Here is a 52,530-nt window from a genome sequence, read left to right as displayed (position 1 = left end):
AATATCTATATTAAATTTAGACTAAAGCTTCTAAATTAACAACAATTCCTTCAAAAACTAGTAAATTAGAAACGTAACGACAGCTGAATTATTGCCTGAATGAAAGCACTATAATATAATCTTACGCTCATCCTACTAACCATTTACGTACTTCACGTAAGAATTTAACTAACAAATATCAAAAACAATGCATCTCGAACCACCCAGGGAATCAAGTAAAACGTGCGCGATCATTATTCCAATATATAATGAGGAGGGATGCTTAGAAAAAACCATTTCCCAAATCAAACAGATTGTAGCAAGAATTGGTGACTACAAATTCGAAATAATTTGCGTCAACGACGGATCTTCCGATAGTACACCTGATATTCTTGATCTACAAGATGACATTACCATACTAACTCACGAAGTTAATCGTGGCTACGGAGCCGCATTACGTACCGGTCTTGATTATTGCCATCAAGAGTGGATATTTATTTGCGATGCAGACGACTCATATGAGTTAGGTGATCTTGAAAAACTGCTAGAAGCTACAAAACCGGATATTCAAATGATTGTTGGCGCGCGCGAAGGCATTGGAATTTCCAGCAACCCATTCAAACGCTTAGCCAGATGGATATTACGCAAAATGGTTCACGGCTTAACCGGGGTAATGGTGCCGGATCTAAATTCTGGCTTAAGACTATTCCGTCGCTCCCTATATCTGGAGTTTCGTCACCTCTTACCAATGGGATTTTCCTTTACAACAACTATTACCGTATCCTCTCTTTATAGCGGATACCATATAAGATTCATCCCAACCAAATACCACAAAAGACACGGCAAATCTAGCATTAGGCCGGTCAGAGACTTCATGCTATTTTGCATTCTGATTATAAGACTTGCCTCTTATTTTGAACCTCTAAACTTCTTTCTACCGGCATCATTTTTCGTACTATGTCTTGCAATATTTAGGTCAGTAAGAGATATTATAGTTTCAGATCACATTGGCAGTTTATCTGTAATTATGTTTATATTGGCTTTTCAAACATTTGTGATAGGTGTACTTGCCGATGTAATAGTGCGTCGCTCAAAAACAGGTCGAGATACATCACAACATTAAGCTAATTAATGCTTTAGCAAAATATAGCGCCCCTTAATTTGTTACGAGGATCGTTACGTTAAAAACAGATGTCTTAACGTAACTACCACGACAATTGCCTTTTATACTTTTTTATAAACAGTAACTAAAGCGCCAGATTCAACGACTTTATAATTTTGTAACAAAGAATCTGTGACTAGCCGTAAGTTTTCAAATAGCAAAGCCTTATCCCTAGATAAACCACCGACTCCGAGATAACCAACTAATAAATTGCTCGGATTATATACATCTCCAAAGCTAGTTCGATTTATATCTGTGTCAACAAAAATGTATTCCGGTTGCTTTTTAGAAATAAACTCAATGGTATTCAAAACCTCTCTTCCAGAAACCAATTCCAGCGCCAATTCGTTATAAGGTACCGAGTTATACTTCCCAGACAACCAAGGCAATATATTAGAATACTTTGAAATCAGGTAAATCTCTGAACCAGAACTATATTTTTTAATAATATCAACTGCCTGACTAAATAGTGTCGGCTCCATCGTTGTTTCGAATTTAGCAGTATCAAACTGCCAGTTATACATAACATGGCTTTTAAAGTAATTGATATAACCATTTTGCTGAATTAAAAAGAACATAATTAAAGGTAGTAGCGCAATAAACAGAATCATAGAAGAAAACTTCGAAACTTTAAGCTCAATTTCCTGACTACCAAACGAACTAATGCAAGTTTTTAACAGTAAAACAAATAACACAGCAAATATAGAACCTAAGCTAAAAATATGATTAGGGGCTGGATTCCAAATGAAATATATAAGTGAAGCACCACCATAAAATAACCAGAAAACGGTAAGATACCAGTAAGTAGTTCTATTAGATATTGACAATAACGCCGTAATTATACTTATCAATAACCCAACGACGAAAACAACAGAAAATGGCGTATCCGGAACACTTAATCCGCTTAAAACATACGAAAAAGTTCCAAATGGGTTTACCGGGTTAGAAAACCAAAGAAACGGGCATAGTATTAATGCTAGCAATAGAAATATCCAGGCCACGGACTGGGGTTTAAATAGGTTACTGATTAATACTCCAATCATCATTGAAAGATATAAAACCAGCCCAAACTCCTTATTCGCAAAAATAGCGAGCGCGCAAACAAAAAGTGCTAATACAAGAGGTAAGATCGTATTATTTGCCCAATACCGGTATAGTAAATAAAGTACTATTACATCAAGAAAATGCCTGATCGGGTTGAGCCCAGGGGCAAAACGTACAGACTCGAAACCTTGCGCATAAAAAAAGATAAGTGCGACCAAAGAAGCTAATATCACATAGTTTTTATCTTTAAATATTAACCAAACAACGCCAACTAACATGAAAAAATAAACGGGATAGAATAGATAAAGTACCTGTACATATTTCTCAAAAGAAAAACCACCGGTAAGCTTTAGCAAAGCTGCTACAAATATCGTATTTCCCCATCCATAAGTGTAATGGGTCGTCTCTGGTGGCTTGCCTAAAATATAATCGTTTATTGAAGCGATTAAGGCGAAATGATGATGAAAATAATGACCAGCTAGGGCTTGATTTATCAATTCGCTCTTGTTTCGTCTAACAAAGTCCCATTCTTCATCCGAATATCTTTGCGAAGAGAATACGTTAGCTCCGGATCGAAATATCGATTTCGAATTAACATCAAAAATAGTTGTTAACTGAGAGCGTTCATCCCCCTGAAAACTAGAAACATATAATCGTTTACTTGCCGGAGAATAAAAATAACGTAGAGGCCTATCACCTTCACTTAACCACCTCTGAAACTCTGGAGTCATTTTAACTGGAACACCGGAATTTAGAAGTTGTTTAGGGTCCATACCTTGATCTTGGACTGGATCATAGCGCACTAAGCCACCTATGCCGTGCTCGTTAATAAATTTATTGTTAACAACGACTTGACCACTCTCTAGAATAGTTTGTTCCTGAATATCTTGAAACTCGTTTTCTAGTGGACCACCACCATCAACGTAGTAAACGAAGGGAATCAGAGCTATAACAAAAATACAAACAGTTATAAGTGAGCTATTGATTAGCTTTAATTTGTATCCATTTGGGTTGCTAAGACAAAACTGTATCGGCAAAACAAAAATCAGCAACCAAAATATTAATGTCATAAAAACCAAATAATATCTACTGAGATCAAAAAAAGTAATCAGAAAGACATTAATAAGGAACACACTAAGCAAGTAACCGGCTATCCTTTGCCACGTCAAACCGAGCCATTCGACGAATATATTATTTTGTAAAGAAGTAGACTCTCTTTTTACATAAAGATACGAAAAAAAATAATAAATAACGATAACAGCCAAAACTAAAACGTAGGATAGTAGTTGCTCTCTTTTTCCCAAGCTCAAAACACCCTGCCACGGCTGTAGTAAGCGGTTCGACAGCTGAAGCTGAGCGTCTAAAAAAAAACCATCTAATGATAATGCCCTAATTAATTTTAATATCAGACCAATTAGTCCAATACTACATAAAAAAACATGACCATAAATAGCTGTTAGTTTGAGTTTATACATTAAATAGAAATTATTATAAAATTAAGTTAAAAAAAGACGACAATTTATTTAAAAAATATGCTCATAATATTTTTATCTAATTCGATACGCTGATAATCTAGTTCAACCTGTTGAGTAGACTCCGAATTAATCGAGAACTCTGCTACCTTTGCAAATGCTCTACCATGCCACTTACATTTAACTTTCTTACCTTCACAGTTGCTTTCGTCTAGATTGGCGCCTTCATGTGGACATAGACGAGGATATAAGGTCAAGGTATCTTCCGTGCGCACTAATCTCAAACCAAGATGATCCGAGCGCCCTATCATATATTCACCTTCGCTCGGCAGCACCTGATCGATATCTATTGTTAGATTCTCTGCCTGTATTTTAGGAATAACAACATTTGGTTTCATAACATCCATTGTTTCCTCGAAACTATAGGTTGCACCTAATTTCTTAAAACCATAACCCCAACTACGCAACTCACCTCTACGTGTACGCATAGGAATATCGGTAGACATCAAATTGTCATAGTTGCGTTTAAGAATCCAGCGAATTATCGGAAACGTCCATTTTAATAACTTTGGTGACCCCACTGCGTAAGTAGTTTCCACTCGTGTTCTACAAGCGCCTAATGGTACATACCTAGTTTCAATCATCAATACATAAAACATCCATGTAGTGTAATAGGTTTGAGAGTTTTCCCCTGACTCAAAATTTGTTAGTGAAAATGGAAATCTAAAACACAAAACCTTTTGCATATTGACCGAGGTAATTAAATCATCGCCTACAATAGTCGGTACCGCTTCAGCTAGTTCATGGACATAATGAAGATGCGGTACATCTTTATAATTCCAATCCGCGTCGTCAACCGCGTAATCACCTTCATGAACTAAAGTGAATTCAGAAAAAGTCAAGCCCTCTGAGGTTAGCCGAGAGATGATATGATTTTTTGTATATTTTTTCATTGTTATTCTCTATTTATTCCGGTGAGGCGATTGTTAAAATATTGCCAAGCTTTAATGGAATTTGCAGAGCGTCCCAACTGGGAACATTAATCCTGATTCCAAAAGCCCAAAGCAGGTGTTTGAACAAATAAGTTACTGGAAAATAATTGACTGTGCGTTGAACTTGCACAACATTAAAACCCGCTTCTTTCATTAATGCTCTAATAGTTTTAGGGCTATATAGTTGCGGATGTTGTAAACAATAAGCAGGCCATCCATTGCCGGTTATTTTCGCCAAAAGTGACGACTCATCATGAGTGACCACTGCTAGCACCGCGCCTGGTGCCATTTTCATACGAAGCTTCTTAAGAATTTCAACAGGATTTATCAGATGATCCAAGACATGAATCATTACCGCAACTGATATTGATTGATCAGGAACCTCGGAAAACCCAAACATCTCAGCAGATAAATGTAAACGGTCGCTGTCGGCAAGCTTGCTAAGTGTGGGCCAAACAGTTCGGTTTGGCTCAAATAGCCAAAATTTTTTCAAAGCAGGATTGCTAATAATATTCTTTGTAAATAAGCCAATATCCGGTCCTGTCTCAAGATATCCACCTTTTTCAAACTTATATTCTTTTAATATATTGAAATAGCCTTTTTGCGTTTTTTCCAGAGCCTCTAACGGCACACCAGCAGTGTTATCCGGCATTTGTGCGTATAAAGCCTCAAGTTGTCCGTCAGAAAAAAATGTGGGGGAATAAAGTAAATGGCATTTAGCACATCTTGAATACGAAAAAATTACTTTTTCTTTAAAGAATCCGTTCCAATGCGATTGTAAATCATCTAAATCAAAGTATTCAGCTGGATGTTTTGAAGATACCGAAACATTCCCTGTATCTGAGCAGCCGCATGAGGGGCAGACTCTTGATTCGTATTTAATATTAGTATTAGCCATATGTGCATTAATTGGTTATTTTTTTCTTTTTTTTTGCAAAGGTTACCCGGCTATGCCAGAAATAACTTGTAATTATGATACCTATACTAATAAACACCTGGCTGACCGCAGGATGCACTTTAACCATCTCGACCAAGACCGGCATAGCGGCTACATTTATTACAAAATAAGCCATATAAAAACTTGAAAACTTTAAGAACTCAACGATATAGTTTCCCTTGGTTCGAAAGACAAGAAACTTATTTGTAAAAAAAGCACTAATGACACAAAAAACTTGGCTAATTACTAAAATAACCATATAGTGCAAAGCAAACTGTTCAAGAGCAAAGTACAATACTGGATATGCCGATAAACCTACTAATGTATTAAGCCCTCCAACGAATAAATAACGAAGCTTAGGTTTATGTTTTTCTAACCTCTTTTTCAAAGGCCAACCTTATCTTTCACTATAAAGTTAGGTCTCTGCTTAACCTCTTCATAAATCAGACCAATATATTCGGCAACAATCCCCAGCATGGTAAACAATATACCGAACATCAAAAACATCACGGTCATAATGGTTCCATAGCCATTAAAAGGCACTCCCCACAATATTGCTTTTACTATTGTCCACACAAGTAAAACAAATGAAAGGGCAGATATTGTGATACCCATTATTGTAATAATCTTTAAAGGCACATAAGAGTGAGCCAATATACCCTTCAAAGCAAGCTCAATAACCTTGAAAGTATGCGCTCCGGACACGCCGGCAAAGCGTTCCGCGCGTTCATGCTCCACGCCAATGGATTTGTATCCAACCCACGCAAATAGTCCGCGGATGAACCGGTTACGTTCGTGTATGGAATTAATGGTTTCGTAAACTTTTCTATCGATCAGTCTAAAATCGCTTACATTTCTGGGGACCATGCCATTGGTCAAGCCATTGGCAACCCAATAAAATAATTGCGAGTTAAAACGGCGAATTAAGCCCGTGCCATTGCGTTTAGTAACAATACCGTACACATTTTCATAACCCTCTTCCCATTTTTTGATGAACTGGGATATTAAATGCGGTGGGTCTTGTAAATCGGCAGTCATAATCACAGCTGCATCGCCTGCTGCGTAATTAAGCCCGGCGGTAATGCCGCCATCCATTCTAAAATTGCGCGCCAGCTGCACGATTTTAAAGCGCGGATCTTTTTGGTTTACCGCGCAGAGTTTATCGTAGGTATTATCTTGGGAGCCGTTCTCTACAATAATAGCTTCGAAATCGTAAGCACTATTTTCCGCAAATACCGCTGTTAACTGTTTAGCTAACTCATCAACATTATCCTGCTCGTTATAGGCAGGGATTACCACGGAGATTAATTTTTTATTCATGCTGGATATATTTATTGCAAATATTGCGCTACTACAGAATACAAATGTTCGTCCAAATCCGGGGTCATTTGATGTAATGGATTTGATTGCATCGAACCTGTTTCCGTTACCCTGCTGGTTATTTTGGGAAGATAGGTTTGTTCCGGATCTATCGGCACAATAAAGCCAGCCGGTTGATCGCTTTCGAACAGGCGTCGGAACTCAGGGTTTTGCTCAAAATTAGTATCTAGTTTGATACAAGGCAGATTAAAGGCTTTGAATAAGGTTAGCCAATCCGGCAAGCCTAAGCCCGAGGACTGGTCGCAACCAATATAGGCGCCATTAAAATAGTTTCTTTGTGTCATGCGAATAGATGCATAACCATTATCATTAAATATAAATATTTTCATATTTAACTTATTAACAGCAACCGTGCCCAATTCCTGTAAATTTTGGGCAAACCCGCCATCGCCTTCTACTAGAATGGTCCTACGCTGCGGATATGCAAAAGCCGCTCCCATAGCACCGCTCAAACCGTAACCCATGGATGCCAAGCCCTTGTTTGTAACAATATGTTGGCCACGCTGCTGAGCAAAGGTTTGCATCATCACGGTAAAGGCGCCGCCACTACTGCATGGAATGACGTTATCGGTTTCTCGGCAATGCACAGATAAGCGGCTGACAAACTCGAAGGGCGATACATAATTCTCGGCCGTGTTGTTGATAGGCTCGATCAACGGCAATTGGGCTTTCACTTTTTGGCAATAGCCCACCCATTCGGAATGATCGCCAAGACTGGCTGCAGCCAAGGCTTTTAGTACTTGGTTGGCATCGCCTTGCAAACCACAATCGACGCGGGGATGGCCTTTATTAAGCTCGGTAGGGTCGCATTCCACTTGCACTACTCTGCCGTTAGGTACGAATTCTTGCCAGTTAAACCCGGTTTGTTGCAAGCCTAAACGGGTTCCAAGTGCGATAAGCAAATCGGCCTGTTGCATCAACAAATTGCTGTAACGTTGCCCCCAGGTATTCGGCCGACCAAAATACAAGGGATGATCTGCTGCGACTCGGTCCGCGCCATTCCATGTGGTTGCCAAGGGAATGCCCATCGGTTCTAAAGCATCGTAAATCTGCTCCACGGTCTGCCTAGCAACACCCGCACCGATTAACAAGAATGGCCGTTTTGCCGAGCGAACATCATCGATTAGATGCTGAATTTCGTCTGCACCAATAGCTGGAAGAGCCTGCATTTCCGTGGCGTGGAATTGGCATAAGGGATCATTCGCGTCGACTGGCGCACCTTGAATATCCAGAGGAAGTTCAAGAAACACCGGGCCTTTGCGGCCTGTAACCCCAGCGTCGATAATCCGGTTAAATTCATCGCAGGAAATCAGGCGATCCATCAGCACCGACTTTGAGGTAATCGGCTTGACGATATCGACACCATCGATCTCTTGAATGCCGCGCTGACGCACTTGTTGCCGACAAAGATCCGCAGTCTTTACTTGCCCGCCAATCACCAATAGTTCCCGGCTCTCCAAATAAGCACCCGCCACAGCGGTGACGATATTGGTTAATCCAGGACCGGCTGTTACCAACGCAAAGGCTTTGCCATCAGCGCTAATTTCATTGAAATATTCTGCTGCAATGCCGGCGGCCACTTCATGGACAACGCTAACGCATTTGAAATGACGATTCACGCTAGCCAGAATATGCATGATATTGCCACCTGCCACGTAAAAGCAGTGGGTATATCCTTTTTCTTTTAACCAATCGGCCAATAAGTCGCTGTATTTTATAGTCTTGTTTTGCATTGCTTGTTTGCCAACTTATTGACGGATACCAAAAAATATTTCTATTTTCTCGGCAACGAATTCCAGCATTTCGGTAGTTAAGGCCGGATAAATACCGATCCAAAACGTTTGCCGCATAATTCTGTCTGTCACATCCAGCGAGCCGGAAATTCTGTATTGCCTGCCTTTCATATAAGGTTGGCGGGTTAAATTTCCGGCGAACAGCAAGCGAGAGCCGATTTTGTATTTATCCAGGTACTTCAACAATTCCACGCGTTCGTGACCGGAATCCTCCTTCAGCGTGATGGGAAATCCAAACCATGATGGATCCGATCCGGCTGTCGCTTCCGGCAAAATCAAATATTGCTCGCAAGTTGCTAAGCGTTGTTTCAAGAATTTAAAATTACGTTTTCTGATTTCAATCAATTCCGGCGCGCGCTCTAACTGCGCTAAGCCGCAGGCCGCCTGCATATCGGTAATTTTTAAGTTATAACCCAAGTGCGAATAGGTGTACTTGTGGTCATAGCCAGCCGGTAAATCGCCTAACTGCCAGCCGAATCTCTTTTTACAGGTGTTATCCACACCTGGGGCGCAGTAACAATCTCTGCCCCAATCCCGAAACGACTCGATGATAGTTTTCAGGCGACGACTGCTGGTAAATACTGCTCCGCCCTCACCCATCGTGATGTGGTGAGCCGGGTAGAAGCTAAGCGTACCAATATCGCCGAAGGTGCCGACGTTCCGGCCTTTGTAGGTTGTGCCTAAGGCATCGCAGCAATCTTCTATCAGCCAAAGATTGTATCTTTTTGCAATATCGACAACTTGATCCAGATCAAATGGGTTACCCAGCGTGTGAGCAATCATGATGGCCTTGGTTTTAGGCGTGATGGCCGCTTCGATTTTACTGGGATCGATGTTGTAAGTCGGAATTTCCACATCGACAAATACCGGGACCAGGTCGTAAAGCAAGATGGGATTAACTGTTGTTGGAAAACCGGCGGCTACGGAAATGACTTCGTCGCCTTTTTGTAAGGCGCGGTCGCCCAACTTTTCGGATGTCAAACAAGCAAAAGCCAACAGATTAGCGGAGGAACCGGAATTGACGGTCAACGCGCTGCTAACGCCAATAAACTCCGCCAATTGTTTTTCGAATTGATCGTTGAATCGTCCGGTAGTTAGCCAACCGTCCAGTGATGCTTCGACCATATAACTGAGTTCTTTAGCACCGAGAATCTTACCTGACGGCGGTACCACGGACTGCTCCGGAACGAAAGCTTTCTCGGCATAACGTTCGGCGGCATATTGTTCAACCAAATCCAAAATCTGCGCTTTTAATGTATTTTCTGTCACTGTCTTATCTTTGTGTTCAATAAAATTAATGTTGATCGGCTGCCAAAAACTGCTCTAACTGCTCTGCGCAGACTTGCCGCATATCCCGGCCTTGTTGATAGGCCAAATTCCACTCGACGATCATCGCCAGTGCTTCGGATAAGCTCCAACGCGGCACCCAACCCAACAATGCTTTTGCTTTAGAGCAATCGAGCTTCAAATAGTGGGCTTCATGCGGCTGCTCGCTACCATCGATTTGCCAGCTTGCTCCATTGCCCCATAAACCCGCCAATTTTTCCAATATCCATGATACGGGTTGCGCATCGGCTTCGCTCGGCCCGAAATTCCAGCCTTCTGCGTATCGACTGCCCTTTTTATAGAGTTGTTCGGCCAACAGGACATAGCCGGTCACCGGCTCCAGTACATGCTGCCAAGGCCTTATGGCCGTAGGGTTACGAATCGTAACAGCCTCCCCTGCCATGAATGCTCTCATGATGTCGGGAATTAAGCGATCTTGAGCCCAATCTCCGCCGCCAATCACATTACCAGCACGAACCGACGCCACAGCTACACCGTGCTCAGCGTAGCGCTCGCTGGGAAAAAAGGAATTGCGATAGCTGGCAGTCACAAGCTCTGAACAGCCTTTGCTGTTGCTGTAAGGATCGAAGCCACCCATCGGCTCGTTTTCACGGTAGCCCCACAACCATTCCTTGTTCTCGTAGCATTTGTCGCTGGTGACTATCACTACTGACTTTACCGAGGCGGTGTGTCTGACCGCCTCCAATAAATTAACGGTACCCATCACATTGGTAGCGTAGGTTTCCACCGGCTGTTGATAGGAATAGCGTACAAGCGGTTGCGCGGCTAAATGAAACACAAATTCCGGCTGAAAACTTTGCATTTCCGCCATCACACTCACCAAATCGCGAACGTCGCCCTCGACGTTCTGCAATACCGAAGCGACATCGGCCACATGGAATAAACTCGGTGTGGTTGGCGCCGGTAACGCATACCCTTTAATCTCCGCACCGAGCCGATGCAAATATAACGCCAGCCAACCGCCTTTAAATCCGGTATGTCCGGTTATAAAGACCCGTTTGCCTCGCCAAAAATCTCTATGTTCTACCATATCTTCCACGGTGCTTTTTGCTGCTGCCAAAGCTGTTCCAAATGCTGTTTATCTCTTAAAGTGTCCATCGGCTGCCAGAAGCCCTTATGGAAATAAGCGTGCAGCTGATTGCTGTTAGCCAGGCGCTCCATCGGTTCCTTCTCCCATAGCGTTTCGTCGCTATCGATTAAATCGAACACGGCCGGCGACAATACAAAAAAACCACCGTTGATCCAGGCGCCGTCTCCCTGCGGTTTCTCTTGAAAACTTTTGATGCGGCTACCCTCCAGTTCCAAGGCCCCAAAGCGGCCAGGCGGTTGCACGGCGGTAACTGTTGCGGCGTTATTGTGGGAACGATGAAAATCGATCAGCGCATGAATATCGACATCGCCAACCCCATCTCCATAAGTAAAGCAGAAGGTTTCATCGCCGACGTAATCGCGAACTCTTTTTAACCGGCCTCCGGTCATAGTTAATTCGCCTGTGTCCACCAAAGTAACTTTCCATGGCTCTGCATATTTTTGATGCACCTGCATCTCGTTATGCTCCATATCGAAAGTCACATCCGACATATGCAGAAAATAGTTGGCAAAATATTCTTTTATAATATAGCCTTTATAACCCAAGCATATTATAAATTCATTAATCCCATAATGAGAATACAACTTCATTATGTGCCATAAAATAGGCCTGCCGCCTATTTCTATCATCGGCTTAGGCTTTACCGAGGTTTCTTCATTGATACGAGTACCCAATCCACCCGCAAGAATAACCAACTTCATCAAAATTTCCCCATTATTACTGATGCGAACATCTATGCATTGTCTTTGTTCAACTTACGAATATACTCGGCAGTTTCTAAAATCTGTCGATCTAGGCCGGTTACTGAAAACCCGAATCCACTTATGATATCTTTAATGGGATGCTCGTTTCCCAAATAGCTATCCGTTTCGTCATCTATTATATTCGGGCGTTCAATCTTTAGGTCGGTAGCATTTAATAATTTGCAAATCCGTCGAGCTAACTCGCCAACCTCGACCGTCTCATCACCCAAAGTATCAAAACGGACGACTTTTTCAAAACTCTCCGAGAACATCAGTCGAATACAGAGCAGCAGCAAATCCAGAATATAAATATAAGAACGAAACACGGGCCTATTTGCCCGAATTAACACATTTTCCTCAGCAACGACATTCGCAATAATCGAGGACAAGGCATAAGCACTTAGCTTGTTAATATACGGCCCGCTTAAATTAAATATCCTTGGAATAAGCAATTTTATATCATATTTATTGCATATCTCTTCAAAGCATAATTCATCTTCATATTTCAATCTGCCGTATAGATTTGCTGACTTATCTCTATTGCTATCATTTAAAAAGTCATATACCGCTCCTGACGACGACAGCAGCACTGCTTTTACCCGCGATTGCTTCAAGAGCTGTAACACCAGGTTCTGAATATCTCTGTTCAGCCGAATATACTCATCGTCCGTATATCCGCCAACCTTATCCTTAGTTAAAAACGCAAAGTGAAATAAATAGATATCGTATTGTGTATGTCGATGGGTGACTTCCACCAAAGGTCTAACGAATACTGTACGACCATCAGCTAGTGTTATCTGCTGCTCACGGGATCCGTATGCCGATACTCGCTCGTTAAATTCATCGCCGTACAAAGCCGAAAACAGTTCCAGGGTCGCACGACCTAACCAGCCACTGGCACCGGTCACAGCAATATGGCTCTGTTCACTAAACAGGCAATCTAATATAAATTGATAATCAGCGCCAAACGCTTTTTCGAAATTAAAAGCCATTACTTGTAGCTCTGGCTAATGACTGAACTAATTGCAGATTTCAAATTGACAATATTTATCTCGGTTTTTTCGATAAATAATCGCTCTAATGCTCCGGAATTATTCACACTGATAATAATGAAATGACTGGCGGAATGCTTTTTATCGGATATAAAGCACTCAAAGACTTTCTCCACATCAATGCGCTGGATAATTTCTTTCAGCGTTGGAATTTGATCCAACAAACCAACGACATAATCTTTCAACTGCTGAGTATCCACCGGCGCTTTCTTCAGGCCACCGCTCACTTGGGCATAATTAATGGCAATCAACATGCCTAATCCAACCGCTATGCCATGACTAATTTCAAAATTAGAAGCACCTTCCAAGGCGTGCCCAAAAGTGTGACCGTAATTCAACAGCAAACGCTCGGCTTTATCAAACTCATCAACTTCGATAAACCATTTCTTGGCTTTTAAGCTTAATTCAATTATATCCGCATAGCGTTCTACGTCCATATCCACTTGCGGATTTAACTGCATATATTCAGAGAAACTCAAACTCCCTCTGGCATAGCAAATTTTCACGGCCTCGCATAATCCAGCGATTTTCTGTTCGGCATTAAGCGATAATACTAAGCTAGGATCGATTATAACGGTTTCCGGTGGATGAAAGTTTCCAACCAAATTTTTATAACGCCCGACGTTTATAGACGACTTACCGCCGATACAGGAGTCCACCATACCCAACAGAGTAGTTGGAATATAATCCCATTTAATACCGCGCATATAAATCGATGCACAAAAGGTAGCGACATCCTGCAGACTACCACCACCAACAGCGATTAACTTAGCTTGTCTCGTTAAGGCTAAGTCGCGCATTTTTATGATTATATCCGGAACGCTTTTAAGACTCTTGGTTTCTTCATTAGCCGGTATGGCAATAACCCTAGCATTCCCGGAAAAAGCCTCTTCAAAAAAGTTATCGCACAACACGGCTCTATTCTCATCTTGCCGCTGTGCTTCGGCAAAAGCACCATTTTTTATTACCACACGATAATTTGCAATACTCGATTGAATATCAAACGATACGGACATGACTAAACCCTAAGTCTGCACTGATAAATTGGCCTGTAATACCGGTATTTTCCGGAGAACACAGAAAGTAAACCATATTAGCTACATCATCCAATGTAGCCAGCCGGTTAAACTTCGTGGCGTCAATTATTTTATTTAGCTGCTCCGGTTCAAGATTTTGATGGGTCATTGGCGTATCCAATGCACCCGGCAGAACAGCATTAATTAAATAGCCGTCCCGGGCAAGATCGGTTGCAGCGGAAAGAACTAATCCATGCAACGCGGATTTAGTCATGCAATACGACAACTTGTCTTGCCTGGCAATATTTTGCCATATTGAACTAATTACAGCTAAACGCGTATTTTTAGCCAACAAACTTTCATTTACTAAAATATTTAATGCCTTGACGATAAACAAGCAATTGGCTCTATACAACTCAATATTTTTATCGATATCAACATTATAAACACTGTCGTTGCAATTCATCCCTTGAGCCCAGCATACTGCATTAAATTGCCCCGCAGCTTTAAGCGTGGATAGATTAAAATTGTCATCGAATGGGTCGAATAAAATATGACCTGGAAGAGAGCTTTGCTTTCTGGAGGCTATAAAAACCTGCCATCCCTTAGTATCGAATAGTTGGCAAATACGCGTACCTATTGTACCGGAACCGCCGAAGACCAGAATTTTCTGCATTGTGTCGACCGGATTAATTGCTATCTCTTAATACGTTCCAACGCCCCTCAAGCATGGCTATTCGAGACAAATCTTCCTTGGCAATAATATCGTAATAGTCACGTTTATTCTGTAACCACAGTAATTCAAAATGCACAGCGTTTAATAAACCTTTTTCGATATCCGGCTTGTCTAGCGAATGCCCGGAAAATATGACTTTTCTAGTTTCAAACCGGGTAAGGTGAATCTGATTAATTTCTTTCAATGCCGGCAACGCATCAATTGAAACACCGCCACCCACCACAAAGTCCAACCCTTTTTCTTTGCACTCTTTGGCTGTGGCAATACAACACTCCGTCACTTGCGGCTGGTTGATGGCATCTCTCGAATAACCTCGCGACAAGGAAAAATCCACGCGGCCAAATACCATGCCATCGACACCGTTCGTTTGCCTGGCTTGATCGGCCAAGCTTTGCACAACTTGAAACGCTTGCTCGGTTTCGATATTGAATAAAAAATCAGTATCTTGCTGCTCGTCTTCAGTAAACACCTTGTTCTTGGCATCGATATACTTGGACAAGGCATAGGTGCTCTCAATCATCGGTGCAATAATATGATCCACACCAATCAATTTACTCTCTAATAAATCGCGCATTGCTTCGCAGCCGCCGATCTTCAAACCCACTTTCAGATCGGCTCTGCGCACGATCTCTATCAACCTCAGCAGCTCGTCTGTCCTGGTACCTTCTGCTTCAAACTCGGCTTTAATGCCTTCGTACCCATACTCCTGCTTTCCTTTCTTTAAAAGGTCGAGCATTGAGCGTTCTCTTTTATTCATATAACGTCCTCTTTTATTGAAATCAAACCAGGCGGCAAAGATACGCTAGGTGCTGCGGTTCTAGCCGAGTGGAATTAAACATTTTAAATATTTGGCTAAGTAACCTCTGCTAAATGCAGTTTTTCAAGAAAAACAGGCGCACAAACCGTTGACTTAACTGATCTTTAAATTCGAAATAACGAATTAATCATAGGTTCTCTAACAGGCATCCCTGAAAGTTGCGCCCAGCAAATCCTTATTTGAAAGCTGCGGCACATCGTCGAATGGCCATTCTATTTTCAAGTCTGCATCACTCCAGATAATGCAACGCTCATATTCCGGTGCGTAATAATCAGTGGTTTTATATAAAAACTCAGCTGTGTCAGACAGTGTCAGAAACCCATGCGCAAATCCTTCGGGTATCCACATTTGCCGCTTATTTTCGGCAGAAAGTATCTCGCCGACCCACTTTCCAAACGTAGGGGAACTCTTACGAATGTCCACCGCCACATCGAATACCTCGCCTTGGACCACTCGCACCAACTTGCCTTGCGCCTTAGGCGGCAATTGGTAATGTAAGCCGCGCAACACGCCTTTTTGAGATTTGGAATGGTTGTCCTGGACAAAATTAACCTTTAAGCCGGTTAGTTCCTGAAAGATCCTTTCATTGAAACTTTCAAAAAAGAAACCGCGATCATCGCCGAATACTTTTGGGGTAAAAAGAATCACATCGGGTATGGAAAGACGAGTAGTTTGCATGAATTAATTAAGAAATTTTATGTTCAAAGATTTGGAGGCATCTCGCCATTGCTGCCGGTTTCTTGCTCGTGCGTTGGCAGATCAATTCTATTCAGTAAATCTGCAAATGCATCATTGAATCGCTCAAGTTGATCAAGCAGTCCCGACACTTCATGTTCGTCATAAACATGAGATGATAGATTGCGCATTTCTATCATATCCAGCCAGGTTTTCTCATCCGGGAGCACTCCCAACGCGAATGCCTCTTTGAATACTGCCCTGGGACTGCGGGCATCTATGCCTTGAAAATCCAGCCAGCGTTTCAGCGCCTTCCAGGCCATTTCGTAGGTAAACTCAAAGCGCTTGGCGGCGATATCCAATACGATGTCGCCATTGCCCTCGGCAATCCAGCGCTCACGCTCGTTGATCACAACCTGGAATCTCTCCAGTGCGCGCCGAAAATACATTAGCCCATCTTCCACCCTGAGGGCCTTGGTGGCGCTAAAAACTACTTTTCCTGACGCTCTCACCCGATTTACAAAACGACGATCAGCCTTATTGAGACACGTCACATCGACTTTGATCAAGGTGGGCAATTGATCTATTTCATTACGAATCGCTGTCAAGACATCCGCTTCGGGCGTGTCGTCCGCATCAAATCCAAAATCGTAATCGCTCTCGGGTTTTGCATCTCCGGTGACACGGGAACCAAAACAATAAATTCGCGTTGCCGCCACATGTTTCAAAATGATTTTACAAACGGCATCGACCAGTTGTTTATCAAACATGGCAATTTCTTCAGTGGACGGACTTATTGCCGCTGGCAAGATCTAAAAATTCAAGCATATCTTTCTCCCAGAGAAAGGAGATTTTTATAGATTTTTTATGCTTACCATTATTTACATCACTCCCAACTCTAGCCTTGACGATGTATAAAGGCCTCAACGCACTGTTAACCCGACCCTTAAATATGGCCAACCCCGTGAAGTCGGGAGCCCAGTTGCTACAATGGATTCCCGCCTGCGCGGGAATGACGGTCACTGGGAATTCAAGGGCCAGGTTAAAAAACCGCATAAATTAAAAAACCTGCTTATTCAGTAATGCGAGCAAATATTGTCCATAACCATTTTTCGCCAACGGCTTGGCCAGTTTTGCGATTTGCTCGTCGCCGATCCAATTACTACGCCAGGCGATTTCTTCAGGGCAGGCGATTTTCAGGCCCTGGCGAGTTTCAATGGTTTCGATAAAATTGCTGGCCTCGATTAAACTGGCGTGCGTACCGGTATCCAGCCATGCATATCCACGCCCCATAATTTCAACGCTCAGTTGCTGCTTATCCAGATAAACTCTATTTACATCGGTAATTTCCAGCTCGCCGCGCGGCGATGGTTTTAAATCCGCGGCTATATCAACCACTTGTTTATCGTAAAAATACAAACCGGTTACTGCGTAATTACTTTTCGGTTGCTGGGGCTTTTCTTCCAACGATGTCGCCCTACCCTGCGCGTCAAAACTGACTACACCATAACGTTCCGGATCTTGAACATGATAAGCAAATACCGTGGCACCGAATTCCTGATCGCCCGCTTTGCGCAACTGCACGTGTAAGTCGTGTCCGTAAAAAATATTGTCGCCCAGCACTAACGCACTTGGATGCGAGCCGATAAATCCTTTTCCGATAATAAATGCCTGAGCTAGGCCGTCCGGACTCGGCTGCACGGCATATTCCAAATTAATGCCCCAATCGCTGCCGTCACCCAGTAATTGCTGAAATAAAGGCGTGTCTTGCGGGGTAGAAATGACCAGTATGTCGCGAATTCCAGCCAGCATTAAGGTGCTGAGCGGGTAATAAATCATCGGCTTGTCGTAAATCGGCAGCAATTGTTTGGACACCGCTTTCGTCACCGGATAAAGCCGGGTACCGGAGCCTCCGGCCAGGATTATGCCTTTACGCTGGTTCATATTTATTTTCCGTAGAGTTCAGACAACATACGCTCGACTCCCAACTGCCAAGCCGGCAGCTGTAAACCAAACACGTTTTGCAATTTCTCGGTATTCAATCGGGAGTTTAACGGCCGTCGCGCCGGAGTTTGGTAAGCGCTAGTGGGAATGGCCGCTACCGACTGCTTATCGGTTTTCAGTTCTATACCGGCCCCACGCGCATAGTCGAACACCAGATGCGCGTAGTCGTACCAACTGGTTTCGCCACAGGCGGTCAGATGATAAACACCGGCCACTTCCGAGGTTTTTAGCGCCTGACGAATGGCATGCGCACTCACATCCGCCAGCAATTCGGCTCCGGTTGGCGTACCGATTTGATCGTTAATCACCGACAGTTGTTGCCGCTCTTGCGCCAAGCGCAGCATCGTCTTAGCAAAATTATTGCCTCTGGCCGCATAAACCCAGCTGGTCCGGAAAATTAAATGGAGGCAAGCGCTGGCTTGAATAGCTAGTTCGCCAGCCAGTTTGGTTTGGCCATAGACATTCAACGGCCCGACTTGATCGCCTTCCCGCCAAGGCTTATCGCCACTGCCGTCGAACACGTAATCAGTGGAATAATGCACAAGCCAGGCACCGCAGCGCTTAGCTTCTTCGGCTAAAGTGCCCGGCGCCACTGCATTGACGATATTCGCCAATTCGCTTTCCGACTCGGCCTTGTCCACCGCGGTGTAGGCTGCGGCATTGACTATGACGTCAGGACGCACCGCACGGACCGTTTCGGCAATCCCGTTGGGGTTGCTTAAATCGCCGCAATAATGCTGATCGAATCTATCAAGCGCGACCAAGTTACCCAGGGGTGCCAAGCTCCGTTGCAATTCCCAGCCAAGCTGACCATTTTTACCGAACAGCAAAATTTTCATTCAGCACCAGCTAATGAATAGCCTCGGGACATATTTATCATGCACTACGCTCAGCATAGTTTTTGTCCAGCCAGGACTGATAGTCGCCGGACAACACATTGACGACCCAGGCTTGGTTATCCAGATACCACTGTACGGTTTTGCGGATGCCGGTTTCGAAGGTTTCCGCCGGCTTCCAACCCAACTCACGCCCCAGCTTGGAAGCATCGATGGCATAACGTCTGTCGTGCCCTGGACGGTCGGTAACGTAGGTGATTTGCGCGGCGTAGGATTTGCCGTCAGCGCGCGGCTGTAGTTCGTCGAGAATGCTGCACAGCGTATTGACCACATCCAGATTGGCTTTTTCGTTCCAGCCGCCGACGTTATAAACCTCGCCAAGCGTGCCTGACTCCAGCACCCGGCGTATTGCACTGCAATGATCCTTCACATACAACCAGTCGCGAATCTGTTGACCGTCACCGTATATTGGCAAAGGTTTACCGGACAAGGCATTTTGAATGCACAGCGGTATGAGTTTTTCCGGGAAATGATAAGGCCCGTAGTTGTTGGAGCAGTTGGTGGTCAACACCGGCAAACCGTAAGTATGGTGATAGGCGCGCACCAAATGATCGCTGGCGGCTTTACTAGCGGAATACGGGCTGTTCGGTTGATACTGGTGGGTTTCGGCGAACGGCGCATCGGTCTTTTCCAAGGAGCCGTAAACCTCGTCGGTAGACACATGCAGTAAACGGAATGTCTGCTTGGCGGGTTGCTTCAGGTTATTCCAGTATTGACGCACCGCTTCCAGCAAACGGAAACTGCCGACGATATTGGTTTGAATAAAATCTTCCGGCCCGTGAATGGAGCGGTCGACATGCGATTCCGCGGCAAAATTAACCACGGCCCTAATTTGATGTTTTTCCAACAAACTTAGCACCAAGTCGTAATCGGCGATATCGCCCTTTACAAACTCATGCCGGCTATCGCCCTGTAGCGAAGCCAAATTCTGTAAATTGCCCGCATAGGTCAATTTATCCAAATTGACGACCAATTCGTCGGTTTGCGACAGCCAATCCAACACAAAATTGCTGCCGATAAACCCGGCCCCACCGGTTACTAAAATGCTCATATATAAAGATTTTTTTAATTTTTCTAACCGTCTGCCCGACGAAAAACGCTAATTTTATCGGGGCCATTGTACCTTAGTACCATCCTTCAGTGTCTAGTGATTCTGCAAACCTTAAGGCAAAAACAATTTAAACCTCGCGCCGCCCAAACGACTTTCGTTGTCGATCTGCACAAATCCGCTTTTCCCGGCATTTTTGTGCAAGCCGGCCATCACCGAAACAAAATACAAACCCAGCCCGGTATTTCCCGATACCCAATCCAATTCGGCCGTATCGTTTAAGTCTGCGCCTAAAAAATGGGGCGGATAACCCTCACCATCGTCTTCGATGGCGATAGTTAGGTAACCATCTTCTTCAGCCACGACAATCAAAATGGTTTTGTGGGTATAACGCAAAGCATTATTCAAGACGGCTGCCAGCGAGTTGCTGATGATGGCATTATCGCAATAGCACATCTCGTCGGCAGCGCAATCCACTTGTAGATCGATATTGTGCAATCCGGCCAAGCGCGCCTGTTGATGAATCGCTTCGTCGACAATCTCGATCACCGGGCATTCTTCGATATCCAAACTAAATTTTTGCGAATCGACCTTGTACATCACCAGCAATTGCATCAGGCTATGATTAATACGGGCAGCCTCGAACTCCAACTGATTCAATTCGGCGGACTGGCCGTCTTGCTTGGCAGCAGTTTGCCGAACCAGCTCCAGCAAGGTACCCAAGGAATTTTTTATATCGTGAACAGTGGACGCGAGAATAGTGGGAAACAAGCCGTTGCTTTTAGGATTGGTTTGCATGGTTTTAAGCCTTGGCCGTCTGAGACTGTCTCAATTTTGCATATTCCATTTGTAATATCCCCAGCTTATGTTGATCAACGCCAATTTGCTTGGCTTTATTGATTAAAGCTTTGATACGTTGATTTTTTTCTTCGCAAAATTCATTAACCTTCAAATCGTGAATCATGATCTTCAACATATTCACGATGATGGTTTTGTTATCCGGCATGGTCAGGATGGCCTGTTCGAATAACGCCAAAGCCTCCGCAAATTTACCCTGTTTGTACAAAGCCACGCCTTTGTTGTTGGTCGCGATCAAAGCCTGCTTGGTTTTTTGAATCAGGATTTCCGAGTGATTATCCATGCCTATGCCGCTTTGCATACGGCGTAAATCGTTCAAGAACTGTTCGTCGTCGATATGCGCATGAATCAGATCGTAAAGTATTTCTTCGGCTTTATCGTGTTCGTCGCTCAGGAAACAGGTTTTCACCACTTCTAACTGCAAATCCCTGGGCGCTTTATTACCCATTCGACCGCAAATATCCACGGCCTTTAGTAAAGCCTTCTGCGACAATTCCTCGTTACCCAAGGTTTTATACACATCTGCTTCCACCGTCGAGGCACGCAACTCCGCCTCGGGATGATTGGCGTATTCCTTACGCATTTCCTCCAGCGTTTTCAAGGCCTCATCGGCCGCATTGGTTTTGGCGTAAAGCTTAGCCAATCCGGAAAAGTCGCTGCAAGCGCGATGCACGGAATGTTTACCCAGCTTGACCACAGATTTGTAGGCTTTTTCGGCGGTTTCCAGGTTACCGTTCTTATCCGCCGCTTCAGCCAGCTTTTTTTGCCTGAGTATCGATTGCGGCGACAATTGCAGTGCCTGCTGCAACACACTTTCGACGTCGTTGTACTGATCCAAAGCTTCGTAGGCCTTGCCCAACCAGTCGTAACACTCCATCAACATCGGATTATCTGCTACCAGACTCTGAAAACCGGCAATCGCTTGTTCGATGTTGTTGTTTTGGAAATCGATCACCCCCAAACCCAAGCGTGCCCAAGGCAGCTCTCTATGCTCCAAGACTTCGTGATATATCTGCCTGGCCTTGTCGAAATCGCCCGCGGAAATCGCCAGCTCGGCGCGCATTTTCAGCAAATGCAGATGCATTTTCTTGTCTGCCGACAGCAGCAATGCATCGCATAACTGAATTGCCTTAGACAAATCGCCGCCTGCCAGCGCCTTGTCGATACTGGCCATAAATTCCTTGCGGGCAAAATTTCGCGTCAGCCGACTCATCAATTGCTGAGCATTGAAGGGCTTGGTCAGATATTCATCGGGCTTGCTGTCCATTACCCCCAGAACCGCACTGGTAGTCTGCTCGGCGCTGATCAACACAAACACGCAGCGATAATCGATTAAATTCCGGTGCCTGGCTTCCTCCAAGACTTGTTGCCCGTTCTTACCGACACCCAGGTTGTAATCGCACAGCACAATATCGAAACTGCTTTTGCTCATCGCATTAATCGCCGCAATGCCGTTATCCGCTTCGACCACGGTAACGGCTTGCAAGCTATACAGCATGTCCCGCATGGCTTTGCGGAACACAGGATTGTCCTCGACAATCAGAATACTTTTGCCGGCTAAACTAAAACTCATGACAGGAAGGCTAATAAAACGCTCAAGAAATCGGCTCCATAAAATCCACAACGCGTGGCGGACTTGAAAAATAAAATTATCATCCCCAACTCGCCCCAGTCCACTTTACAACCAAATGAGTATAGACATGACTGTTGAGGCAAACAAACAAACCCTAGGTTTTCAAACCGAAGTAAAGCATTTGCTGCACTTGATGATTCACTCCTTGTACAGCAACAAGGAAATCTTTTTACGCGAGTTGATCTCCAACGGCTCCGACGCCGCCGACAAGCTGCGTTTCGAAGCCTTGGCCAACGACAGCTTGTACGAAGGCGACAGCGAATTAAAAATCCGCATTGATTTCGACGAAACCAAAAAGACCATCACCATCAGCGATAACGGTATCGGCATGACCCGCGCCGAAGTGCAAGACCATATCGGTACCATCGCCAAATCCGGCACCAAGCAATTCTTCGAACGCCTGACCGGCGATCAAGCGAAAGACAGCGAACTGATCGGCCAATTCGGCGTCGGCTTTTATTCGGCCTTCATTGTCGCCGACAAAGTCACGCTGACTACTCGCAAAGCCGGCGCGCCGGTTTCCGAAGCCGTGCGTTGGGAGTCGGCCGGCGAAGGCGATTACACCATTGAGTCGGTCGACAAAGCCAGCCGCGGTACCGAAATTGTTTTACATCTGAAAGAAGGCGAAGAGGAACTTTTAAACAGCTGGAAACTGCGCTCCATCATCAAAAAATTCTCCGACCACATCTCCCTGCCCATCGTGATGAGCGAGGAAATTCCGGCCGAAAAAGACGAGGAAGGAAACGAAACCGCACCGGCCCGCGTCGAAGACGAAACCGTCAACAGCGCTTCGGCCCTATGGACGCAATCGAAAGATTCGATTTCCGAAGAAGAATACGCCGAGTTTTACAAACACGTCTCGCACGACTTTCAGGAGCCGCTAACTCACGTCCACAGCCGTGTCGAAGGCACCAACGAATACAGCTTGCTGTTGTATGTACCCAGCCGCGCCCCGTTCGATATGTGGGACCGCGATGCCAAACACGGCGTGAAGTTGTATATCAAAAAAGTTTTCATCACCGACGATGCCGAGCAATTGATGCCGCGCTTCCTGCGTTTCGTCCGCGGCGTGATTGACGCAGACAGTTTGCCGCTGAACGTCTCCCGCGAGATTTTGCAGCAAAGCAAACAAATCAGCGCGATCAAAACCGGCGCGGTGAAAAAAGTGCTGGGCATGCTGGAAGATTTGGCCGAAAACGACGCCGAGAAATACCAAAAATTCTGGGAACAGTTCGGTAACGTTATCAAGGAAGGCCCGATCGAAGATCACAAAAACAAAGACCGTGTCGCCAAGTTACTGCGCTTCTCGTCTACCCATACCGACGACAAAACCCAAAACGTGTCGCTGGCGGACTATGTCAGCCGAATGAAGGAAGGCCAGGAAAAAATCTACTACGTCACCGCAGACAGCTTCGCCGCCGCGAAAAACAGCCCGCACTTGGAAATCTTCCGTAAAAAAGGTATCGAGGTATTGTTGTTGTCCGACCGCATCGACGAATGGCTGGTATCCAGCCTGACCGACTTCGACGACAAGCATCTGCAATCCATCGCCAAAGGCGAACTGGATTTGGATAAATTCGACACTGAAGAAGAAAAACAGCACCAGGAAGAAATCAACAAGGATTTCGAATCGGTTCTGAAACAAATCCAGGACGTGTTGAAAGACAAAGTCAGCGAGGTGAAAGTCAGTCACCGTCTGACCGACTCCCCTGCCTGCTTGGTGACCGGCGCTTACGACATGAGCCTGAACATGGAGCGCATCATGAAAGAAGCCGGCCAATCTATGAACATGATGGGCATGGGCGGCAGCAAGCCGATCTTCGAGATCAACCCGGACCACGCCATCGTCAAGGCTTTGAAAAATGAGCAGGACGATGCCCGCTTCGCGGACATCAGCCATATTTTGTTCGACCAAGCCATTCTTAGCGAAGGTGGGCAGTTAGATGATCCGTCTGCGTTTGTGCATAAGTTGAATGGCTTGTTGCAAGGATTGCTGGGTTAAACAAGCAACACGCTAAACAAAAGGCCGGGTAACCGGCCTTTTTTATTGCTATTTTCCCTCGTTCCCACGCGCCGCGTCACTGCCATTAAGTTAAGAAAAAACACGTCGTTCCGGCAGGGATTGCCGGAACCCAGAAGCCAAGGACGGCGAAGGCCTTCACATCCTTTCCTCGTTCCCACGCGCCGCGTGGTAATGCAGGACTTGGCCGCGCTGCGGCGCAAATACACCACCGCGCAGACATCTGAGTTCCCACGTGACACGTGGAAACTCGAGTAATATACCCACAGGCTTCCATTTACTTGCTTTTCCTGACGGCCCTCAAAAACTGGAACCCGGTTGTTTAAGAAACTCAAGTTCTTCGGCTGTTGAGGCACGCCCCAGAATTTGATTGCGATGCGGGTAACGGCCGAAGCGATCAATAATGGCTTTGTGCTTCAACTCAAACTGGTAGTTATCCGGCAAGCCATTTTCGCGATAGAGCTTTTCCGCCCAAGCATGGATGGTTTTGGACTCGCTGTGCATAAAGGGCAAATACAGAAAACTGCGCTCCACGGGCGACAAGCCAAGTTCAGCCTTCGCCGCAATTGCTTCCTGCGCCAAAACCAGCACCATCGGATCGTGAGCAAATGCCGAAGGCGTGTCGCGGAAGATGTTTCTGGAGAACTGATCAATGACGATGACTTCGGCGAGTCGGCCTTTTGGTTCTTGCCGCCAACTGAACAATTCGCCTTTTATGGCTTGTTGCAGAGTGGAGAAGAATCGGTCGCAGATAGTTTTATCGAAGTCCGGATTGACTGACCACCAGAGTTTGGGAGCCGTTTCTTCGAACCAGAATGTTAGGATTTCTTGGTAGTTGGTCATTGGCTTTTTGTTTTGTCGCTAGCAAGATGGCTGGTTTTAATGTCGGTTCGCGGACCGACTTACTCCACCATAAAAAAGTACCCAAGGAAAGCCACCAGGACGCCACTTCGCGCATCGTTCGCCATTACTGCGTTTCACTTTGCTCGGCACATGCAAAGTCCTAAAAGAGAATCGCTCCGCAACTGAAATAAAACACCCGGAGCGTGGCGAATGGCACTATGCCTCTCGCCCTACGGCCCTGCAAAAATTAGCTAGCGCCCAGCCATATCGGCTTTCCGCGCAACCATCTTCCCGGCTAGCGCGTGACCGCCGCCGCAGTCAATAATGACTTGGCGAATTATGTCGTCGGGTATCCTTAGCACCACCAGGATAGCCTGTTTGACGTCTTCTGGCCTCATGTCTGCAAAGAGTTTGCCGGCGTGCGGGTTGTCATCGTCGTTGCGCAGCACGTCTAGTTCGTCCACGCGGGTGCCGAATGCTTTGCCTTTGGGATCGCCCTGAGCCCGGAATGCCAGCGCTCCGCCCACATCCAGTGTCAACACTTTGCCATTGACAACACCTTGGTTGTCGCCATTGAAGCCGGCGGCGTCCCAATTGGCAGTCCAAGCATGCACACCAAACCATTGCTGAGCCTGTTTGCGTTCGCTATCGTTGAGATGAGCGATGCACTTCTTGTCGAGTTCGAGCCACTCTGTCGCGATCTGCTCAGGCGCTGTTGTGTTCACATAGGTCAAAGTGGGCGCTCCAGCCAGTTGATAGAGTTTGGCTGCGATCATTTCATTGCGCGCATGCGCCGGAGATTCCAGCGTCTTCACGTAGTAACGCCGGCCGTTACTGTCCTGAAAAATGCCAGCGGGGTTGGTGCCCAATTGCCCACCGATCCGCTGCATGGTGGAGGTATCGATGGGTGGCATATCCGCGTGCATCGCAATATGCCGGCTTACGGGATGGATTTAGTGCGACGCACCAGCGCCAATTGCGCAGGCGTTTCGATGGCGCCCTTACGCACAGCTCGGACCGCCTGGATCGCTTCTTCAGCATCCATGCCCAATTCCACCAATAGCCGCGCCGCGACCATACCCGCCCGCCCCAAGCCGCCCTTGCAATGCACGAGCACGTCTTCGCCATTGCGCAACATCTGCCGGATTTCCTGGCCTTGCGTAAGCCACTGCTGCTCGAACGCCTGGGTAGGCACGGAATAGTCGGCAATCGGCAGATGCAGCCAGGCTATGCCGCGCCTGCGAATTTCATGTCCGAGCTGCGGCACCTTAAGCGCCTTGAGTTCAGCGGGTTCGACCAGCGTCAGCACCAGCTTTGTCCCCCAGGCAGCGATGACCTCAAGATCGATACCAAGATCGCGCTCCCAGGCACCCGTGTAAGCAAAGTGGTCATGCTTGCCGGGACAGAAAGTGATTCCTATCCGTCCATGCAAAGGACTCGCACGTACTTCGGCGATTTGAAGCGGGTGCGTATGGCTGGTCCGCGCAGCTGTCATATTGCCATCCTGCCAAAATATTAAAGGGGGAGCTTTTTAATTTTTAGAATTAAGTTGTCCGCATGCTGCCAATACGTCATCGCCTTTCGTGCCTCTTATTAAAGTCGGGATTCTAAATTCATCTAATACTGCTTTAAAATTTTCGACTTCATCCAAATCAGGACTCTCGTAACGTGAGCCAGGGAATGGGTTAAAAGGAATTAAGTTTATATAGGCACGTTTTCCTGCCAGTAACGCCCCCAATTTTTTAGCATCATCCGGAGAGTCATTGAAACCTTTTATCAGAATATATTCATAAGTAATAAATTGCTTTTTTTGTAAAGGTATTGCGTCTATGTAGGTTAATACCTCAGCTAGCGGATATTTTTTATTAATGGGAATAAGCTCATTCCTCTTTTCCGTAAAGGGTGAATGCAGTGATAAGGCCAGATTCACGCCTGGAGTTTCCTGGCTCCATCTTTTGAGGCCGGGGATATATCCCGCCGTTGAAATCGTAATTTTTTGCACACCAATTGACGTTCCACGTTGCGATAAAAAAATTTCACAGGCTTTTTTAACAGCATCAAAATTATGTAAAGGCTCGCCCTGCCCCATAAAAACGATATTTAAAATCCGCTCTTCTCCAGGTCTATTGCTTGCCAACCATCGCCACGCCTGGAGAAACTGACCTACAATTTCGCTGGTAGCCAAATTCCGTTTAAGCCCCTGCTCTCCGGTAAAACAAAAAGAGCAATTCATTGCGCAGCCAACCTGCGACGACAAGCAAATAGAATATTTATTGTTAAACGGAATAAGGACAGTTTCGACTTTGTGATTGTCTTTGAGCTTAAACAAAAACTTTACTGTTCGATCTTTTGACGACTCATGCACCAAATTTATTTCGGGCAGAGAAAAGTCGAAATATTGTTCGAAAAAAGCTAATGATGATTTTGAAATATTATCACGACATTGAATGCTTTCTTTTTTCTTATAATGCCAATTAAAAAGAATCGCAGCGACCGAAGGGTTTAAATTATTCTGACTTATAACCGCTTCCAAATCGGGATAATTTAAGTCGTAAAAAGATTGTTTCAAAAAATATCTCCTGGCTATTCCAATATTTTACCAATCCCCATTGGCGTGAAAAATTGGATTTTAACTTTTCAAAAATATACAGGTCCGCAACGGCTCAATACCACACTCGCACGCCTACTACACCGCGCAAGCTGTGCTGGTGTTCGCGGAGCGATGCTTCCTCGACATAGTCCATACCCACATAGGGCGCAAATTCGCGTTCGATCTCGTAACGCAAGCGAAAGCCCGCTTCAAATTCGGTAACGCCCGCTTTCACACCGCGATTTTGGATGTCCTCGGCAGCCACATTCACTTCCACGCGCGGCTGTAAAATAAGCCGCTGAGTCAATAGCATTTCGTAACCCAGCGTCAAACGCCCCAGCACATTGCCTTTCTCGTTGATGAACATCGCGCTGTCCACTTCGATAGAATACGGCGCCAGCCCTTGAAAGCCGATGACCGCATCAAAGGTGCGTTCGGGCTCTATCGCCCGCCGGGCGCCGATCTGAAAATCCCAATAGGTGTCGATATTGCGACTGTAAAGGATCTGTAAATCGGCGCGGCCGAAGATATTTTGATCGGCGGAATAATCGCCTTCCGATTTCAACCAGAGCTTGTTTTCGTCCGTACCGGTCCAGTTCTGCACATCCCATTTGAACAGATGCAAGCCTTGATTGCCTTCGTATTCCAGCCTGTCGGCCTTGAAATGATTAAATACCATAGCGCTGTCGTGCGCCGCTGCGGTGGTACAAAATAGCGCAAGACAAAACCAAATATTTCGGGGGCTAAGCAAAGTCTTACGGATGCACATGTTCCGCCCTTTCCACGATCAATTTACGAAACATGCCGGTATCCATGTGATACAGCAAATGACAATGAAAGGCCCACTCGCCTTCCGCATCCGCCGGCACATCGACGCTGACAGTTTGGCCGGGCTTGACGTTGATCACATGTTTTTTCGGATTGTACATGCCGTTACCATTATCCAGATACTGCCAGAGGCCGTGGATATGGATAGGGTGGTTCATCATGGTTTCGTTGACATAGGTGAAACGAATCCGCTCGCCGAACTTGACCCGTATCGGCTCAGCATCGGCATATTTGGTATCGTCGAACGACCAGATGTAGCGTTGCATATTGCCGGTTAGCCTTAGCGTGATTTCCCGGTCCGGCGGTCCCATCAGCGCGTGATTCGGTTGCGTGGCAATTAACTGGTTATAGCTCAAGGGCTTTCCTGTATCGCTGGTATCCGCAACAGGCATGACATGCCCGGCATGCGGATTTGGCGCTGTCTCGGCTGTTGTTTGCCGATGGCCGGCGTGTTCAGTCATGGTGGGGACGGGTGTAGCCGAGTGTTCCTTATACGCGTGACCAACTTCCTCGCCGGCAACCGGCTGAACCGATGTTTGATGAGCAGCGTGGACGGCATGCTCGCCGCCCATATCCGCTAAAGTCAACAAGGTCATGGGGCGCATTGTCGGCAACGAGGCTTGCAAGTCTGCGCGTGGAGTCAACGTAGCGCTAGCATAACCGCTGCGATCCATCGCTTCGGCAAAAATACTGTAAGCCTGTTCGGTTTGCGGCTGCACCAACACATCGTAGGTTTCCGCGACCGCAATCCGAAATTCCGCCACAGCAACCGGTTCGACGGGTTGTCCGTCTGCGGCAATCACGGTCATTTTCAGACCCGGCAAGCGCACATCAAAATGCGTCATCGCCGAGGCGTTGATAAAGCGCAAACGCACTTTTTCACCGGGTTTGAACAGATAAAGCGGTTTCGCTTCCGAGGTTTGGCCGTTGATTAAGAAGCGATAATTGGCACCGGTCACGTCGGCCAAGTCAGTGGGTTCCATGCGCATTTCGCCCCAGGCCAGACGATCACTAACGGTTTCCCAAAAACCCAAGCGTTGAACATCGGCGAAGAAATCGCCTACCGTGCGCTGCTGAAAATTGTAATAGTCACTTTGTTTTTTCAAGCGGGCCATGGTCCGCTCCGGGTCGGCACGCGGCCAATCGGACAGCATGACCACATAATCGCGATCTACTGTTTGCTGCTCCTGTTGCGGGGCTATGATCAGCGCGCCAAACAAGCCCTGTTGTTCCTGCATCCCGGAATGACCGTGATACCAGTAGGTGCCGCTTTGCTTAACTTTAAATTGATAGGTAAAGGTCCGGCCGGGTGCTATGCCGTCGAAACTAATGCCCGGCACACCGTCCATTTGGTAAGGCAGAATGATGCCGTGCCAGTGTATCGAGGTCGGTTCTTTGAGCAGATTAGTGACTTGCAAGGTCACATCCTCTCCTTCCCGCCAATGCAAGGTAGGCGCCGGCAGAGCCTCGTCCGCGAGCACGGCCTGCTGGGTTTCGCCAATCAGATTGATAGCCTTTTCCGAGATCGATAGCCGATAAACATCGGCCTGTGTCACGCTGGACAGAAGACTTGCCAGCAACAGCCAAGCCGCCGAATATCTAGCGCCGGAGAAAACCCAATAGTGCATAACACCTCTAAAGACCGATTAGCAGGTGTTTACTCTAACATTTTTAAACGGATTGATACGTTGCTGAACGCCAACTCAGGTTTTGCTGAAGACTAATCGCCACAGCCGCAATATTGGTACTCCCGCGTACTGCAAGCTCGGCTGGGGGCTAGATTGACTTGCCGGAACGGAGTTAATCGTCCAACACAAAGTCTCGCGACTCGCGCATGCCCTCCAGAAAATTAAACAGCCGTTGCGGGCTGATTAGACAGCCGGCCGCCGCTTTTCTGGGCATGATTTCCACCAGCACACCCTGCGCCGTCAGTTTGTTCAAAACCTGATACATAAAAAAATCCAGCGTCTCCGCCACACCTATCATGTTTTCCCAGTCGCCGACCGCCGCCTCGTCGGCATAACGCCGGTACGGCCAGACCGGCAAGGTTTCATGGCCGTCCACCACTCGCAAAATCCATTGCCGGCTTTCTTTCAAACCCCAGACTTCGTCCATTTCGACGATGCGATACATAAAATATTCCAACAGATCTTCATCGCTCATGGATTGAGCCGCATCATATTCTTCTTGGTAAGGTTCGTAGCGCATAGTACCGATCCGGTGATGGAAAACCACATTGCAGCAATAATCGCACCACGGTAATCCGCCGTCAGCGAGCCCGCCAAACTCGGCGAATTGTCGGGTTTGCGCAGAAATAAAGCGTATCGCTGCGCATTGGCTAGCCGATTTATTGTCGTATAACCGACAAAACCTAAACCGCTTGCAGCACAGCGCGTATTTAGCAAAAAAGCCCAATCCGATAAGTTGTATAGTTGCGACCCTTTAGCATAAACAAGCAAACCCATGAAACTACTGATACGCAATCTTCCCCGCACCACCACCGAAACCGAATTACGGGCCATGTTCGCGGAACACGGCAGCGTACAATCCTGCTCACTGGTGATGGACAAAGACACCAATAGTTCGAAAGGCTTCGGCTTTGTGGAAATGCCCAAGGCCGGCGAAGCCAAGGCCGCCATCAAGACCCTGAATGGTCTGGAAATGGAAGGCAACCGCATTCGCGTGAAAAAGGCCGAAACCAACCCTGGCGAAGCCGCCGATGACTAAACCCGGCAAGCAAGATCCATTGCATGGCATCACACTGGAAACACTGCTGACCCGTTTGGTGGAAAAATACGGCTGGGCGGAATTGGCCAGCCGCATCGACATCAATTGCTTTGCCAAAGACCCCAGCATTACCTCCAGTCTGAAGTTTTTGCGCAAGACGCCCTGGGCAAGACAAAAGGTTGAGGCGCTTTATTTGCAGAGTTCGTGGGCAGAAATCCAGGATTAGCTTGCTATTGCCGATGCGGCCTTATTGGCCTCTCTTGGTGCCAAGAAAGGTATTGATTTTTAAACAAATCTAAGGATATAGTCTTGCCATATACAAATACCAGGTGGCAACCATGTCTACGAGCACGATTTTCACTAATAACCGCAGTCAAGCAGTGCGCCTCCCCGCCGATATGCGTTTTCCCGATTCCGTTAAGAAAGTTGAAGTTCGGGTCATCGGTCAAGAGCGCATCATAGCGCCGGCAGAATCCACATGGGATAGCTTTTTTTTGAATGGTCCGACGGTCAGCGACGATTTCATGACCGAGCGCGCCAGCCAACAGCAAACTGAGCGTGACAGTTTTTAGGCAAAACCCATGCTGAAATACCTGCTCGACACCAACATTGTCATCTACGTTATCAAGCGACGGCCGCTAGAAGTATTGACTAAATTCAATAACCAACATGGACGTATGGCGATTTCCGCTATCACGCTCGCCGAGTTGGTACACGGTACCGAGAAAAGCCAATTCCCCGCTAGAAACCTTACTGTAGTCGAAGATTTTTGCAGCCGTTTACAGATATTGCCTTACGGAGATACCGCCGCCTACCACTATGGCAGCATCCGCGCCGCGCTGGAACAAATCGGCCAAACCATCGGCATTAATGACCTGCATATTGCGGCCCACGCCCGCAGTCAAGGGCTAATCCTGGTGAGTAACAATTTGCGCGAATTCGAGCGTGTACAGGGCTTGTTATTGGAAAATTGGGTGGCGTGATTTATTCAACTGAATATCGACGCCTCCATTTGGAAATATTCGTTTACCCTCTGACCAAGCTATTCAATCCAATCTAACCGGCCCCCTCCACTATCGCTTTGATAGCCGACAAGCCCTGCTCAAACTGACCGCCCACCATTTTGTCGCAATTCATGATCAGGCTCATGAGTTTGCCGATGAAATTATTTTTGCCGGACATACTCCAGACCACAACAGTATTTTCCCCTGCGGATGTGAAGGTAAACTCGGCGGTATTGCTGGCTTTAAACGGTTTAAGAAAATCGAGTTTGAAACGGATCAAGTCGTGCGGGCGACTCTCGACAATGGTCATACTGCCCTCGCCTACTTTATTATTGCCGGCCCAACTCATGTTGGCACCGGCACCGGCTTGCGGCCCTGAAAAGCTGTTTTTGGCATTGGGGTCAAGTTTGGCCCAGGGCGACCAAGCCTGCCAATTCTGCAAATCGTTAATTTGGGTAAAAACCGTTGCCGGCGGCGCGGCCATACTGATGGACCGGGAAACCTGAAAAGTATCCGGCTGTCTGCTGGCCAATGCCAGAATAATCAGAATAATCACTGCAACGAGGATCAGGATAATGTCCAACATGGCGAAATTCTCCGGTTGTTAAAAAATACTAATGCCGGTTATCGGCGGCTCCATCATCGCGAATAGCTGCCTGCAAATCGATCAAACTCTGCTGACTCACCCGGATTACGCCCCGATACGGCCGATCCAAATCCAGAATAATGAACACCATTACCACAATCAGCCAGACCATAATATAAGTAACAAACGATGTGCGATGCCCGGCCAGACCGTTGGTATAGCCGACCAGAGCCCCGCTTATCACAAAGGTGATGTACAACAACCCCAGCACCAACTCGGGTACATGCCGATTCACCTCGGCATCGCGTTTGCCGAAATTATCGATCAAATCGTTCAAGGCAGGGATAAACAAACCAGTGGTCACCGGACTGGGTGCCTGTTCATTCGCTTGCCTGGCATAATCCCAAAGCTTTGCTTGCATGCGTCCGGCCTCCGCGATCAGTAACTCCCTCTGCCCATGCTGGGTTAAGTCGACATAGCCGGTTCTGACCCGCAAATCCAGATAGTTGCGTATTAAGCCGCTTACTTCTTCGCGTACCGGCTTCGGCAATAACTGCGCGCGCAAATAGGCGGTGCCGATGGCATTGGCTTCGTCGACCACCGCCTCGCTACGACTGTCATAACGCTGTAAGGATAACGAGAAGGTAAAACCCAGCAACAATGCCAGAATGCCGAGTAAGGACCCGGAAATGGAATTGACATGGGCTTTGAAATTATCGTCCACCTTAGGTTTAATCCGTAAACCCAAGCGATAACCCAGCTCGATTGTCACTGCCATGGATCCCAGCAACATGCAGGCGATCAGTAAACTATCGATGTCGTAAGTGATCTCATTCATGACTTGAACTGGCGAAAGTACCGAAAAGGCTTATTTGAGCAAACTTGCCGTTGGTTGATTATGAAGGACATGTAAAAATTTGTCATCCGCGTATTTCGGACGCTAGTTTGTTGATTTTACGGGTCTTACGCATTGAACAATGCGGAGATCAGGACTATTTGCAAGTACCGCGCGGCATACTTTGTTTGACATTCTGCCCGCTTATTAACCCGGCCCCGAAATATCGTCGCTCCCGCGCAGGCGGGAGCCCAGCGGCTATCCTAGATTCCCGCCTTCGCGAGAATGACGAGTCCAGGGAATTTAATGGCCGGGTTAATGAAACTTGGCAACGGTAATCCACACCGATTCGCAGCGCCGAATAGGTGTATAACTTCGTTTACGGGTTATTTCAAGTCGTTGGTGTTCACTGGCATACAGGCATCATTTGATTATTTACCGGACAAAACCATCAATACCAAGGAGCCAACAGCATGAGCAAAGCCCAAAAAAGCAATAAGGAAACCAAGAAACAACCGGCTTCAAGCCCGAAAGAAAAAAAAGCCGCGAAAAAAGCTAAGAAAGAATCCGCGTCATAAACCGTCCTCAGGCTATGCGACCAGCGTGAACTCACCCTGGTCTGCTGCCCTCTCAAAAAATGCGCCCGTCATTCCAGCGCGATAATCCCCTCAATACAATGACTGATGCCCACCGCCGGCGCTTCCAAGGTCATCTTCACGCTGATACTTTCCGAACCGCTTAATTTTCCGGATTCCAATGCTTTCGCCACTGCATGCTCAATTTCGCGTTGCGAACTGATACCGACTGTTTTCAGAAATTTTCTGATTTCCATGTTGAATGTATCTTCGTTCATAGCGTTCACCTGTTAGCGGGTTGATTGAATGGCTTCGGCAACTTTATTGCTGCTTGCCAGTGTGTAGAAGCTTTCGAGAAAAGTTCTTGAGCGAACTAAAAATAACGGGAATATCCATACCAATGTCAGCGTTTCGGCCAGCCCGACCTTCGATAAGCTGCCGTTAGCGAATCATCTGCGGCACGTTGTCTGGATTTAGCCTGTAATTCAGTTGGACAACTGCTGTTGCTGGGCTTTGGCGTTGAAATGATCGATATCGGTGATCAATTCGCAATTACTTAAATCATTTTGCAATTGCGCGTAGTAAAAATAAGCCCCACTGCCACCCAGCCATACCTGGGTGGCCTCGCTGTTGACTGAATCTATTATCAGCTGCAATTCGTCGAGGGTTACTTGCTCCGGCGGGGTCTTTACCAATCCCATGACTATCACGTCCGGCTTCAAGTGCTGACAGGCCTCGATAATATCCTTGGCCGGCAGGTCCGCACCCAAATAGTAGCAGTTGTAGCCCTGATTGGCAGCGATCAAGCAGCTCACCAAAATCCCGAACTCATGCGGGTCGCCACTTGGCGTGGCAAACAGCATGCCCGGATTGTTTTTAGAGTGGTGATGCAAATTGTTCACCATGCTCAACACAATCCGCTTGATACAGCTGGAAAACATGTGTTCCTGGGCGATATTTAATTTCCCATCGTGCCAAAGCTCTCCCACTGTCTGCAAGGCAGGCAACAAAATGTCTCTGGCGTAGTCCAACGGCTCGGCAGCGATCAGAGCCTTCTTCAACAACTGTTCGCAACGTTCGATGCGATATTGTTTCAACGAATCGATGATCTGCGCCAGTAGCGGCGATTGCTCTTCGGACGGTTGAACGCTGACTTGTTTCTGAAAATCTTGTAGTTGCTGGTTGTCCAGGGTAGCCAGCTTGCCGATGGGATGGCCCTTTCGGGTCAGATTGACCAACAGCGTCAATTTTTCCAAATCCTGTTGAGAATAGAAACGCCGCCCCGTGCTGTTCCGCGCCGGCATGATGCAGGCGTAGCGACGTTCCCAGGCTCTTAGTGTTTCCGCTGTTAATCCGGTTAAGGAGGTAATCGCTTTAATTGAGTACATTGTTCAACTTTTGTATAGAAAATACTTTGACAAACATTCTACATTCTAGTAAGTTATTTGCCAACAACTTAAATAACCAAGTGAATTGATTATGTCCAACTTAGCCACATTGCCAATCGATAGCGAGATGGATTCGGTAACAGAATCCCAACCCAACTCACTTGCCGTTCAAGTTGAACAGGCCAGGCAGACTCTGTTAGCGTTATTGCTGGAAAACAAGCAGACCAACGCTTTGATAATCAACAGATTTTTGCACGATCTCAATTCTGGCGTGGACTGCTCGGATCTGATCGTCGCCAAGAACTCAGAAGACTATAAAAGACTGCTGCAATTACTGGTCAACAGCCAGTCGGCAAATAAAAACAATCCTGTCCTTTATGTCGAGAATAACGGACAGGACAAAGTTGTACAAGCCGAGAATGTTGTACAACTTATGGGTTCGGAATTTGCGCAGCAATCCTTGGTGGCTCGTTCGGTCAATCGCTTGTTGTACAGCCTGCACTTGTTACCGGTATTTTTGATGGACAGTGCGGCACAAGCAGACGGTGTGTTGAGCGCAGACACCGAAGACAGCGCAGACTTCAAAAAACGCCTGGGCAAAGCCAAACGCGAACTGCGCAGCTTGCGCCAGCAAATGATCTCCGCCAACACCGGCCTGGTGGCCTTCGTTGCTCACAAGTACAAAACCAGCAATTTGAGCTTCGAAGATTTGATGCAGGAAGGTTTGGTGGGCTTGATTAAAGCGGTGGATAGATTCGACCCTGATCGCGGCATCTGCTTTTCCACTTATGCCATCTATTGGATCAGACAGGCCATATCCCGTCTGATAGTCAAACAAGAAAAAATTGTCCGTTTGCCGGTGGCTTTGGCCGAAAAAGCCGCTACCGTGTTCGAGGCCATGCGCAGTTGCTACCTTAAATATGAGCGCTGGCCGAGCATCGCCGAATTAAAACTTGCTTGCGATTTGTCCGAGCAAGAGATTAAAACCATCAGCAGTTACTATCAAGCCACGCATTCTTTGGACGCGGCGATAGGTGATGATGACGATAACCTGGAATTGATGGCAAAAATGCAGCAGCATCAATTCAGTCTGCCACTCGATGAACTAATTGATCAGGATCTGGCTCAATATGTCGACAAAGCAGTTGCTTCGCTACCGGAAAAACAGGCGGCGATTTTAACCATGCGTTTCGGTCTGCGCGATCACACGGAAATGACCTTGCAGGCAGTAGCGGATCAGCTGCATGTTACTCGGGAGAGAGTCAGGCAAATTCAAAATGAAGCTTTAAAAAAATTGAAACAACAATTTGGCTTTGACCTTATGCTATTTCTCGAACCCAAGGATGGCTAACAATAACAATCATTGACCCAGGTCAGGCTAACACTACAAGAGGAGTGATTATGTCATCAGAAAAACAAAACACCAGTAAGCAAACGCCGCAGTCCGACTGGAAGTTGGAATTGGATAAGCAGTGGAAGCAAGTCTCTACCAAAGCGGGCGACTTCTTTAACGATCATAAGAGTATGTTTTCTTTAACCAACATCGCCGCCGCCGTGGGCGGTACGTTAACTGTCGTCTGGCTGGCCAGCGGCGTTTACATCGTCGATCAAGGAAACCGAGGCGTGGTGAGTCGCTTCGGTGCGTATTCGGAAACTACTTTGCCCGGCCCGCATTGGCATATTCCGGCGCCTATCGAAAGCGTCACCAATGTCAACGTAGAACAACAACGGTTTATCGAAGTCGGCTACACCGATTCCAGCCGGGTTAACAAATCAGCCGTTATCCCGCAAGAATCATTGATGCTGACCAGCGACGAAAACATCATTACCGTTCGCCTGGCCGTGCAATATCAAATCAATAATGCTCGCGATTACTTATTTAATGTCAAAAACAATGAGAACACGCTGAAGCAATTGACTGAAAGCGTGGAACGAGCGGTGATCGGTCGCAACAATATGGACTTCGTCTTAACCGAAGGCCGCAGCCAAATCGTCGCCGAGATTAAAGAACAGATACAAGAGGCGATGGACGGCTACAAAGCCGGCATCAGCATTGCCAGTGTCAACTTGCAGGATGCGCAGCCACCTGAAGAAGTGCAAGGCGCATTCGAGGATGCGATTCGGGCCAGGGAAGACAAGCAACGCTTGATTAACGAAGCCGAAGCCTACAGCAACGAAGTGATCCCCAAAGCGCGCGGTGCGGCATCGCGGATTATTCAAGAAGCGGAAGCTTACGAAGCCGAGAAAGTTGCCAAAGCTAAGGGTGAAACCGAACGTTTCGATCAGTTGCTGGTGGAATACGAAAAAAGCCCTGCCATCACCCGTAAACGCTTGTACCTGGAAGCCAAGGAAAAACTGTACAGCAGCACCAACAAAATCATGCTGAACGATGACCAATCCAGCCCGATGATGTACATGCCTTTGCCGCAAACCATGACCCAACATGCACAGCCTACCGCCAGCCACACGGAACCGGAACTAAGCTCCGAACCGCATAACGGCGACAAAAACGGCGCTCGCAAATCCACCGGCAACGAATTACGTCCTAGCAGGAGCAAACAATGAGCAGCAAAACCACTCAAGTATTAATTCCGGCCGGTTTGACTCTGTGCGTACTGGCCTATATGTCGGTTTTTTACGTGAAAGAAAACGAAAAAGCCATACTGTTTCGTCTCGGTGAGATGGTCACATCCGACTACACTCCCGGGCTGCATTTCAAGACCCCCATCATCAATAACGTCAGCACATTTGATGCGCGTGTGCTGACCTTGGATGCGAAATCCGAGCGTTTTCTTACCTCCGAGAAGAAGAACGTTATTGTTGACTCATTCGTTAAATGGCGAATCGGTGATGTGGGTCTCTTTTACACCACGGTCGGCGGCGACGAGTTTCAAGCCAATCTACGCCTAGACCAAATTATGAAAGACGCGATGCGTAGCGAGTTCGGCGTACGGACCATCAAACAATTGATCTCCGAAGACCGCAACGAACTCAGACAAACTTTGCTGGCAAAATTGTCGCCCACTGCCGAAAAGTTCGGTATCGAGTTAATCGACATTCGCGTTAAACGCATCGATTTGCCGCCGGAAGTCAGCAGCTCGGTGTATCAACGGATGCGCGCGGAACGGGAGCGGGTAGCCAGAGAATTCCGCTCGCAGGGCGCGGAAAGTGCCGAGCAAATCAGTGCGGAAGCCGATAAACAAAAACATGTGATAGTTGCCAACGCCCAGCGCGATGCGGAAAGCATTCGCGGTCGCGGTGATGCGCAATCAGCGGAGATTTACGCGAAAAGCTACGGTAAAAACCCCGAGTTTTATGCGTTCTACCGCAGCTTGCAGGCATATCAAACGTCGTTTGAAAAAACTCAGGATACTTTGGTGTTAAAACCGAACTCCGACTTTTTCAAATACTTCTCCAGCGAAAAGTAAGTTAGGAGACAGCTATCATGAAAAAAATGTTCATTTTTATCACCATCCTGCTCGCGGCAGGGCTGGTGGTGTCGGCGGTGATGAACCGCAACATGCCGGAATACGATCCGCATTTTGAAATTTCGTATTCCGACTTTATCGAAGACGTACGTAATAAAGTAGTTACGGAAGTGGTAATAGATGGCAATTACGTCGACGGTCACCGCCAAAACGGCACGCGATTCGCGACGTACAATCCCAATGACTCCAGAATGATCGACGAATTGCTGGAATACGGCGTGAAGATCAAAGTCGAGAAGCCACAACAACCGTCCACTTTGATGAATATCCTCATCTCCTGGGCTCCTACCCTCTTGCTGATCATGGTGCTGGTGTATTTCATGCGCAAACAGGCAGCGATGGGCGGACGCGACGGCCAGATGGGTTTTGGTAAAAGCCGGGCAAAACTAATGGCTGAAGATCAGATCAAAGTGCGCTTCACCGACGTGGCTGGTGTGGAAGAAGCCAAGGAAGACGTCGTGGAAATGGTCGACTTCCTAAGAGAACCCGGCAAATACGAAGCTTTAGGCGGCAAGATTCCGCGCGGCGTGTTGATGGTCGGCCCTCCGGGTACGGGTAAAACCTTGTTGGCCAGAGCGATTGCCGGCGAAGCAGGCGTACCCTTCTTCTCCATCTCGGGTTCGGATTTCGTGGAAATGTTCGTTGGTGTCGGTGCCTCCAGGGTCAGAGACATGTTCGAACAAGCCAAAAAGCGTGCACCTTGCATCATATTCATAGACGAGATCGATGCGGTCGGCCGGCAACGTGGCGGCAGCGGGATTGGTGGCGGTAATGACGAACGCGAACAAACGCTCAACCAGCTGCTTGTCGAAATGGACGGTTTCAGCGGTAACGAAGGCATCATCGTTATCGCCGCGACCAACCGGGCTGACGTGTTGGATAAAGCTTTGTTAAGACCAGGCCGTTTCGACCGCCAAGTGCAGGTTGGTTTACCTGACATCAAGGGTCGCGAGCAAATCCTAAGAGTGCACGGCGCCAAAGTGCCGCTCGCCGAAGACGTGAACATCAACGATCTGGCCCGCGGCACACCCGGCTTTTCGGGCGCGGAGCTGGCCAACTTGATTAACGAAGGTGCTCTGTTTGCTGCCCGCAACAAAAAGCGCATCGTGACCATGAATGACTTGGATAAAGCCCGCGACAAAATGATTATGGGCGTGGAAAAACGCACCATGGTCATGACCAAAGAAGATTTGTTAATGACTGCTTACCACGAAGCCGGGCACGCCATCGTCGGTCGCAATGTGCCTGAGCACGACCCGGTCTACAAAGTGAGTATCATGCCGCGCGGCGGTGCTTTGGGTATCACCATGTTCCTGCCCGAGCGAGACCAATACAGCGCATCCAAGGATAAGCTGGAAAGTCAGATCGCCAGCTTGTTCGGTGGCCGGGTCGCGGAAGCCTTGATTTACGGCAAAAACAAAGTTACCACCGGCGCGTCCAACGACATCATGCGCGCCACTCAGCTCGCTAGAAACATGGTCACCAAATGGGGCTTGTCTGATCGTCTGGGCCCAATGGACTATGGCGACAGCGAGGGCGGATACATGGGCCCGCAATCCAAGCCAATGTCCGAAAAAATGGCACAAACTATCGATGAAGAAGTACGGGCGGTAATAGACGCCAATTACAACCGCGCCGAAGCCATACTGAAAGAGAACATCGAAGTGCTGCACAACATGGCTCAAGCCTTAATGGATTGGGAAACCATCGATAAATTCCAGATCGATGAACTGCTACAAGGCAAAAAACTTGCACCGCCGGAACCGGAAGTAGAAGAACCAAAATCGTTTGAAGAGATCGAAGACTCGATAAACGACGAAACCGGCGATCACCTGGATCAAGGACAAGTACTGGCGTCCTAAAAGTCCTCCTCTATGTACCCTCCAAACGCTGTACTCTTGGAGGGTATCTTTTTTTCAGAGGTAGCAATATGCATACTCAATCGATAACCACAAAAACCATGAACGCTCTGCAATTATTATTGCAGATTAATTTTAATGTAGCGGTGATTCTATTATTGATCAGCGGTGCAGCGACGATATTCGGTAATACGCTTTTTTTTGAAGATAGTAGCGATCTGTACGGCCCGTTAGCCAATAATATGCGTTTAATGATGTTTTATTTGTGTTTAATCCAAATCGCGGCGTACAGTTTCTATAAATTGAGTAACAGCCCGGAAGCATTGGCCGCGTTAGGTGTTTTTCTTCTTCTGTTAATTGGTTCACTGGAGTTTTACTGCTCGATCAATCAAATTGAAATCGACGAAAACTACAGGCAATTATTTATTTATTCCGGCTTATCGCATCTGCTTTATGGCGGCTGTGCGGCCATGCGGCATCAGGAAAATTAGGAATTTGTAAGCTTTCTGACACAATACAGACTAGAATTAGATACCGAAGTATTTCTCTTTACTATAATAGGCTTTGCTTAGCACAAACCATAAAGCAAATTTATATTTTCTCTTTAAAGTTCAGTCTAATCGACTGTTTAGCTGTAAAGCCATCTCTAAACCAACGCCATCGAGGTATACTGAGTAAATACACAAAAAGCCGAACCGCCGAAAGTGATTTAATTCCATAAATCCAAATACAGTTTTATAGGCTTTACGTGTCCAGAAAAATTATAACAACGCCGAGCAGAAAGCTCCGCGAGGGGGAACGATCAAATGCACATCAAATTTCCGTTTGACTCACACAAGCCCGTTGCCGGCGAGGCATGCATCGACATCGACAAACCGGTTGACGATGTTTTTCATTATGTCGGTGAAAAGTTTTTTGAGAATTATCCAAAATGGGCTGTGGAAGTAGTCGATTTTGAACCTCTCGACGGAAAAGAAGTATTCGTCGGCGCCAAGGCCAAACAAATCCGTAACGATAACAACGGCGAAATCGAATCTGTTTTTGAAATCACCGATTATCAACCCAGCTCCAAACTTATCTTTCAAGGATTGACCCAGCCTTACAAGCACAGTTATTTTCTTGAAGTCGTTCAAGAAGACCGGCAACCCACCCGTTTGACGTTTCGATTTGAATTTTTGGAGCTTGAGGTATTCATGCGGCCTTTCGAGAAGTTAATTCGTTGCGCCATCGAAGACGGTGCGGAAAACACCGTCGAAAACATTAAGAATTTAATATTAGTAGAATGCAACTAGCATATACGAACTCATAATTATTATAAAACCCGGAGTTTAACCATGGCTTTTATTGTTGAAAAAGATAGCGGGCTTATTCCGCAAGTACTTTCCGCTATTTTGGACGAATGCGTAAACGGCGTCACGCTGGCAGACCCGGACCTTGAAGACGCGCCTATTATATATGCCAATAAAGCATTCGAACGTTTAACCGGATATACTCATGATGAAATAATCGGCCACAACTGCCGTTTTTTGCAAGGTGAAGATAGAGAGCAAGAGGCGCGCTTCAAAATTGCTGAGGCCATGAAGAATCATGAATCGATTGAAGTGACCTTAAGAAACTACAAAAAAGACGGGACTTTATTTCACAATCGTTTAAAGATAACCCCATTATTAGATAAAAAGAATCGAGTAATTTATTATCTAGGCGTGCAATATGATATTACCCAGCAGGTAAGTGCCAACAATGAAATAAAGGAATTAACCAGTCTATTGGATGCGATTCAAGGAAGTTAAATTACCGTGCGATAAATATATTTTGTAGAGGGTCTCAATGAATACAACTGCAAATGCCAACGGCAACGATGGCCTGTTTTTTAACGAAGCCTTATTTGGCCTGGCGATATTGGCTTTCGTGCTGTTGCTAATCATAGAAAAAACCAAACCTTATCGCCAGTTTTCCGCCAAAACTTATAAAGAGTCCTTTGTCACCAACACCACGGCATTCTTGGTTAATAACTTAATATTAACCGCGCTGAGAGCGTCGTCATTATTTCTGGTTGCTCAGCAATTCGCCGGTTACGGCTTGTTAAGCGGCCTGAGTAACGGCCCGGTTAAATGGCTGTTGGCTTTCGCTTTTTTCGACTTGGCTATTTTCATCTGGCATTATGCCAGCCACAAGTATGAGTATTTGTGGCGATTCCACAAAGTTCACCACAGCGATAAATGCTTTAATGTTTCCACCGGTTTTCGCTTCCATGTTTTCGATTTATTCCTGGAAATAATTTATAAATGCGTATTTGTTGTGGTAATTGGCGTGGACGCGTATTTGGTACTTTCCATCGAAATTATCGAGTTGTTTTTCATATTTTTTCATCACGCTAATATCCGGGTTCCAAACGAAGCCGCTATTTCCCAAATTATTATCACCCCCTCCCTGCACCGCACTCACCATTCCACCTTGCGCTCGGAACATGACAGCAATTACGGCATCGTGTTGGCTATTTGGGACCGGATGTTTGGTACCCGAAAAGAGCTGGTGCCCGCCAATATAGGATTGGATTTGATTGAAGCGGAGAATTTTATTCAACTGTTTTCTCTGGCATTTATTACCGAGCGTAAAATCCGGCAGTTAATGGGCTGGATTCCGAAAGGGAAAAAGTAAGTAATGGAACGTCTTTTATAAGTTACCGGTAATCAAGCCATGATTATAAAAACAATAAAAAATATTCCCGGCAGTGAAATTACCGATCCCTTGGTTTTTCAGCAACGCCGCACTCTGATCAAAGCGATGGCGGCGATGATGCTGACCGGCACCAGCATCCGAACCGGCCGGGCCGACAGTTCAAAACCGATATGGAGCGCAGTTCCCAAAAGTCGGTTATCGGCACATGAGTTAGAGGTTACACCGGCGGACGCCACGGAAAACTACAATAACTACTACGAATTTGCCTTCAACAAAGAAGACCCCAGCAGCCTGGCCCAAAGCCTGCGCATCGACCCCTGGTCTGTCGAGATCGGCGGCGAAGTGGAAAAACCCGGCACATATCAACTGGAAGATATTCTCAGCCAGCACCCGCTACAAGAATATATCTATCGTTTCCGGTGCGTCGAAGCTTGGTCCATGGTGGTGCCCTGGGTGGGCTTTTCGCTGGGCGATTTGCTGAAAACCGCAAAGCCTTTATCAAGCGCCAAGTTCGTAAAACTCACTTCGGTTCATCAGCCTGACAGCATGCCCAAGCAACGCAATAACGCGATGCTGGACTGGCCCTATGTCGAGGGTTTACGTATCGACGAAGCCATGCATCCCTTGACCATACTAGCCGCCGGTATGTACGGCAACATTTTGCCTAAGCAAAACGGTGCGCCCCTGCGTTTGGTAGTACCCTGGAAATACGGTTTTAAAAGCATCAAGGCCGTCGTCAAAATAGAACTGCTGAAAAGACCACCGATTAGCAGTTGGAATAAGTTTGCCCCCAACGAATACGGCTTTTACGCCAACGTCAATCCGGACGTACCTCATCCGCGCTGGAGCCAAAATAGCGAACGGTTGTTGGGCAGCGGCTTTTTTACCCCACGCCGACAAACCGAATTATTTAACGGTTACGGCGAGCAGGTCGCTCACCTGTATCGTGATATGGATTTGAGGCATTTTTTCTAATGATTATGCAAATTAATAATTTGCGGTCTTTAACCATCGCGGTGTGTTTTATCCCGCTGCTTTGGGTAGTTTTCGATATTGCCTTCGATAATCTGGGTTCAAATCAAATGCAAGCCCTACATATTCGTTTAGGTGATTGGGCCTTGCGATTTTTATGGATAACCCTGGCTATTACTCCCGTACAAACCGTCACAAAATGGCGCGGCATGACCGAGTATCGGCAATTATTCGGTTTATATACTTTTTTTTACGCCAGCCTGCACGTTTTAGTTTATTTAGCGGTTGACCAAGTTTTCGCGTGGCGAATAATTGGTATTGATATTCTCGAAAGCTCGTATATCTGGTTCGGATTGCTTGCCTACATTATTGTTTTTTCGTTAGGCATTACGTCTTCTAAAGCGTCAAAAAAACTTTTGGGGAAAAGCTGGAAAAAACTACATCGATTTATTTACATAGCAGCCGGCGCGGCAATGATTCATTATTTTTGGCAGCTTAAAGGTAATCTGGCAGAGCCTTTATTTTATTTACTGCTGATATTTATGCTGTTGGGTTTTCGCGCAGTAATCTGGTTTAAAAATAAGCAGTTAAGTCAAATGATGATTCCGAAAGGCCGCGCATCCACCGATACAGAATCCGATTAACCCACCAAGGCCTGAAGCGACGGTAGGGTTTAGTCCTAGTAGTTTCCGGAGCAGAACTTATGAACACTAACTCGATTTTAATTAGCGGCGGCACCGGCTTCCTGGGTAGTGCGCTTACTAAACAACTAATCCAAAAAAACTATTCGGTGACGGTGCTGAGCCGTAGTGCCGAAAAAGTGGTCGCCACATTCGGCAACAGCGTTCAAGCGATAAGCTCGATCACCGACTTACCGGATGCCGGCAGCTTTAAAGCGGTGGTCAACCTGGCCGGCGCCGGCATTTTCGATCAACGCTGGACCGAGCCACGCAAACAGTTATTGCGCGATAGCCGCATCAAACTGACCGAACAATTGGTGACCTGGATAGCATCAGCCACCCAGCCCGCACCAGTGCTGGTAAGCGGCTCGGCTATCGGCGTTTACGGCGATCAAGGCGACAAGTTCCTCACTGAAAGTAGCGCGAGCATTGCCGATTTCTCCCAACAGCTGTGCGCCGATTGGGAATCAGCCGCCTTGCAAGCGGAAAAATTCGGCAGCCGGGTCTGCCTGATACGCACCGGCTTGGTGCTGGGTGATAATGGTGGCATACTGAAACGCATGTTGCTGCCGTTTCGTTTGGGGTTAGGCGGCCGCCTGGGGAATGGCAGGCAATGGATGTCCTGGATACATTTGCACGACTGGCTGGCTATCGTCGAAGCGATGATAGAAACTCCGGACATGCGCGGCGCATACAACGCCACGGCGCCCGACCCGGTCAACAACCAGCAATTCAGCGCCAGTCTGGCCGGCGTGCTGAATAGGTCGCTGCTGCTGCCCATGCCGGAAATAGCCCTTAAATTATTGCTGGGCGAGATGGCGGCGCTGGTCTTGGGCAGCCAACGCGTGCTGCCGGAGCGTTTACTGGCCCAAGGCTTTGCATTTAAATATTCACAGTTGGATACCGCATTGCGCGATATTCTGCATAATCCCTAGATTAAACAACGGGCGCCCTTATGTTGATCGACAGTCTTTCCTTGCTATTTGCCTTTACCTCGTTCGTCACCTGGTACGAAACGCTGTTGATAGCCCTGGCCCTGGGCTTACTGGTATTTTATCTGACCCCCTCCCCCGCCCAGGAATGGGAAGAACGGACACCGGCCACGCTGTATTTTTACCTGCAATGGAGCTGGCTGGGTTATCTGCGGTTGAAAGACGCGTTCTATCCGTTTTTTATCCTGTACAACGCGGTACTGTTTTTCATCGACTATCGAATTAACGAAGGCAATTTCACAGTCGCCAGCTGGGTGACCATCCATATCATCATGGCGATGCCGCTGATCTATTGGACTGGTGCGGTTTGGCGCTGTTCGGACAAAGGCGCCAGCAGAATTTGGGCCGCAGTGGCCCGCATGCTGACGGTGGCGGCGTATTTCGATTTACTGCTGCGCTGGGTGATATATCAGTACTACCCCAATATCCTGTTTAACTGCCAGCAAATGATCATTCATTGGGGCGACTGCTGAGCCGATGGCAAAAAAACGCTACAAAACCTCGCTGTTTATTTTCCGCCGCGATTTACGGCTGGAAGATAACACCGCACTCAACGCCGCCCTAAGCGATTCCGGGCAAGTCATAGCCTGTTTTATCTTCGATCCTCGGCAAATCGAAACTCATCCTTACCAAAGTACGCCGGGCCTGCAATTCATGCTGGAGTCGCTTAGCGATCTACAGCATCAGCTGCAACAGCAAAGTGCCCTGCTGTATATTTTCAACGATCAGCCGACTCACCTCATCGAGCCGCTGAAGCAGGACTTAGGTATCGAAGCGGTATTTGTCAATCGCGACTACAGTCCGTTCAGCCGGCAACGGGACAACGAACTGCGCAAACAGTGTGAAAAACTGCATCTGGCTTTTCACAGCCAAGCCGATTTGCTGCTGACCGAACCGGAGCAAGGCCTAAGAAGCAACGGTAAACCTTATCAAGTATTCACCGCGTTTCATCGGCAAGCCAGGCTCCAGCCGGTGCCGGCTCCGCAGCGCTTGGCGCCGGGTAAACTATCGGCAAAAGCCTATGCCGGCCACAAGCCGGCGCTGCTACAGCAACTGCGACAGCCGCACCACAACGCGCTGCCCGGTGGCCGACAAGCGGCGCTGGAGCGCTTAGCCATCATCGGTAACTACAAAAACTACCTTGCCGTCCGCGATTTTCCGGCCATGGCCGCCACCAGCCAACTGTCGGCCTATTTAAAATTCGGCTGCGTTTCGGTGCGCGAAGCGTTTTACAGCATCCAAGCCGAACTCGACCCCGACCATCCCTTGCTCCGCCAACTGTATTGGCGCGACTTTTTCACCCATATCGGCTTTCATTTTCCACATGTGTTCGGTCACAGCTTCGATAAACGTTACGACGGCTTGCTGTGGCGCAACGGCCAGGAGGACTTTTGGGCCTGGGCCAACGGCCAAACCGGCTTCCCGATTGTGGACGCCGCCATGCGCGAATTGAACCAGACCGGCTGGATGCATAACCGCTTACGCATGATCGTTGCCTCGTTTTTAGTCAAGGATTTACACGTCTCCTGGCGCTGGGGCGAACGTTATTTTGCACAACGGTTGCTGGATTACGACCCCTGCGTCAACAATGGCAACTGGCAATGGGCAGCCTCCACCGGCTGCGACGCGCAACCGTATTTCCGAATCTTCAATCCGTGGTTACAACAGAAAAAATTCGATCCGCAATGCCTGTATATCAAGACCTGGATTCCGGAATTACAGCGCTATCCGGCAGAGGTGATTCACAAATGGGAAAAGCACCCACAAGCCGGCGATTACCCTGCACCGCGCGTCGATCATGCTGTACAAAGCCAGACTATCAAAGCCCAATTCAAAGCCCTAGCCAATACAGCGGCTACACCGGAGTAAACCATGCGTTATGTATCGATAGTCTTATTAAGCTTGCTGTGCGCCTGCACCGGTATCCCGGAAGGCGTAAAAGTCATAGACGGCTTCGAGCTGGAGCGCTATCTGGGCACTTGGTACGAAATCGCCCGCCTGGACCACAGCTTCGAGCGCGGCCTGACCGACATCAGCGCCGAATACAGCCTGCGCGATGACGGCGGCGTGAAGGTGTTAAACAGCGGCTACGATGCCGAACAAGGCCAACGAAAAATCGCCGAAGGCAAAGCATACTTTATCGACAAACCGGACATCGGCCGCCTGAAAGTGTCTTTCTTCGGGCCGTTTTACGGCGCCTATAACATTATTGCGCTGGATAAAACCGGCTACCGTTATGTGATGATTGCCGGCCCCGATCACGATTATTTGTGGATATTGGCCCGCAGCCCGGAGCTGGACCCAAACATCCGCCAGGAGCTGATTCAGCAAGCAAAAGCGCTCGGTTTTGCCACCGATAAATTGATTTTTGACCAACACCCCAAGCAGTAAGCAGGATTAAGCATGCAGAAAATTTCAGTTGGCATCAGTGCCTGCCTACTAGGCCAGGAAGTGCGTTACGACGGCGCGCATAAGTATCACAGCTATATAGAGCGCACGCTGGGACAATATTTTGAATTTAGAGCCTTCTGCCCGGAAGTCGAGGCCGGCTTGGGCATACCGCGTCCCTGCGTGCAACTCCGCGAAACCGCCGACGGCATCCGTTGCGTTGGCGTCAAGGATCATAGTCTGGACGTGACGGAACGCTTGGAAGACGCTTCCGCCAGGCAGCACGACTGGCTGGGCGGCTTGTGCGGCTACATCCTTAAAAAAGACTCACCCAGCTGCGGCATGACCCGAGTGAAAGTCTATAAAAACGATATACCCGCCCGCCAAGGTACCGGCATATTCGCCGACTATTTACAGCGCACCTTCCCTAGCCTGCCGGTAGAAGAAGAAGGCCGGCTGGGCGATCCCGGCCTGCGGGAGAACTTTATCCAGCGCGTGTTTGTGATGCGCCGCTGGCAGGATCTATGCGAACAAGGTTTGAGCGCGCATGGTTTGATCACCTTTCACAGCCGACATAAATTGATTGCCATGAGCCACGAACAAAACCAGGCCCGCGAGCTGGGACGGATTATTGCCGGCGTCACAAATGCGAATATTGAAAGCACCGCAGCCGCCTACATCGCTGCGTTGATGACCTGCCTAAAAATCGTCGCCACCCGCGGCAACCATGTCAACGTGTTGCAACATATCCAAGGTTATCTGAAACACAAGCTGGACAGCGACGACAAACAGGAACTGGTGGAAACCATCGAAAACTATCGGATTGGTTTATTGCCGCTGATCGTGCCGCTCACCCTGCTCCGCCATCATTTCCGTAGAGAGCCGGATGACTTTATCGACAACTCCTATTACATGCTGCCGCATCCGGCGGAATTGTCCTTGTTGAACAGTATTTAAACAGTTATTGCAGTTGCTCCCGCTCGCGCTGATACGCGTCGTAGCTCTGCCGCCGTTCGCAATCGTTAGACATGGCTTTTTGGCACTGCAATTGCCCGGCGTTCTGCACCGCATGATAGCCCAGGCGCTGCGGCCAATCCGCACTGCAAGCAGCCATCCCCAGCGCAGCGGACACACCCAATATAAGTTTTAAGCCTCGCATCCCAATTCTCCCAAAAAATGTCCGAATCGCTAATGGCTGCAATATACAACATGCGGCAGGCTGGGCCGGCAATAAATCAAGCCCGGATTCTTCTGAAAATCGCTACAATGCAGCCCTATTCCGCAAGTTGACTGGCTGAAAATATGGACATGGAAATCGCTGAAAAATCCGAAAAATACGCTGCTTTTCTAAGCCTACTAAAACGCAAAGGCAAGCTCTCGGACAGCGACCTGGGTAAGGTGCGACGTATGCAAAAGTCGTCTTTGGACGACTCCTTGCCGCAAATGCTGATCAAATTGGGTTTGTGTTCCGACAGCGACATCGCCGGCAGCTTCGCCGAAGCCAGCGGCATTAGCCGCGTCACACCGGCACAGTACCCGCCGCAATCGCCGCTACCGGACAGTGTTTCCCAGCGTTTTTTAAAGCAATATCATGCCGTGGGTCTGGCGGCCGACGATGAACAAGTCCAAGTCGCGGTGATGGACCCGGAAGACGACTACGTCACGCAAGCCTTACAACTCGCCATCGGCAAGCCCGTTAAACTGCACATAGGCCAGCTCTCGGAAATCGACGCCGCGCTGGAATTGCAGTACGGCGAAGGCAAATCGCAAATGGACAAGCTGATGGACAACCTCAATGTCGAGGAGGAAGGCAGCGAAGATCTGGAGCACTTAAAGGACCTGGCCAGCGAAGCGCCCATCATCAAAATGGTCAACTTCATCCTGCAAAAAGCGGTGGAAAGCCGCGCTTCCGACGTGCATATCGAACCGTTCGAGCAAAGCCTTAAAGTGCGCCTGCGTATCGACGGCGTGTTGCAGGACATCGACTCGCCGCCGGTCGCCTCCACTGCCGCCGTGCTATCGCGGATCAAGATCATGGCCAAGCTGAACATCGCCGAGCGCCGTCTGCCGCAGGACGGCCGCATCAAATTGCAAATGATCGGCAAGGAATTGGATTTGCGGGTGTCGACCATCCCTACCCTGCACGGCGAAAGCGTGGTGATCCGCTTGCTGGACAAAGAAAATGCGGTGCTGGATTTTGAAACCCTGGGTTTCGTCGGCCGACAAGCCGAGCGCTTCATGGATGTGCTGGCCCAACCGCACGGCATATTGTTGATTACCGGTCCAACTGGTAGCGGTAAATCCACTTCGCTGTATGCGGCGTTAAAAACCCTCAATACTTCCGAACGCAAGATCATCACCGTCGAAGACCCGGTGGAATATCAGCTGGAAGGCATCAACCAGATTCAAGCCAAACCGCAAATCGGCCTGACCTTTGCCTCGGCGTTACGTTCCATCGTCCGCCAGGATCCTGACGTGATCATGATCGGTGAGATGCGCGACCTGGAAACCGCCAAAATTGCGGTGCAATCGGCGCTGACCGGTCACTTGGTGCTGTCCACCCTGCACACCAACGATGCCGCAGCCGGCGTGACCCGCTTGCAGGACATGGGCCTGGAAGAATACCTGCTCAGCTCGACGATCAACGGCATCCTGGCTCAGCGCTTGGTGCGGCGTCTGTGTCCGCATTGCAAACAAGCCCATCCGGCCTCGGAGACGCTGATCGAGGAAATGAAACTACGGAACTGGCAACCCAGCGGCGAAATCCTGCTGCACAAACCAGTCGGCTGCCCAACCTGCAACGGCATCGGCTACAAAGGCCGGCTGGCGATTATCGAATTTTTGACGATGACCGACACGATACGTAAACAAATCATGAAACACGAAGAAGCGTTCGTCATTCAACAAACCGCGATCCAGGAAGGTATGCAGACTATGTATGAAGACGGCGTCGGCAAGGCCTTGCAAGGCATTACCACGCTGGAGGAAGTATTGCGGGTGACGACCGAGGCTTAAGGGGGCGTGACGATGCCGGTAATCTGCCGCTTTTACGGGATCATGATTAGGATGTATCTAATAGACCGGGAGCATCCACCCCGCCACATCCATATCAAATACGCCGAATACGAAGCAGTGATGGAACTGGATAATTTGAACATTATCGATGGCCGTTCCCAAAAAGTGCCGTGAGCTGGTGCGGGAATGGGCGGAACTGCATCAACACGAGTTGATAGAAATGTGAGATACCCAAAACTTTCATCCCATAGCACCTTTGGAGTGACTGATATGAAACTGCAACAGTTCGAACAATTGGATGGCTACCGTTTTAAACTGGTTTTTGAAAACGGCGAAACTAGACAAACCGACCTAAAAGAGTTGATAGGCGACCACGTAACTATCCCC

Annotated in this window: 55 protein-coding genes; 23 read left to right on the top strand and 32 right to left on the bottom strand. The window is 47.6% G+C overall.

Annotated elements, in window-relative coordinates; all coding sequences use genetic code 11:
* Positions 1–187: 187 nt before the first annotated feature.
* Positions 188–1,102 (top strand): glycosyltransferase family 2 protein, encoded by a 915-nt coding sequence (locus NP589_RS12170; protein ID WP_256607237.1) that lies wholly within the window; start codon positions 188–190, stop codon positions 1,100–1,102.
* A gap of 101 nt (positions 1,103–1,203) precedes the next feature.
* Here NP589_RS12170 and NP589_RS12165 read toward each other — a convergent pair whose 3' ends face one another.
* From NP589_RS12165 to NP589_RS12070, 20 genes are all read right to left on the bottom strand, one after another.
* A complete protein-coding gene (locus NP589_RS12165; RefSeq protein WP_256607236.1) occupies positions 1,204–3,660 on the bottom strand; it encodes a hypothetical protein in 2,457 nt (818 codons plus the stop codon).
* Between the two features lie 44 nt (positions 3,661–3,704).
* A complete protein-coding gene (locus tag NP589_RS12160; protein ID WP_256607235.1) occupies positions 3,705–4,610 on the bottom strand; it encodes a Rieske (2Fe-2S) protein in 906 nt (301 codons plus the stop codon).
* Positions 4,611–4,623: 13 nt separating this feature from the next.
* Positions 4,624–5,547: a class I SAM-dependent methyltransferase gene (locus tag NP589_RS12155; protein WP_256607234.1), complete on the bottom strand. Its 924-nt coding sequence runs from the start codon at positions 5,545–5,547 to the stop codon at positions 4,624–4,626.
* Positions 5,548–5,554: 7 nt separating this feature from the next.
* Positions 5,555–5,974: a GtrA family protein gene (locus NP589_RS12150; RefSeq protein WP_256607233.1), complete on the bottom strand. Its 420-nt coding sequence runs from the start codon at positions 5,972–5,974 to the stop codon at positions 5,555–5,557.
* A complete protein-coding gene (locus tag NP589_RS12145) occupies positions 5,971–6,906 on the bottom strand; it encodes a glycosyltransferase family 2 protein (protein ID WP_256607232.1) in 936 nt (311 codons plus the stop codon). Before NP589_RS12145 ends, NP589_RS12150 begins: the two co-directional genes overlap by 4 nt.
* Positions 6,907–6,917: 11 nt before the next feature.
* Positions 6,918–8,699 (bottom strand): thiamine pyrophosphate-binding protein, encoded by a 1,782-nt coding sequence (locus NP589_RS12140; RefSeq protein WP_256607231.1) that lies wholly within the window; start codon positions 8,697–8,699, stop codon positions 6,918–6,920.
* 15 nt (positions 8,700–8,714) lie between these two features.
* A complete protein-coding gene (gene rfbH / locus NP589_RS12135) occupies positions 8,715–10,028 on the bottom strand; it encodes a lipopolysaccharide biosynthesis protein RfbH (RefSeq protein ID WP_256607230.1) in 1,314 nt (437 codons plus the stop codon).
* Positions 10,029–10,053: 25 nt separating this feature from the next.
* Positions 10,054–11,166, bottom strand: coding sequence for a CDP-glucose 4,6-dehydratase (gene rfbG / locus NP589_RS12130; RefSeq protein WP_256607229.1), 1,113 nt, complete (start codon positions 11,164–11,166; stop codon positions 10,054–10,056).
* On the bottom strand, positions 11,130–11,897 hold the full coding sequence (gene rfbF / locus NP589_RS12125) for a glucose-1-phosphate cytidylyltransferase (protein WP_256607228.1): 768 nt from the start codon (positions 11,895–11,897) through the stop codon (positions 11,130–11,132). Before rfbF ends, rfbG begins: the two co-directional genes overlap by 37 nt.
* A 32-nt stretch (positions 11,898–11,929) precedes the next feature.
* Positions 11,930–12,931: an NAD-dependent epimerase/dehydratase family protein gene (locus NP589_RS12120; RefSeq protein WP_256607227.1), complete on the bottom strand. Its 1,002-nt coding sequence runs from the start codon at positions 12,929–12,931 to the stop codon at positions 11,930–11,932.
* Entirely contained in the window at positions 12,931–14,007 is a 1,077-nt protein-coding gene (locus tag NP589_RS12115; RefSeq protein WP_256607226.1) for a 3-dehydroquinate synthase, read from the bottom strand. Before NP589_RS12115 ends, NP589_RS12120 begins: the two co-directional genes overlap by 1 nt.
* Positions 13,991–14,683: an SDR family oxidoreductase gene (locus NP589_RS12110; RefSeq protein ID WP_256607225.1), complete on the bottom strand. Its 693-nt coding sequence runs from the start codon at positions 14,681–14,683 to the stop codon at positions 13,991–13,993. The genes NP589_RS12115 and NP589_RS12110 overlap by 17 nt, the downstream gene beginning before the upstream one ends.
* Positions 14,684–14,696: 13 nt before the next feature.
* Positions 14,697–15,500, bottom strand: coding sequence for an aldolase/citrate lyase/malate synthase family protein (locus NP589_RS12105; protein WP_256607224.1), 804 nt, complete (start codon positions 15,498–15,500; stop codon positions 14,697–14,699).
* 198 nt (positions 15,501–15,698) lie between these two features.
* A complete protein-coding gene (gene rfbC / locus NP589_RS12100) occupies positions 15,699–16,238 on the bottom strand; it encodes a dTDP-4-dehydrorhamnose 3,5-epimerase (RefSeq protein WP_256607223.1) in 540 nt (179 codons plus the stop codon).
* Positions 16,239–16,261: 23 nt separating this feature from the next.
* Entirely contained in the window at positions 16,262–17,005 is a 744-nt protein-coding gene (locus NP589_RS12095; protein ID WP_256607222.1) for an HI0074 family nucleotidyltransferase substrate-binding subunit, read from the bottom strand.
* A gap of 289 nt (positions 17,006–17,294) precedes the next feature.
* Positions 17,295–18,179 carry a glucose-1-phosphate thymidylyltransferase RfbA gene (gene rfbA / locus NP589_RS12090; RefSeq protein ID WP_256607221.1) on the bottom strand — a complete coding sequence of 295 codons (885 nt, stop codon included), beginning with the start codon at positions 18,177–18,179 and terminating at the stop codon, positions 17,295–17,297.
* Positions 18,180–18,181: 2 nt separating this feature from the next.
* Complete coding sequence (gene rfbD, locus NP589_RS12085) at positions 18,182–19,078, bottom strand: dTDP-4-dehydrorhamnose reductase (protein WP_256607220.1); 897 nt, start codon at positions 19,076–19,078, stop codon at positions 18,182–18,184.
* Positions 19,079–19,115: 37 nt separating this feature from the next.
* Positions 19,116–20,186 carry a dTDP-glucose 4,6-dehydratase gene (rfbB, locus tag NP589_RS12080; RefSeq protein ID WP_256607219.1) on the bottom strand — a complete coding sequence of 357 codons (1,071 nt, stop codon included), beginning with the start codon at positions 20,184–20,186 and terminating at the stop codon, positions 19,116–19,118.
* Between the two features lie 111 nt (positions 20,187–20,297).
* The gene (locus tag NP589_RS12075; RefSeq protein WP_256607218.1) at positions 20,298–20,981 is read right to left on the bottom strand and encodes a sensor histidine kinase; all 684 of its coding nucleotides are present in this window, start codon (positions 20,979–20,981) and stop codon (positions 20,298–20,300) included.
* Between the two features lie 4 nt (positions 20,982–20,985).
* Positions 20,986–22,614 carry a tetratricopeptide repeat-containing response regulator gene (locus NP589_RS12070; RefSeq protein ID WP_256607217.1) on the bottom strand — a complete coding sequence of 543 codons (1,629 nt, stop codon included), beginning with the start codon at positions 22,612–22,614 and terminating at the stop codon, positions 20,986–20,988.
* Positions 22,615–22,741: 127 nt separating this feature from the next.
* On the opposite strand from NP589_RS12070, the gene htpG reads away from it, so the two are divergent.
* Positions 22,742–24,676, top strand: coding sequence for a molecular chaperone HtpG (gene htpG, locus NP589_RS12065; RefSeq protein ID WP_256607216.1), 1,935 nt, complete (start codon positions 22,742–22,744; stop codon positions 24,674–24,676).
* 318 nt (positions 24,677–24,994) lie between these two features.
* Here htpG and NP589_RS12060 read toward each other — a convergent pair whose 3' ends face one another.
* The 7 genes from NP589_RS12060 to NP589_RS12030 form a co-directional block, all read right to left on the bottom strand.
* Positions 24,995–25,537, bottom strand: a complete 543-nt coding sequence (locus NP589_RS12060) for a DUF924 family protein (protein ID WP_256607215.1) — start codon at positions 25,535–25,537, stop codon at positions 24,995–24,997.
* Positions 25,538–25,788: 251 nt separating this feature from the next.
* A complete protein-coding gene (locus NP589_RS12055; protein ID WP_256607214.1) occupies positions 25,789–26,451 on the bottom strand; it encodes a hypothetical protein in 663 nt (220 codons plus the stop codon).
* A 26-nt stretch (positions 26,452–26,477) separates the two neighbouring features.
* Positions 26,478–27,032: a cyclin-dependent kinase inhibitor 3 family protein gene (locus NP589_RS12050; RefSeq protein WP_256607213.1), complete on the bottom strand. Its 555-nt coding sequence runs from the start codon at positions 27,030–27,032 to the stop codon at positions 26,478–26,480.
* A gap of 36 nt (positions 27,033–27,068) precedes the next feature.
* Positions 27,069–28,106, bottom strand: a complete 1,038-nt coding sequence (gene rlmN / locus NP589_RS12045) for a dual-specificity RNA methyltransferase RlmN (protein WP_256607212.1) — start codon at positions 28,104–28,106, stop codon at positions 27,069–27,071.
* Positions 28,107–28,200: 94 nt separating this feature from the next.
* Complete coding sequence (locus tag NP589_RS12040; RefSeq protein WP_256607211.1) at positions 28,201–28,806, bottom strand: copper resistance protein B; 606 nt, start codon at positions 28,804–28,806, stop codon at positions 28,201–28,203.
* A 76-nt stretch (positions 28,807–28,882) separates the two neighbouring features.
* Positions 28,883–30,583: a copper resistance system multicopper oxidase gene (locus NP589_RS12035; protein ID WP_256607210.1), complete on the bottom strand. Its 1,701-nt coding sequence runs from the start codon at positions 30,581–30,583 to the stop codon at positions 28,883–28,885.
* A 172-nt stretch (positions 30,584–30,755) separates the two neighbouring features.
* The gene (locus tag NP589_RS12030) at positions 30,756–31,163 is read right to left on the bottom strand and encodes a DUF2750 domain-containing protein (RefSeq protein WP_256607209.1); all 408 of its coding nucleotides are present in this window, start codon (positions 31,161–31,163) and stop codon (positions 30,756–30,758) included.
* 255 nt (positions 31,164–31,418) lie between these two features.
* On the opposite strand from NP589_RS12030, the gene NP589_RS12025 reads away from it, so the two are divergent.
* The 4 genes from NP589_RS12025 (at position 31,419) to vapC (ending at position 32,665) form a co-directional block, all read left to right on the top strand.
* Positions 31,419–31,682 carry an RNA recognition motif domain-containing protein gene (locus NP589_RS12025; RefSeq protein ID WP_256607208.1) on the top strand — a complete coding sequence of 88 codons (264 nt, stop codon included), beginning with the start codon at positions 31,419–31,421 and terminating at the stop codon, positions 31,680–31,682.
* Entirely contained in the window at positions 31,675–31,908 is a 234-nt protein-coding gene (locus NP589_RS12020) for a VF530 family protein (RefSeq protein ID WP_064007646.1), read from the top strand. Before NP589_RS12025 ends, NP589_RS12020 begins: the two co-directional genes overlap by 8 nt.
* Positions 31,909–32,020: 112 nt before the next feature.
* Positions 32,021–32,254, top strand: a complete 234-nt coding sequence (gene vapB, locus NP589_RS12015; RefSeq protein WP_064036623.1) for a type II toxin-antitoxin system VapB family antitoxin — start codon at positions 32,021–32,023, stop codon at positions 32,252–32,254.
* A 9-nt stretch (positions 32,255–32,263) separates the two neighbouring features.
* Positions 32,264–32,665: a type II toxin-antitoxin system tRNA(fMet)-specific endonuclease VapC gene (gene vapC / locus NP589_RS12010; RefSeq protein WP_256607207.1), complete on the top strand. Its 402-nt coding sequence runs from the start codon at positions 32,264–32,266 to the stop codon at positions 32,663–32,665.
* A gap of 73 nt (positions 32,666–32,738) precedes the next feature.
* Here the strand turns inward: vapC and NP589_RS12005 are convergent, their stop codons facing one another.
* The 4 genes from NP589_RS12005 to NP589_RS11990 all read right to left on the bottom strand — a co-directional run bounded on the left by NP589_RS12005 (position 32,739) and on the right by NP589_RS11990 (position 36,070).
* Positions 32,739–33,272: an SRPBCC family protein gene (locus NP589_RS12005; RefSeq protein WP_256607206.1), complete on the bottom strand. Its 534-nt coding sequence runs from the start codon at positions 33,270–33,272 to the stop codon at positions 32,739–32,741.
* A gap of 28 nt (positions 33,273–33,300) precedes the next feature.
* Entirely contained in the window at positions 33,301–34,110 is an 810-nt protein-coding gene (locus tag NP589_RS12000) for a bestrophin-like domain (RefSeq protein ID WP_256607205.1), read from the bottom strand.
* A gap of 643 nt (positions 34,111–34,753) precedes the next feature.
* On the bottom strand, positions 34,754–34,960 hold the full coding sequence (locus NP589_RS11995) for a DUF6494 family protein (protein ID WP_256607204.1): 207 nt from the start codon (positions 34,958–34,960) through the stop codon (positions 34,754–34,756).
* A gap of 207 nt (positions 34,961–35,167) precedes the next feature.
* Positions 35,168–36,070, bottom strand: coding sequence for a MerR family transcriptional regulator (locus NP589_RS11990; protein WP_064036629.1), 903 nt, complete (start codon positions 36,068–36,070; stop codon positions 35,168–35,170).
* Positions 36,071–36,161: 91 nt separating this feature from the next.
* Here NP589_RS11990 and NP589_RS11985 point away from each other — a divergent pair, with 91 nt between their 5' ends.
* The 15 genes from NP589_RS11985 (at position 36,162) to NP589_RS11915 (ending at position 50,085) form a co-directional block, all read left to right on the top strand.
* Positions 36,162–37,421 carry a sigma-70 family RNA polymerase sigma factor gene (locus NP589_RS11985; protein WP_256607203.1) on the top strand — a complete coding sequence of 420 codons (1,260 nt, stop codon included), beginning with the start codon at positions 36,162–36,164 and terminating at the stop codon, positions 37,419–37,421.
* A 50-nt stretch (positions 37,422–37,471) separates the two neighbouring features.
* Positions 37,472–38,635, top strand: coding sequence for an FtsH protease activity modulator HflK (gene hflK, locus NP589_RS11980; RefSeq protein WP_256607202.1), 1,164 nt, complete (start codon positions 37,472–37,474; stop codon positions 38,633–38,635).
* Positions 38,632–39,498, top strand: a complete 867-nt coding sequence (hflC, locus tag NP589_RS11975) for a protease modulator HflC (RefSeq protein ID WP_020482229.1) — start codon at positions 38,632–38,634, stop codon at positions 39,496–39,498. Before hflK ends, hflC begins: the two co-directional genes overlap by 4 nt.
* Before the next feature lie 17 nt (positions 39,499–39,515).
* Positions 39,516–41,420 (top strand): ATP-dependent zinc metalloprotease FtsH, encoded by a 1,905-nt coding sequence (gene ftsH / locus NP589_RS11970; RefSeq protein ID WP_256607201.1) that lies wholly within the window; start codon positions 39,516–39,518, stop codon positions 41,418–41,420.
* Positions 41,421–41,488: 68 nt separating this feature from the next.
* Entirely contained in the window at positions 41,489–41,908 is a 420-nt protein-coding gene (locus NP589_RS11965) for a hypothetical protein (protein WP_064007636.1), read from the top strand.
* 315 nt (positions 41,909–42,223) lie between these two features.
* Complete coding sequence (locus tag NP589_RS11960; protein WP_256607200.1) at positions 42,224–42,709, top strand: SRPBCC family protein; 486 nt, start codon at positions 42,224–42,226, stop codon at positions 42,707–42,709.
* 42 nt (positions 42,710–42,751) lie between these two features.
* Complete coding sequence (locus tag NP589_RS11955) at positions 42,752–43,207, top strand: PAS domain-containing protein (protein WP_256607199.1); 456 nt, start codon at positions 42,752–42,754, stop codon at positions 43,205–43,207.
* A 37-nt stretch (positions 43,208–43,244) separates the two neighbouring features.
* Positions 43,245–44,075, top strand: coding sequence for a sterol desaturase family protein (locus NP589_RS11950; RefSeq protein WP_256607198.1), 831 nt, complete (start codon positions 43,245–43,247; stop codon positions 44,073–44,075).
* A gap of 39 nt (positions 44,076–44,114) precedes the next feature.
* A complete protein-coding gene (msrP, locus tag NP589_RS11945; RefSeq protein ID WP_256607197.1) occupies positions 44,115–45,071 on the top strand; it encodes a protein-methionine-sulfoxide reductase catalytic subunit MsrP in 957 nt (318 codons plus the stop codon).
* Positions 45,071–45,712, top strand: a complete 642-nt coding sequence (gene msrQ / locus NP589_RS11940; protein ID WP_256607196.1) for a protein-methionine-sulfoxide reductase heme-binding subunit MsrQ — start codon at positions 45,071–45,073, stop codon at positions 45,710–45,712. The genes msrP and msrQ overlap by 1 nt, the downstream gene beginning before the upstream one ends.
* Before the next feature lie 59 nt (positions 45,713–45,771).
* Positions 45,772–46,683, top strand: coding sequence for a TIGR01777 family oxidoreductase (locus NP589_RS11935; protein WP_256607195.1), 912 nt, complete (start codon positions 45,772–45,774; stop codon positions 46,681–46,683).
* Positions 46,684–46,703: 20 nt separating this feature from the next.
* Positions 46,704–47,213: a hypothetical protein gene (locus tag NP589_RS11930; protein ID WP_256607194.1), complete on the top strand. Its 510-nt coding sequence runs from the start codon at positions 46,704–46,706 to the stop codon at positions 47,211–47,213.
* 4 nt (positions 47,214–47,217) lie between these two features.
* Positions 47,218–48,609, top strand: coding sequence for a cryptochrome/photolyase family protein (locus NP589_RS11925; protein ID WP_256607193.1), 1,392 nt, complete (start codon positions 47,218–47,220; stop codon positions 48,607–48,609).
* Between the two features lie 3 nt (positions 48,610–48,612).
* Positions 48,613–49,131, top strand: a complete 519-nt coding sequence (locus tag NP589_RS11920) for a lipocalin family protein (RefSeq protein ID WP_256607192.1) — start codon at positions 48,613–48,615, stop codon at positions 49,129–49,131.
* A 12-nt stretch (positions 49,132–49,143) separates the two neighbouring features.
* The gene (locus NP589_RS11915) at positions 49,144–50,085 is read left to right on the top strand and encodes a YbgA family protein (protein ID WP_256607191.1); all 942 of its coding nucleotides are present in this window, start codon (positions 49,144–49,146) and stop codon (positions 50,083–50,085) included.
* A 4-nt stretch (positions 50,086–50,089) separates the two neighbouring features.
* Here NP589_RS11915 and NP589_RS11910 read toward each other — a convergent pair whose 3' ends face one another.
* Positions 50,090–50,287, bottom strand: a complete 198-nt coding sequence (locus NP589_RS11910; protein ID WP_256607190.1) for a hypothetical protein — start codon at positions 50,285–50,287, stop codon at positions 50,090–50,092.
* Positions 50,288–50,430: 143 nt separating this feature from the next.
* On the opposite strand from NP589_RS11910, the gene gspE reads away from it, so the two are divergent.
* Complete coding sequence (gene gspE / locus NP589_RS11905) at positions 50,431–52,143, top strand: type II secretion system ATPase GspE (RefSeq protein ID WP_256607189.1); 1,713 nt, start codon at positions 50,431–50,433, stop codon at positions 52,141–52,143.
* Between the two features lie 42 nt (positions 52,144–52,185).
* Positions 52,186–52,317 carry a DUF4160 domain-containing protein gene (locus tag NP589_RS11900; RefSeq protein ID WP_256607188.1) on the top strand — a complete coding sequence of 44 codons (132 nt, stop codon included), beginning with the start codon at positions 52,186–52,188 and terminating at the stop codon, positions 52,315–52,317.
* Positions 52,318–52,530 lie beyond the last annotated feature (213 nt).

The organism is Methylomonas rosea (genome assembly GCF_024505055.1).
Classification (GTDB): Bacteria; Pseudomonadota; Gammaproteobacteria; order Methylococcales; family Methylomonadaceae; genus Methylomonas; species Methylomonas rosea.
This window is presented reverse-complemented; position numbering and strand designations above follow the sequence as displayed.

Excerpts from the sequence above, each read along its gene's own strand:
- NP589_RS12170 (WP_256607237.1), top strand. The coding sequence starts at position 188 with ATGCATCTCGAACCACCCAGGGAATCAAGTAAAACGTGCGCGATCATT.
- NP589_RS12165 (WP_256607236.1), bottom strand. The coding sequence starts at position 3,660 with ATGTATAAACTCAAACTAACAGCTATTTATGGTCATGTTTTTTTATGT.
- NP589_RS12160 (WP_256607235.1), bottom strand. The coding sequence starts at position 4,610 with ATGAAAAAATATACAAAAAATCATATCATCTCTCGGCTAACCTCAGAG.
- NP589_RS12155 (WP_256607234.1), bottom strand. The coding sequence starts at position 5,547 with ATGGCTAATACTAATATTAAATACGAATCAAGAGTCTGCCCCTCATGC.
- NP589_RS12145 (WP_256607232.1), bottom strand. The coding sequence starts at position 6,906 with ATGAATAAAAAATTAATCTCCGTGGTAATCCCTGCCTATAACGAGCAG.
- NP589_RS12140 (WP_256607231.1), bottom strand. The coding sequence starts at position 8,699 with ATGCAAAACAAGACTATAAAATACAGCGACTTATTGGCCGATTGGTTA.
- rfbF (WP_256607228.1), bottom strand. The coding sequence starts at position 11,897 with ATGAAGTTGGTTATTCTTGCGGGTGGATTGGGTACTCGTATCAATGAA.
- NP589_RS12120 (WP_256607227.1), bottom strand. The coding sequence starts at position 12,931 with ATGGCTTTTAATTTCGAAAAAGCGTTTGGCGCTGATTATCAATTTATA.
- NP589_RS12115 (WP_256607226.1), bottom strand. The coding sequence starts at position 14,007 with ATGTCCGTATCGTTTGATATTCAATCGAGTATTGCAAATTATCGTGTG.
- NP589_RS12110 (WP_256607225.1), bottom strand. The coding sequence starts at position 14,683 with ATGCAGAAAATTCTGGTCTTCGGCGGTTCCGGTACAATAGGTACGCGT.
- NP589_RS12105 (WP_256607224.1), bottom strand. The coding sequence starts at position 15,500 with ATGAATAAAAGAGAACGCTCAATGCTCGACCTTTTAAAGAAAGGAAAG.
- rfbC (WP_256607223.1), bottom strand. The coding sequence starts at position 16,238 with ATGCAAACTACTCGTCTTTCCATACCCGATGTGATTCTTTTTACCCCA.
- NP589_RS12095 (WP_256607222.1), bottom strand. The coding sequence starts at position 17,005 with ATGTTTGATAAACAACTGGTCGATGCCGTTTGTAAAATCATTTTGAAA.
- rfbA (WP_256607221.1), bottom strand. The coding sequence starts at position 18,179 with ATGAACCAGCGTAAAGGCATAATCCTGGCCGGAGGCTCCGGTACCCGG.
- rfbD (WP_256607220.1), bottom strand. The coding sequence starts at position 19,078 with ATGAAAATTTTGCTGTTCGGTAAAAATGGTCAGCTTGGCTGGGAATTG.
- rfbB (WP_256607219.1), bottom strand. The coding sequence starts at position 20,186 with ATGAGCATTTTAGTAACCGGTGGGGCCGGGTTTATCGGCAGCAATTTT.
- NP589_RS12075 (WP_256607218.1), bottom strand. The coding sequence starts at position 20,981 with ATGCAAACCAATCCTAAAAGCAACGGCTTGTTTCCCACTATTCTCGCG.
- NP589_RS12070 (WP_256607217.1), bottom strand. The coding sequence starts at position 22,614 with ATGAGTTTTAGTTTAGCCGGCAAAAGTATTCTGATTGTCGAGGACAAT.
- htpG (WP_256607216.1), top strand. The coding sequence starts at position 22,742 with ATGACTGTTGAGGCAAACAAACAAACCCTAGGTTTTCAAACCGAAGTA.
- NP589_RS12060 (WP_256607215.1), bottom strand. The coding sequence starts at position 25,537 with ATGACCAACTACCAAGAAATCCTAACATTCTGGTTCGAAGAAACGGCT.
- NP589_RS12055 (WP_256607214.1), bottom strand. The coding sequence starts at position 26,451 with ATGCCACCCATCGATACCTCCACCATGCAGCGGATCGGTGGGCAATTG.
- NP589_RS12050 (WP_256607213.1), bottom strand. The coding sequence starts at position 27,032 with ATGACAGCTGCGCGGACCAGCCATACGCACCCGCTTCAAATCGCCGAA.
- NP589_RS12040 (WP_256607211.1), bottom strand. The coding sequence starts at position 28,806 with ATGGTATTTAATCATTTCAAGGCCGACAGGCTGGAATACGAAGGCAAT.
- NP589_RS12035 (WP_256607210.1), bottom strand. The coding sequence starts at position 30,583 with ATGCACTATTGGGTTTTCTCCGGCGCTAGATATTCGGCGGCTTGGCTG.
- NP589_RS12030 (WP_256607209.1), bottom strand. The coding sequence starts at position 31,163 with ATGCGCTACGAACCTTACCAAGAAGAATATGATGCGGCTCAATCCATG.
- NP589_RS12025 (WP_256607208.1), top strand. The coding sequence starts at position 31,419 with ATGAAACTACTGATACGCAATCTTCCCCGCACCACCACCGAAACCGAA.
- NP589_RS12020 (WP_064007646.1), top strand. The coding sequence starts at position 31,675 with ATGACTAAACCCGGCAAGCAAGATCCATTGCATGGCATCACACTGGAA.
- vapB (WP_064036623.1), top strand. The coding sequence starts at position 32,021 with ATGTCTACGAGCACGATTTTCACTAATAACCGCAGTCAAGCAGTGCGC.
- vapC (WP_256607207.1), top strand. The coding sequence starts at position 32,264 with ATGCTGAAATACCTGCTCGACACCAACATTGTCATCTACGTTATCAAG.
- NP589_RS12005 (WP_256607206.1), bottom strand. The coding sequence starts at position 33,272 with ATGTTGGACATTATCCTGATCCTCGTTGCAGTGATTATTCTGATTATT.
- NP589_RS12000 (WP_256607205.1), bottom strand. The coding sequence starts at position 34,110 with ATGAATGAGATCACTTACGACATCGATAGTTTACTGATCGCCTGCATG.
- NP589_RS11995 (WP_256607204.1), bottom strand. The coding sequence starts at position 34,960 with ATGAACGAAGATACATTCAACATGGAAATCAGAAAATTTCTGAAAACA.
- NP589_RS11990 (WP_064036629.1), bottom strand. The coding sequence starts at position 36,070 with ATGTACTCAATTAAAGCGATTACCTCCTTAACCGGATTAACAGCGGAA.
- NP589_RS11985 (WP_256607203.1), top strand. The coding sequence starts at position 36,162 with ATGTCCAACTTAGCCACATTGCCAATCGATAGCGAGATGGATTCGGTA.
- hflK (WP_256607202.1), top strand. The coding sequence starts at position 37,472 with ATGTCATCAGAAAAACAAAACACCAGTAAGCAAACGCCGCAGTCCGAC.
- hflC (WP_020482229.1), top strand. The coding sequence starts at position 38,632 with ATGAGCAGCAAAACCACTCAAGTATTAATTCCGGCCGGTTTGACTCTG.
- ftsH (WP_256607201.1), top strand. The coding sequence starts at position 39,516 with ATGAAAAAAATGTTCATTTTTATCACCATCCTGCTCGCGGCAGGGCTG.
- NP589_RS11965 (WP_064007636.1), top strand. The coding sequence starts at position 41,489 with ATGCATACTCAATCGATAACCACAAAAACCATGAACGCTCTGCAATTA.
- NP589_RS11960 (WP_256607200.1), top strand. The coding sequence starts at position 42,224 with ATGCACATCAAATTTCCGTTTGACTCACACAAGCCCGTTGCCGGCGAG.
- NP589_RS11955 (WP_256607199.1), top strand. The coding sequence starts at position 42,752 with ATGGCTTTTATTGTTGAAAAAGATAGCGGGCTTATTCCGCAAGTACTT.
- NP589_RS11950 (WP_256607198.1), top strand. The coding sequence starts at position 43,245 with ATGAATACAACTGCAAATGCCAACGGCAACGATGGCCTGTTTTTTAAC.
- msrP (WP_256607197.1), top strand. The coding sequence starts at position 44,115 with ATGATTATAAAAACAATAAAAAATATTCCCGGCAGTGAAATTACCGAT.
- msrQ (WP_256607196.1), top strand. The coding sequence starts at position 45,071 with ATGATTATGCAAATTAATAATTTGCGGTCTTTAACCATCGCGGTGTGT.
- NP589_RS11935 (WP_256607195.1), top strand. The coding sequence starts at position 45,772 with ATGAACACTAACTCGATTTTAATTAGCGGCGGCACCGGCTTCCTGGGT.
- NP589_RS11930 (WP_256607194.1), top strand. The coding sequence starts at position 46,704 with ATGTTGATCGACAGTCTTTCCTTGCTATTTGCCTTTACCTCGTTCGTC.
- NP589_RS11925 (WP_256607193.1), top strand. The coding sequence starts at position 47,218 with ATGGCAAAAAAACGCTACAAAACCTCGCTGTTTATTTTCCGCCGCGAT.
- NP589_RS11920 (WP_256607192.1), top strand. The coding sequence starts at position 48,613 with ATGCGTTATGTATCGATAGTCTTATTAAGCTTGCTGTGCGCCTGCACC.
- NP589_RS11915 (WP_256607191.1), top strand. The coding sequence starts at position 49,144 with ATGCAGAAAATTTCAGTTGGCATCAGTGCCTGCCTACTAGGCCAGGAA.
- NP589_RS11910 (WP_256607190.1), bottom strand. The coding sequence starts at position 50,287 with ATGCGAGGCTTAAAACTTATATTGGGTGTGTCCGCTGCGCTGGGGATG.
- gspE (WP_256607189.1), top strand. The coding sequence starts at position 50,431 with ATGGACATGGAAATCGCTGAAAAATCCGAAAAATACGCTGCTTTTCTA.
- NP589_RS11900 (WP_256607188.1), top strand. The coding sequence starts at position 52,186 with ATGATTAGGATGTATCTAATAGACCGGGAGCATCCACCCCGCCACATC.